Annotated in this window: 48 protein-coding genes and 1 other RNA gene (2 of these 49 running past the window's edge); 30 read left to right on the top strand and 19 right to left on the bottom strand. The window is 51.0% G+C overall.

Annotated elements, in window-relative coordinates:
- A protein-coding gene (locus ACO0LI_RS13275; RefSeq protein ID WP_423032935.1) for a 4'-phosphopantetheinyl transferase family protein crosses the window boundary here: on the bottom strand, positions 1–107 show its 5' portion. 682 nt of this gene lie to the left of the window's left edge; only the first 107 of its 789 coding nucleotides appear in the window; the start codon lies at positions 105–107; its stop codon lies off the left edge, out of view.
- An 81-nt stretch (positions 108–188) separates the two neighbouring features.
- Between ACO0LI_RS13275 and ACO0LI_RS13270 the strand changes: the two genes are divergently transcribed.
- Entirely contained in the window at positions 189–854 is a 666-nt protein-coding gene (locus tag ACO0LI_RS13270) for a thioesterase II family protein (protein WP_423032934.1), read from the top strand.
- Positions 855–923: 69 nt separating this feature from the next.
- On the opposite strand, the gene ACO0LI_RS13265 is transcribed toward ACO0LI_RS13270, so the two are convergent.
- Positions 924–3401 (bottom strand): TonB-dependent receptor, encoded by a 2478-nt coding sequence (locus ACO0LI_RS13265; protein ID WP_423032933.1) that lies wholly within the window; start codon positions 3399–3401, stop codon positions 924–926.
- Positions 3402–3979: 578 nt separating this feature from the next.
- Here ACO0LI_RS13265 and ACO0LI_RS13260 point away from each other — a divergent pair.
- On the top strand, positions 3980–4990 hold the full coding sequence (locus tag ACO0LI_RS13260; protein ID WP_423032932.1) for a LacI family DNA-binding transcriptional regulator: 1011 nt from the start codon (positions 3980–3982) through the stop codon (positions 4988–4990).
- A gap of 219 nt (positions 4991–5209) precedes the next feature.
- Positions 5210–6367 (top strand): PepSY-associated TM helix domain-containing protein, encoded by a 1158-nt coding sequence (locus ACO0LI_RS13255; protein ID WP_423032931.1) that lies wholly within the window; start codon positions 5210–5212, stop codon positions 6365–6367.
- Positions 6368–6432: 65 nt separating this feature from the next.
- Here the strand turns inward: ACO0LI_RS13255 and ACO0LI_RS13250 are convergent, their stop codons facing one another.
- The 4 genes from ACO0LI_RS13250 to ACO0LI_RS13235 form a co-directional block, all read right to left on the bottom strand.
- Positions 6433–8496, bottom strand: coding sequence for a TonB-dependent receptor (locus ACO0LI_RS13250; RefSeq protein ID WP_423032930.1), 2064 nt, complete (start codon positions 8494–8496; stop codon positions 6433–6435).
- 63 nt (positions 8497–8559) lie between these two features.
- Positions 8560–10482 carry an IucA/IucC family protein gene (locus ACO0LI_RS13245; protein WP_423032929.1) on the bottom strand — a complete coding sequence of 641 codons (1923 nt, stop codon included), beginning with the start codon at positions 10480–10482 and terminating at the stop codon, positions 8560–8562.
- Positions 10479–11642 carry an MFS transporter gene (locus ACO0LI_RS13240; protein WP_423032928.1) on the bottom strand — a complete coding sequence of 388 codons (1164 nt, stop codon included), beginning with the start codon at positions 11640–11642 and terminating at the stop codon, positions 10479–10481. Before ACO0LI_RS13240 ends, ACO0LI_RS13245 begins: the two co-directional genes overlap by 4 nt.
- Before the next feature lie 14 nt (positions 11643–11656).
- A complete protein-coding gene (locus ACO0LI_RS13235) occupies positions 11657–13444 on the bottom strand; it encodes an IucA/IucC family protein (protein ID WP_423032927.1) in 1788 nt (595 codons plus the stop codon).
- 684 nt (positions 13445–14128) lie between these two features.
- Between ACO0LI_RS13235 and ACO0LI_RS13230 the strand changes: the two genes are divergently transcribed.
- The 4 genes from ACO0LI_RS13230 to ACO0LI_RS13215 all read left to right on the top strand — a co-directional run bounded on the left by ACO0LI_RS13230 (position 14129) and on the right by ACO0LI_RS13215 (position 19725).
- Positions 14129–16522, top strand: a complete 2394-nt coding sequence (locus tag ACO0LI_RS13230; RefSeq protein ID WP_423032926.1) for a glycoside hydrolase family 65 protein — start codon at positions 14129–14131, stop codon at positions 16520–16522.
- On the top strand, positions 16515–17168 hold the full coding sequence (pgmB, locus tag ACO0LI_RS13225; protein ID WP_423032925.1) for a beta-phosphoglucomutase: 654 nt from the start codon (positions 16515–16517) through the stop codon (positions 17166–17168). The genes ACO0LI_RS13230 and pgmB overlap by 8 nt, the downstream gene beginning before the upstream one ends.
- 197 nt (positions 17169–17365) lie before the next feature.
- A complete protein-coding gene (locus tag ACO0LI_RS13220) occupies positions 17366–18622 on the top strand; it encodes an MFS transporter (protein ID WP_423032924.1) in 1257 nt (418 codons plus the stop codon).
- An 86-nt stretch (positions 18623–18708) separates the two neighbouring features.
- Positions 18709–19725, top strand: coding sequence for a substrate-binding domain-containing protein (locus ACO0LI_RS13215; RefSeq protein WP_423033010.1), 1017 nt, complete (start codon positions 18709–18711; stop codon positions 19723–19725).
- On the opposite strand, the gene ACO0LI_RS13210 is transcribed toward ACO0LI_RS13215, so the two are convergent.
- Positions 19719–21755, bottom strand: coding sequence for a di-heme-cytochrome C peroxidase (locus ACO0LI_RS13210; RefSeq protein WP_423032923.1), 2037 nt, complete (start codon positions 21753–21755; stop codon positions 19719–19721). The two genes, ACO0LI_RS13215 and ACO0LI_RS13210, sit on opposite strands and share 7 nt — an antisense overlap.
- Positions 21756–22078: 323 nt before the next feature.
- On the opposite strand from ACO0LI_RS13210, the gene ACO0LI_RS13205 reads away from it, so the two are divergent.
- Entirely contained in the window at positions 22079–22711 is a 633-nt protein-coding gene (locus ACO0LI_RS13205) for a hypothetical protein (RefSeq protein ID WP_423032922.1), read from the top strand.
- 409 nt (positions 22712–23120) lie between these two features.
- Entirely contained in the window at positions 23121–23780 is a 660-nt protein-coding gene (locus tag ACO0LI_RS13200; protein ID WP_423032921.1) for a glutathione S-transferase family protein, read from the top strand.
- Between the two features lie 92 nt (positions 23781–23872).
- Here ACO0LI_RS13200 and ACO0LI_RS13195 read toward each other — a convergent pair whose 3' ends face one another.
- The 5 genes from ACO0LI_RS13195 to ACO0LI_RS13175 are packed head-to-tail and all read right to left on the bottom strand — an operon-like array spanning position 23873 to position 31197.
- Complete coding sequence (locus ACO0LI_RS13195) at positions 23873–24481, bottom strand: hypothetical protein (protein WP_422951558.1); 609 nt, start codon at positions 24479–24481, stop codon at positions 23873–23875.
- A 12-nt stretch (positions 24482–24493) separates the two neighbouring features.
- Entirely contained in the window at positions 24494–25696 is a 1203-nt protein-coding gene (locus ACO0LI_RS13190; RefSeq protein ID WP_423032920.1) for a Wadjet anti-phage system protein JetD domain-containing protein, read from the bottom strand.
- Complete coding sequence (locus ACO0LI_RS13185) at positions 25693–29061, bottom strand: ATP-binding protein (protein WP_423032919.1); 3369 nt, start codon at positions 29059–29061, stop codon at positions 25693–25695. Before ACO0LI_RS13185 ends, ACO0LI_RS13190 begins: the two co-directional genes overlap by 4 nt.
- Positions 29062–29065: 4 nt before the next feature.
- Positions 29066–29740 (bottom strand): DUF4194 domain-containing protein, encoded by a 675-nt coding sequence (locus ACO0LI_RS13180; protein ID WP_422951561.1) that lies wholly within the window; start codon positions 29738–29740, stop codon positions 29066–29068.
- Between the two features lie 2 nt (positions 29741–29742).
- Positions 29743–31197 (bottom strand): DUF3375 domain-containing protein, encoded by a 1455-nt coding sequence (locus ACO0LI_RS13175; protein ID WP_422951562.1) that lies wholly within the window; start codon positions 31195–31197, stop codon positions 29743–29745.
- A gap of 209 nt (positions 31198–31406) precedes the next feature.
- On the opposite strand from ACO0LI_RS13175, the gene ACO0LI_RS13170 reads away from it, so the two are divergent.
- The 5 genes from ACO0LI_RS13170 (at position 31407) to ACO0LI_RS13150 (ending at position 34053) form a co-directional block, all read left to right on the top strand.
- Complete coding sequence (locus ACO0LI_RS13170) at positions 31407–31676, top strand: DUF1778 domain-containing protein (protein ID WP_422951563.1); 270 nt, start codon at positions 31407–31409, stop codon at positions 31674–31676.
- On the top strand, positions 31673–32185 hold the full coding sequence (locus ACO0LI_RS13165) for a GNAT family N-acetyltransferase (protein ID WP_422951564.1): 513 nt from the start codon (positions 31673–31675) through the stop codon (positions 32183–32185). Before ACO0LI_RS13170 ends, ACO0LI_RS13165 begins: the two co-directional genes overlap by 4 nt.
- Before the next feature lie 191 nt (positions 32186–32376).
- Positions 32377–33102, top strand: coding sequence for an HNH endonuclease (locus ACO0LI_RS13160; protein WP_423032918.1), 726 nt, complete (start codon positions 32377–32379; stop codon positions 33100–33102).
- A gap of 8 nt (positions 33103–33110) precedes the next feature.
- Positions 33111–33752 (top strand): hypothetical protein, encoded by a 642-nt coding sequence (locus ACO0LI_RS13155; protein ID WP_422951566.1) that lies wholly within the window; start codon positions 33111–33113, stop codon positions 33750–33752.
- Positions 33753–33789: 37 nt separating this feature from the next.
- Positions 33790–34053, top strand: coding sequence for a nucleotidyltransferase domain-containing protein (locus ACO0LI_RS13150; protein WP_422951567.1), 264 nt, complete (start codon positions 33790–33792; stop codon positions 34051–34053).
- Positions 34054–34199: 146 nt separating this feature from the next.
- On the opposite strand, the gene ssrA is transcribed toward ACO0LI_RS13150, so the two are convergent.
- The 5 genes from ssrA to ACO0LI_RS13125 all read right to left on the bottom strand — a co-directional run bounded on the left by ssrA (position 34200) and on the right by ACO0LI_RS13125 (position 37799).
- Positions 34200–34559: a transfer-messenger RNA gene (ssrA, locus tag ACO0LI_RS13145) on the bottom strand.
- Between the two features lie 44 nt (positions 34560–34603).
- A complete protein-coding gene (locus ACO0LI_RS13140; RefSeq protein WP_423032917.1) occupies positions 34604–35281 on the bottom strand; it encodes an HAD family hydrolase in 678 nt (225 codons plus the stop codon).
- A gap of 52 nt (positions 35282–35333) precedes the next feature.
- A complete protein-coding gene (ubiG, locus tag ACO0LI_RS13135; RefSeq protein ID WP_423032916.1) occupies positions 35334–36038 on the bottom strand; it encodes a bifunctional 2-polyprenyl-6-hydroxyphenol methylase/3-demethylubiquinol 3-O-methyltransferase UbiG in 705 nt (234 codons plus the stop codon).
- A gap of 207 nt (positions 36039–36245) precedes the next feature.
- A complete protein-coding gene (ompA, locus tag ACO0LI_RS13130) occupies positions 36246–36902 on the bottom strand; it encodes an outer membrane protein OmpA (RefSeq protein WP_422951570.1) in 657 nt (218 codons plus the stop codon).
- Between the two features lie 306 nt (positions 36903–37208).
- The gene (locus ACO0LI_RS13125) at positions 37209–37799 is read right to left on the bottom strand and encodes an OmpA family protein (RefSeq protein WP_423032915.1); all 591 of its coding nucleotides are present in this window, start codon (positions 37797–37799) and stop codon (positions 37209–37211) included.
- A 322-nt stretch (positions 37800–38121) separates the two neighbouring features.
- Between ACO0LI_RS13125 and gyrA the strand changes: the two genes are divergently transcribed.
- From gyrA to ACO0LI_RS13060, 13 genes are all read left to right on the top strand, one after another.
- Positions 38122–40782, top strand: coding sequence for a DNA gyrase subunit A (gyrA, locus tag ACO0LI_RS13120; protein ID WP_423032914.1), 2661 nt, complete (start codon positions 38122–38124; stop codon positions 40780–40782).
- A 7-nt stretch (positions 40783–40789) separates the two neighbouring features.
- On the top strand, positions 40790–41893 hold the full coding sequence (gene serC, locus ACO0LI_RS13115) for a 3-phosphoserine/phosphohydroxythreonine transaminase (protein WP_423032913.1): 1104 nt from the start codon (positions 40790–40792) through the stop codon (positions 41891–41893).
- Positions 41894–42129: 236 nt separating this feature from the next.
- A complete protein-coding gene (gene pheA, locus ACO0LI_RS13110; protein WP_422951574.1) occupies positions 42130–43203 on the top strand; it encodes a prephenate dehydratase in 1074 nt (357 codons plus the stop codon).
- A 7-nt stretch (positions 43204–43210) separates the two neighbouring features.
- On the top strand, positions 43211–44119 hold the full coding sequence (locus ACO0LI_RS13105; protein ID WP_423032912.1) for a prephenate dehydrogenase: 909 nt from the start codon (positions 43211–43213) through the stop codon (positions 44117–44119).
- A gap of 49 nt (positions 44120–44168) precedes the next feature.
- A complete protein-coding gene (gene aroA / locus ACO0LI_RS13100) occupies positions 44169–45506 on the top strand; it encodes a 3-phosphoshikimate 1-carboxyvinyltransferase (RefSeq protein ID WP_423032911.1) in 1338 nt (445 codons plus the stop codon).
- Positions 45507–45523: 17 nt separating this feature from the next.
- On the top strand, positions 45524–46210 hold the full coding sequence (gene cmk / locus ACO0LI_RS13095; RefSeq protein WP_423032910.1) for a (d)CMP kinase: 687 nt from the start codon (positions 45524–45526) through the stop codon (positions 46208–46210).
- Positions 46211–46361: 151 nt separating this feature from the next.
- Complete coding sequence (gene rpsA, locus ACO0LI_RS13090; RefSeq protein ID WP_186952926.1) at positions 46362–48065, top strand: 30S ribosomal protein S1; 1704 nt, start codon at positions 46362–46364, stop codon at positions 48063–48065.
- A 23-nt stretch (positions 48066–48088) separates the two neighbouring features.
- Positions 48089–48394 (top strand): integration host factor subunit beta, encoded by a 306-nt coding sequence (locus ACO0LI_RS13085; RefSeq protein WP_110256992.1) that lies wholly within the window; start codon positions 48089–48091, stop codon positions 48392–48394.
- 167 nt (positions 48395–48561) lie between these two features.
- Positions 48562–48876 (top strand): LapA family protein, encoded by a 315-nt coding sequence (locus ACO0LI_RS13080; RefSeq protein WP_422951578.1) that lies wholly within the window; start codon positions 48562–48564, stop codon positions 48874–48876.
- Positions 48877–48997: 121 nt separating this feature from the next.
- On the top strand, positions 48998–50173 hold the full coding sequence (lapB, locus tag ACO0LI_RS13075; RefSeq protein WP_423032909.1) for a lipopolysaccharide assembly protein LapB: 1176 nt from the start codon (positions 48998–49000) through the stop codon (positions 50171–50173).
- Positions 50174–50332: 159 nt separating this feature from the next.
- On the top strand, positions 50333–51706 hold the full coding sequence (locus ACO0LI_RS13070) for a UDP-glucose dehydrogenase family protein (protein WP_423032908.1): 1374 nt from the start codon (positions 50333–50335) through the stop codon (positions 51704–51706).
- A gap of 43 nt (positions 51707–51749) precedes the next feature.
- Positions 51750–52664: a D-glycero-beta-D-manno-heptose-7-phosphate kinase gene (gene rfaE1 / locus ACO0LI_RS13065; protein ID WP_423032907.1), complete on the top strand. Its 915-nt coding sequence runs from the start codon at positions 51750–51752 to the stop codon at positions 52662–52664.
- A 102-nt stretch (positions 52665–52766) separates the two neighbouring features.
- The gene (locus ACO0LI_RS13060) at positions 52767–53360 is read left to right on the top strand and encodes a phospholipase D family protein (protein WP_423032906.1); all 594 of its coding nucleotides are present in this window, start codon (positions 52767–52769) and stop codon (positions 53358–53360) included.
- Between the two features lie 22 nt (positions 53361–53382).
- Here ACO0LI_RS13060 and ACO0LI_RS13055 read toward each other — a convergent pair whose 3' ends face one another.
- Positions 53383–54186: a DODA-type extradiol aromatic ring-opening family dioxygenase gene (locus tag ACO0LI_RS13055; RefSeq protein ID WP_423032905.1), complete on the bottom strand. Its 804-nt coding sequence runs from the start codon at positions 54184–54186 to the stop codon at positions 53383–53385.
- A 170-nt stretch (positions 54187–54356) separates the two neighbouring features.
- On the opposite strand from ACO0LI_RS13055, the gene ACO0LI_RS13050 reads away from it, so the two are divergent.
- The 3 genes from ACO0LI_RS13050 (at position 54357) to cysM (ending at position 57086) form a co-directional block, all read left to right on the top strand.
- Positions 54357–55241: a LysR family transcriptional regulator gene (locus tag ACO0LI_RS13050; RefSeq protein WP_423032904.1), complete on the top strand. Its 885-nt coding sequence runs from the start codon at positions 54357–54359 to the stop codon at positions 55239–55241.
- Positions 55242–55394: 153 nt separating this feature from the next.
- On the top strand, positions 55395–55910 hold the full coding sequence (locus tag ACO0LI_RS13045; protein WP_423032903.1) for a ComEA family DNA-binding protein: 516 nt from the start codon (positions 55395–55397) through the stop codon (positions 55908–55910).
- 273 nt (positions 55911–56183) lie between these two features.
- Entirely contained in the window at positions 56184–57086 is a 903-nt protein-coding gene (gene cysM / locus ACO0LI_RS13040) for a cysteine synthase CysM (RefSeq protein ID WP_162042223.1), read from the top strand.
- Positions 57087–57579: 493 nt separating this feature from the next.
- Here the strand turns inward: cysM and ACO0LI_RS13035 are convergent, their stop codons facing one another.
- On the bottom strand, positions 57580–57671 hold the final stretch of the coding sequence (locus ACO0LI_RS13035; RefSeq protein ID WP_110257001.1) for a hypothetical protein. 208 nt of this gene lie beyond the right edge of the window; the window shows 92 of its 300 coding nt (coding positions 209–300); the start codon falls outside the window, past its right edge — the gene reads right to left on this strand; its stop codon occupies positions 57580–57582.

Raw genomic sequence — 57671 nt, 5'->3', positions numbered from 1 at the left:
GCACGTATTTGTTCTGTGCTCGTTAGCAGGGTTTGCAATCCGGTCCTGTAGGTGCGCAGGTGATCGAGTCTGGCTATCCATATTTCTGCTGCCGGGCTTGGGTACATATTCTTTGCGTGGGTAGTTATAGACAGGTTATATTCATTTGTGCTGCATTATATTGAGAACGCTGAGAAAGGAATAGTATATTGAAAATCATCGCCTACCCATTTGCAGGTGGCAGCAGCTATAGCTATGCAAAACTGTCGCGCGAGCATGCACATGAGTGGCTGGTGCTTGATCCGCCTGGACATGGCAGCAATATGCGCCAGCCTTTGATGCACAGCATACCCGAGATGGTAACGGCCTTGCTGGAGCCTACGTTGCGCGCAAGTGCTGGCAAGCCCTATGTCCTGTTTGGACATAGCATGGGGGCTTATATCGCGCTGGCCATGCTGGACAGGCTGGTGGAGTTGGGCGCCAGCCTGCCACAAAGACTGGTGTTGTCAGGTGCTGCCGCACCGCATAGCCGCGCTTCAGAACATCATGCAGAACTGCCGCACAAGGAATTTTTGAAATGGGTGGCAAACATGGGTGGCATTTCAGCAGAAGTGCTGGCAGAGCCACAATTGATGGAATTATTTGAGCCTATCCTGCGCGTAGACATAGGCGCAGCAGAAGCCTATGTTGACGGCAGCCAGCGCCAGCATGATGTACCTGTGCGGGTGCTGCTGGGGCAAGATGACAGGATAGCGCTGGCCGATGGTATGGCCTGGGCGGATTGTTTTGTGAATGCGCCTGAAGTACATAGCTTTGCAGGCGGACATTTCTTCCTGTTTGATGAAGTCGAAAAAGTACAAAGTCTGATCGCCTGAGTGAAAAAAGCGTGGTCCCGGGCAGGACCACGCTTGACTATATCAATACAGACCAGTTTTAGACTGATTTTAGAAACGATACAGCACAGACGCCTCAATCGCACGGCCAAAGATAGGGCGGGCAAAGACCACGCTGCTGCCACTGCCGATGACGCGGGAATTACCTTCGGTCAGACCGAGCTGATTGCTCAGGTTGGTACCAGCCAGGCGGAATTCCAGATTGTCACCCAGGCCCACCAGGATGCCTGCATCCAGCGTGTAATACTTGGGCAGTGATTGCTGGTTTTCTGCATCGGCAAAGCGTGCATCGACATGGGTGTAAGTGCCATACAGCTTGATATCGCCATTGTCGAGCGGGATGCGGTAGCTTGGTGACAGGCGGAATTGCAATTTAGGCTGACGCTTCACTTCATTACCAGTATTGGTGCCATAGTTTTCATACTTCGATTTCTGATAAGCACCGCTCAGGGAAATCTGGAAATTCTTGATCGGGCGGGCAGCCACTTCAAATTCCAGGCCTGAACCGCTGGAGCCACCTATCGCATTCACATTGCGGCCATCCGCCAAAAACTGCTGGAAGGGCAGGCCAGTGAAGGTATTGTGGAAGAAGGTCAGGTAAGCACTGAAATATTCCGACACGCTCTTCAAGCCTATCTCATATTGCTTGACCTTGGTCACAGGTGCATTCACGCCATTGTCGCGTATGGTATCGAACTGTGGCAGGGCGAAGCCAGAATTCAGACGGGCGAATACACTGAAATTTTCTGACACCTTGTAATTGCCACCCAGGGTATAAGACACTTCATTATCAGAACGATCGACCGGAGTGTTGCTGCCGCTCAGCACTGATGCGCTGTTGTTGTACAGCGTCAGTGGGTTATTGTCCAGATCCACTGATTTTGGATTAGAGATAACGCCATTCAAACGACGGTTCTCGGTGCGTACACCAGCATCAACGCGGATGCGGTCATTGATCTTCCATTCATCCGCCAGATAAAAAGCCGTGTTCTGTGCCGAGAAATTTTCATTCAAGGTGTAGAAAGATGCGCCATCATGGCCATTGCCGCTGACGATCACGCCATTATTCAACTGCACATTGATAGGGCGGGCATTCGGTGTCGCTGTCATCAGCACACTATTACCCAGATACCACATGTCCTTGGATGAATAGTCAGCGTAATACAGGCCAGCGGTAAAGGTATGGTCTTTGATGATCTCTTTGCTGATGCGCAGTTCATCCGTGAAAGAGCTCAGTTTCTTTTCTACTGACCAGATACCGGCAGACATTACTTGCTGGTCACCGGCCACTGCAGCGCCACCATTCAGATAAGTTGCCGTACCCGACACAGCCTGTTTGCCACCCGCTGCAGCCACCACATTGGCCTGGCTATTGGCAGACTGGATAGCGCTATTGATATAGCTGGACATGCTCACAGGGCTGTTGCCGGTGAAGATTGCCAGGGTAGGTGCATCACCAGAGAAATGATTGAGCTTGTTACTGATATTCCAGCCATTGATGGTTTGCGAGAAATCCACACCAAACAGGTTGGCTTGCAGGCCGCGGCCATTTGCCAGGTCTTTATTGATGACCTGGCCAGGGCCTACTTCCAGCGCGACATTGCGCAATTCATTGCTGTACAGCGAACCGGTCAAAGGATCAAAGCCAGGGAAAGCCGTTGGCTTGCCGCCCGCAGAGCTGGCCGAGATCAGCGGCACGCCAGTATAGAAAGTATTTTTGTCATTGACGGTGCGCGCATAAAAAGTCAGCTCGCCCTGGTCCAGCTTCCTGGTGACGCTGGCAGTGATTTGCCCGCCATCGTCTGCCGGGTATTGCCCGTCACGCACGCCTTGTGCTACGCGGTAAAAGCCACCTATGGTGCCATACCAGCCATCGGCAATCTTGCCGCCATAATAACCATCAATACGGCGCAGATTGCCCGTGCCCACGGTAGCACGCAAACTGCCTTCTGCCACATCACGGCCTTTCTTGAGCAAAAAGTTCATCGTTGCACCAGGCTGACCGTTCGAGAAGATAGGGCTGGGGCCACCGCGCAAGACTTCTACCCGTTCTATAGTGTCATCAATACGGAACAGCGATGAACCTTCCAGGAAAGACAGGGTAGGTGGAGGGAACAAAGGTGAGCCATTCATTTGTATCGTCACAAATGGCGCATCACCATCGATGGGGAAACCACGCACACCTATATTGGCACCGGCGTTACCGCCGCTGGATTCGGCATAAATGCCGGGCACGATTTTCAGCAGATCGGCGGTGCTGCTGGGGGCAGCCTGTTTCAGTTGTTCTTCATTGGCGGTGGTGATGGAATAAGACGCATCGATCTTGCGCTGGCCACCGTTGCGGGCATTACCGGTCACGACGATTTGCTGGACTTCATCTGCCTTGGCTGGGGCAGTGGCATTGGCAGTATTGGCAGTTGCCGCTGTGTTGGTTTCTGGATTGCTGGCGACCTGGGCTTGCGCCTGGCTCAATAATGTCATCATGGCGATAGTAATCGCCGACAAGCGGAAAGGCTTGTTGCAGTTCATGTTGTGCTCCTGAATATTATTAAAGTTTGTCGTCCCTAACATCCGTTCAAGGGCAATACGTCCATTTTCCATGATACGCATTGTTGCCTCTTGCCACTTCCTAAATGAGTCCGGCCTGGTTTTTTATGTGGCCTGTTTCCCTGGTACTCAAGTGACGAGATGTAAAAACAAGCTCATTGAAACAATAAATGTTATCGATGTCAATTGAAATGTTATCGATGTCATTTATTCGACACAAATTATTTAGATGCTTAAAAGTACAGAGTTTCCATGTGGAAATGAAGGATTGGTGAGCTTGCCCAAGATCGATGTTCGCATGCGGCTGGCAAAATATTCGGTGTATTTTTGCTTGATTTGCGTCTGTATCGTCCAATGTCAGGGCTGATGCTTATGCACCCAATGTAGCCGCGCGGGGTCTGGGATATATCGCACCCAAACAAGCTCTGTCATAATGCGCGGGAATTAAAGCGAAAAAGTTTCAGGGACAGCGAAGCCAGCGATAACGCTGACCTTTGCCAGAATCTGAAATCATTGCATCCGAAAACCAAGCACCTAGCACTCGATAACAAGGCCTTTGCATGTCAGCAAAAAAGCGCAGCACACCCAATCCCGAATCCGGGGTAACGATGGAACATCTGGCTGCCATTGCCGGGGTATCCACCATTACGGTGTCGCGTGCCTTGCGCAATAGTCCGCTGGTGACGGTCGATACACGTGAAAAAATCCGCAAGATTGCAGAAGAGCAGGGTTATCGTTTCAACGTCAGCGCCCGCAATTTGCGCCTGGGCCGCAGCCATTCTGTCGCCGTCGTAGTGGAAATGACACCAGCCAATGACAGGCCCATGTCCGACCCTTACCCGCTGGAGTTATTGGGTGGCATCACCCAGGAGTTGACGACAGCAGGCTACAGCGTGGTGCTGACTTCCATGCAGCTCATTGATACGCCACCTGTACAAGGGGCTGATGGCATGATCTTGCTGGGGCAGGGTTCTCACGGTGAAGCCGTACACCGCTTGCAACGTTCCGGCCTGCCGCTGGTCATCTGGGGCGCGCCAGATGCTAATCAGCCCGGCATCGTCGTTGGTAGCGATAACCGCAAGGGCGGTGCCAGTGTGGCTGAGCGTTTTATCCAGCAAGGGCGGCGCAAACTCTTGTTCATCGGTGACATTGACCATGCCGAAGTGCAGGAACGTTGCGCCGGTTTCATGGAGGCCCTGGGTGAACAGCAACATGCCGTCACCATTCTGCGCCCGAAGGCGTTTACCTTTGAAGCCGGGTTTGACTGCATGTCTGCCTACCTGGATAAAAAGGACAAAGCCTTCGACGCCGTCTTCGCCGCCAGCGACTTGCTGGCCATGGGCGCGATACGGGCAATTACCGAAGCAGATATGAGCGTGCCCGGCCAGGTATCGGTCATTGGCTACGACGATACCCCAGGTGCTGCCAGCTTCATCCCGGCATTGACCAGCGTACACCAATACCTGAGCGACGGCGGCATACTGCTTGCCAAAAAAATCCTTGGCCTCATCAATGAAGAGCCGGTCGAGTCCGAGGTCTTGCAGACCATGCTGGTGGTCAGGCAGACTTGAATGTGATGGTGTTTAGCCGCCTCACAACCGTTAGCCCGTAACTGTCATTGATCTGGGGGGCTGTTTTAGATAAGATAGTGGCCGCACCCCACTACAGCCAGCATTTTCCTGCATCCCCAAGAATAGCCAGCCATTTTTTCTCAGTCTGGATATTCACGATGTTTATCTGCAATCCCCAGTTTCACACTATTTCAAATCGTCGCTATTTCAGGACTGCTTATGTTGCCTAAGTCAGTGCGCACGGTATTGCTGCGTTTGCATTTGTGGCTGGCACTGACGTTTGGCAGTGTATTCGTGCTATTGGGGCTTACGGGCAGCATCATTTGCTGGATGCATGAGCTTGATCATGTACTCAATCCAGCCCTGTTCAGCACTGCACATCAAACTCAGATTGCTGAACCGATCAGGCCAGAAATGGTACAGGCTGCACTGGATACCCTGACGGCTAATCCTGCTTATGGCCGCCCCAGGCAATTGATGCTGCCTGCCAGTACGGCAGATGTCATTACTGCCTGGTATCCCGCCAGAGCAGCTACCGGCAAGTCAGCGTTTAGCCAGGACTGGTCACGCCAGGTCATGCTTGATCCGCTCACGCTGGAAGTGAAAGGTGAACGCAACTGGGGACAATACGGCATCTCAGTAAGTCTGTTGATATCTAGCCTGTATCACTTGCACCGTTATGTTTTACTGGGTGAGACTGGCAAGATCGTGATCGCAGTCAGCGGCATCATGCTCGTGCTGATGTCGTTTATTGGCCTGTTTTTATGGCTGCCCAGGCTTAACTGGAAAGCCTTGCGACAGGCACTGACAGTCAATCTGTCTGCAACCCCGGCGGCCATCAATTTTCGCCTGCACCGCATGCTGGGATTTTTTGCCTTGCCTGTGCTCCTGTTGCTCGGATTTTCTGGAGCCTACTTCAATCAGCCACAATGGATATTGCCCGTCATAGGCAAAGTATTGCCAGTCACACAGACACGCAAGCCGGGGGATGCACATGTGCTTCCCGGTCAGCACATCACTGCCGTACAAGCCATGCTGATAGCACAAGGCGTATTCCCGCATGCCAGAATTTCTCGCCTGGGTTTGCCATCGGCTTCTGCTGCCGTGTATGAAATCCGTCTGCACCAGCCTCAGGAAATGCATAGCGGCGATGGTGCCAGCAGGGTTAGTGTAGATGCTGGCAGTGGCCATATCATCAGGGTTGCCGATCCGCTACAGGGGCAGGCTGGTGACCGCTTTCTGGCCTGGTTGTTCCCCCTGCATAGCGGCATCGCTTTTGGCATGCCGGGCCGGATATTCATTTCTTGCTTTGGCCTGGTTCCGCTGGTGTTGATGCTGACGGGCTGGCGCATGTGGCGCAAGCGCAAGAACAAATAAAAAAAGCCGGATGCGCGATGTATCCGGCTTCCCTTGCTATGGAGCTGTGTTCAAGTCCCTCGCACTTAGAAGCGTGTATTCAACACCAGATAGGCATTGAACGGTGCACCCGGCTGTATCTGCACATTGTTGTTGGCTGACTCCATGTAGCGGGTATTGCCGAGGTTATTGAGTTTCAGGGTAATGTCATAACGGGCCTGCATATAAGTCAGTGCCAGATCGACACGGGCGTAGCCTGGCAGACGTACCGTATTGTCAGTCAGGGCATACTGCTCGCTATGGGCAATGATGCCTGCACCGGCACTCCAGTTCTTGTTGAAACCTTGTTTTAACCACAGGCTGGCATTGTGGGATGGCGTCATTTCTGCACGGTTGCCTATGCGTATATCATTCGATGCGACTATCTTGGCATCGTTATAGGTGTAGCTGGCATTGACCTGAGTACCACTGAACAGTTGCCCCTGCAGTTCAAGCTCCAGCCCCTGGTTGCGCTGACGGCCAATTTGCAACTGGCGCAAACCTGTCAGGTCAGTTGGATCAGCAGTCAATTGATTGCTTTGCTCCACCCTGAACAAGGCGACGCTGGTGTACAGGCGTTTATCCAGCCACTCTTGCTTAAAACCGATTTCCTGCAAGTCAGTTTTCAGAGGCTTGACCTGGCTCAAGGGATTGCTGCCGGTGTAAAGCAAGTCACCACCGGCAGGCTGATGTGAGCGACTGATAGTGGCATAGGCAGACTGTTGCGGCGTGATTTTATATACCAGCCCCATGCGCGGTGAGAACAGATTATCGGTGCGTTCACTGACGGCATTGTTGAGCAAGCGGTTAGTTTGCTTTTGTTTGAACTGGTCAAAACGACCACCGAGCAGTATGTCCCATTCATTCGTCAAGGCAATCTGATCCTGCAGGTACAGGGCCGTGGTATCGGCATTGAAGTGGCTGTCTATGGCCACAGGCAAAGCCCTGAAGTCAGGTGCGGCCAGCAATTGCTGGGGACGGTATAAATCCACAGGGTAAGCTGTGCCGGTTTGCCTGACCAGTGAGTCGCGCTTTTGCTGGGATAATTCCAGCCCTGCCAGTAACAGGTGGTTGCCAATGGCGTACGTCAGTTCAGTCTGGTTGACCAGGTTTTTTTGCTGTATGGGGAAATAGGTAATCTGGCGTGACACGGTATTGTCTGCATTCACACGCCGGTTGCGCGTGTTCACGCCATCGAGATCAGTCTGGCTGTATTGCAGGTTGTTGACCAGGCTAAGTTGCTGATTGAACTTGTGTTCCAGCCGGGCTTTAAAAAGATCACTATTGGTTTTGGTGAAGTCAAATTTTTCACCATAAAAAGTGCTGGCATCAACCGCCACGGCGCGTCCATTCAAAGAAGGAATGCCACGGTCAGGCGTGTGGTCTTCGCGCTGTATTTCAGTCTGTAGCAGCAAGCTGGTTTGCGGGCTGATATTCCATGACAGTGATGGTGCCAGCAGTGTGCGCTTATGATCAACAATATTCCGGTAACTATCACCCGCGTCATAGGCTGCAATCAGGCGTGCATTGACCTCATTGCTCAGGGCTCCACCTGTATCAACACTAAGTCTGCGCTGGCTGTTCGAACCCAGGGCCAGTGAAATTTCATTGTCCTGTTTGGCCTGCGGCTTTTTGGTAATACGGTTGATCAGGCCTCCGGCTGCGCCACGTCCATATAAAGCTGCCGTGGCACCCTTGATGACTTCGAGTTTGTCGGTGGTGGCAAGATCGCGGAAATACAGGCTGTCGTCACGCATGCCATCGAGCAGGGTTTCGCGTGGGGAGTAAAAGCCACGTATATAAAATTCATCACGGCGGCCTTCGCCTTGCCCGGCGATAATGCCGGGCGTATAGGCCAGTGCGTCCTTGCTACTGTTGACGGCACGGTCGCGCAAGTCTTCATTATTGACGACGGATATCGATTGCGGGGTTTCCAGCAAAATGCCATTGGTTTTGCTGGCACCGCTTACCCGGCTAGCTGCTGGCCTGGACTGAGCTTTGACTTCAATTAACGGCAAGTCATTTTGTGTCGTGCTTTGCGCCATCACTGCATGGCTATAAGCCTGACCTAGCAAGGCCGGGAGTATCAGTGAAAAAGGTTTTACGTGCATAATTAATACATCATTTGGAGTTGAAAAAAAACGGATACAGAGTGGTGACCACGTCACGAATCGCTAAGCTTCATTGACTACACCCAGCGGGTGATATAGCGGCAGATAGGCTGCCTTGCGGTCAGCCTGCTTTAAAAAACGGATCAGCAAATTACCCTTGACTGGCAGGGGCTCGCCGGACAGTAAACCTTGTATGCGGCGCGCTGCCTCCGGGTTGGGGAAGTTGGCCAGATAACTTTGCAGGGTATTGCGCAGGCAAGCCCATAATTCGAGATAAAGTTCGTGATTGCCATTCGCCAGCGTGGCGATGACTTCACAGATATTATTGACCAGCAAGCAATAGCCTATGCGTGTCCAGCCCGCTTCGTCGCTGCAGCAGATTTCTTTACGGGTATGCTCATCGAGCTGCATGGTGTTGATCAGCTCGTGGGCCTTTGGTGTCAGCCTGGTCAGTTCCAGGTCACGGACGATAAAGCGTGCCGGTGCACCATCTTCTGCAAGCCCGACGATGCTGTTTTGCATATGTGGTTCAAAGGCGATGCCTTTTTCAAACAACAGGTAGAACACAGGGTAAATTGCCAGTTCGGCATAACGGCTGAACCACAAGCGCATGCCCTGGCGCAGGGACAGACTATGTCTGTGGGAAAACCGTTCTATCAATGCAGCGACCTGCAGACGACCGGCCTGGCCGTTGCCAAACAAGGCCGCGCATATCATGGGTGTGATGCCTTGCGCCAGATGGCTTGCCAGACCTTCACGCAAGACCAGGCCAAAGCCGTCTTCGATTTCCTTATGTTGCCTGTCATTCTGTTGCTGGTCTTCCGGGAAGGCTACGCTCAGGTAAGCCTGTTCTTCCAGTGCATGAAAATGCTGGAACAGCGCCAGCATGTCTGCTTTCATCGGTCGGTACAGACGGCTTGCAGTCAATGCGGCAGCCAGTTCGTGCCGGGCGTTATTGCGTATGCAATTGGTGATGCGCAGGTTCAGCGACAGCTTCAAGAAAGCACTGCCATCTTCAGCCAGCATGGTGCGTATGGATGCCGTAGGATAAAACTGTTTGCCACTGCAACCCAGGTCGCGTATCTCGCAAGCGGCCATGGCAGCTTGAATGCGGGGCTGCTGCACGAGCCAGTCAGCTTGCCAGGGGTGCAGGGGGACGATGATGTGTTCGCTATCGGCTTGCAGACCATGCTCAGTCAGTTGTTGAAGACGCGTGGACAAGTCTGGCTCATCCAGGCTGTCGCTGATGATCCAGCTGCGCGGGATCTGGAAATAGCGTAATTGCAGCCTTGCGCCATGTTCTGGCGAATAGTTTTTTTCTTCTGTTCTTGTCCAGCCTGAACGGCTCTTGGGTGTCGGGTGGAAAGGGTGGCCCGTCAGCAAATGCTGTTCACTGCGTATGTATTGCTGTAAAGCTGAGTCTGTGTGAAGGGAATTTGATTTGCCTTGCTGCGCCTCCAGCAGATGCTGCATGGTAGCGATGCTTTCCTCTATTTGTTGCAGCAGGTCGGCATTGAACTCAGTGCCTTCGCGCAGCGAGAGGTCAGCGACAATGAGCTGGGCAATGTCGCGCCAACTGGCTACTGACCAGCTCTGTTGATCGTCTTGCAGATAGATGTCGGTGATGTAATCATAATTGCCGGTGACTGAGACATGTTGTACCCCCACGCAAAAACGGCTTTGCATGCGCGGTAACTGTATGTCCAGCACCTGGCCCTGATACTGTCGCAGTGCTGCAGGCGGCAATCTGGTATGGGCGATGGAACGGACGGCCAGCTTATGTTCCTGCATGGCGACTTCGCGCGCATAGCAGTTCAGCAGGACGCGCGCATGTTGTAACTGGGCGTATTCGCTGGCCTCGACAGGGACAGCATTGTTGGCTGCCTGCCTGGGATGTGGCAAAGCACGCGACAAAGACGGCAGATGGAGTAAGGGCAGAGTGTCAGGCGCATGGTTCCAGGCGAACCGCGGTAAGCTAGCGTTCATAAGCGTTTACTTTCTATAAAAATGGAGAGGCCGGCCAACAGCGCACAAGCCAACCAGATGGGAGCGGTATAACTCATTGAAGTAGCCAGACCGCTTGCGAGAATTCCTGCCAGAACAGCGCCCCATTTATTTGCGCCTTCCAGCTTGCCAAAATGTTGCCCTGCACTGGCCTGTCTGGTCGTGGAGGCTGCCAGCGTATTAATGGCCAGATAAGCGCCGGTCATACCCACGCCCATGAGAATGCGGCCCGTGATTAACGCGGGCAGATTATTGGCCAGCACCTGCAACAGCAGACCCGCACATGTCAGCGCCGAAAAACGTGCCAGTGCAGTCTGTGCATTGGAAAAATTGACATGACGCCCGAGTGGCCAGGCCAGCAGCAAGAACAGTGCATGCGGCAATCCAAACAAGGTACCAGCCAAGGATGCAGGGATGGCCAGACGTTGTGCCAGGTCGATGACAAAATACGGATAGGTCAATACCGTACCTATGGTGAACAATGCCTGGAAGCGATATAGACTGCTGGCATTGAGTGTGCCTGTCTGAATGCTGTTTGACGGCGTGTTATTGCTGACTTCACTGTTATCACTGCTATCACTGTCAGGCTGGACACCAGCTCGCGCAGGTAAAAAGTACAAAACCAGTCCTGCCAGGCCGGGGAAGATGGCGAGATAAAAAAAGATATGCAGCAGATTTTGGCCGTCGCTGAACAGGCCTATGATGGCGGGCCCGGCAAAGAGGGCGGTGCGGGCCGAGCCCTGCATGACACTCAAGAATGTGGTCAGACGTTTGCTGGGCAAGAGTGACGCCAGAAACGCATTTGATGCAGCAAAGGTGCCACCCAGCAAACCTTGCAAAGTCAGGCCAAAGGCAAATTCCCAGGGCGTGCGCGCCATGCCTGTGATGATAAAGCTCAGGCACAAACCCCAGTGCGCCCTTATCAGGGATGCGCGTATGCCTATACGGTCAGCCAGCTTACCCCATAAGGGATTGGAAATTGCCGCCGCCAGCGTAGGCAGGGTAAAGTACCAACCCGCCATGATCAAGGCCTGGCTAGAGAAATTCTGCTTCAGTATATGTGCATAAAATGGCGGCATGCACAGAGCAGCAAAGGCTGCACCAAAATGCCCTAGCACCGTAATGAAAATGGTTTGCCGCATCACACACCCGGGGGCTACATGAATTGATGCAGAGGATTGGGCACTGCATGAAACGCTTGCGACTGCGCGGCAGAAAGACGTCTGCTGGCCAGTTTTTCCATTTGCAATTCAGGTACAAATAAATTGAATTGTTGGAAACGGGTGGACAACTGCGGCACTTGCGTCTGGTAGCTCAGCACGGTTTGTGCAGCGAGTTGCCAGAAGCGGCTTTCCTCAAAGCCGTGATGCCTATCCAGCCTGTGTGCCAGTTCAGACAGGTGGATAAACAAGAGCACTTCAAGCAGGTAATCCCTGGCTTCTTCTGTCGTGTCCATGGCAAAACCGTTGCTGGCATTGGCTGCATTGCGGTGTGCCGGCGCCTGGCGTAAATTCTGCAAGTGAGCTTCGTTGGTAGTTTGCCCGGCGATGTAATGCAGGCCACCTGGCAAGTCACGGATGGCTACCCCGGCAGGCAAGCCATCCTTGACGATGAGCAAGGTATTTTGTGCGTGCGCTTCCAGCAAAACACCATGCGCCAGCATCAGATGGATAAACGGTGGCAGCATGGCGTGCAATAGCGCATTGACCCAGGTTTCAGTGCCATGTTGTTGCAACCAGATGGAAATATTCAGTTGCTGTTGATCATTGAGCGTAGTCAAGGCAGTGCACGGGAGTACCTGCTCGCCTTGCCTGAGTATGGCGGTAGGCGACTGCCTCCAGATCGCGCCCAGCAAACCATATCTGTCCTGACGTGACGCCGCAGGTGCCAGGGTGATGCCCATGGGTTCTGCCAGAACAGCCAGCCTGCAGTGCTGCTGTAAAAAAATATCTGCACTACACAAACTTTCCAGCCATTGCGATATCAGCGGCGCATTATGAACATGGTGATCAGACAGGATGCGGTCTGCCGAACTGTTGGCGATGGCGAGCGGCAGCTTCAGGTTGTGATTGTTATGACTGGCAAGAGACGTCAGTGAGCGTATTGATTGCTGTGCCAGCCATACCGTTTCACCCATGCCAAGGTAGAGCAGGCGGCCATCTGCCAGCCAGTCAGCGTACTGGATTTGCAGGCTCTGTTGCCAGTGCCAGGGATGGGCGGGCAGCAAATAATAATGGTCTGCGTCCTTACCTGAGAGTGTGATGGCCTGCTGCAAACGCAGCACTTCTGCTGCACCGATTTCCGTTTGCAAAAATTGTGTGTAGTCACCACCAGGCAAGCTATGAATATCAGCCAGTCGTTTATCGAGTGCCAGCCAGACCAGGCCAAAGGTCTGTGCAAATTCTGGTCCATAACGCTGATGGTCCGTCAGGTTAAAACCTATGCGCGAACGATAGCAAGGATGGTACAGATGACCTTCGCCCAATTGTGCTTCTTGCCAGGCATATGGCAAGTCAAGTGCGGCATGGCTCTTTGCTGCCAGTGCCCTGGCTTGCAATGAGCAGGCCTGTTTGGCGGCGGTATGAATTAATTCATTAATGAAGCGTGGGCCATTCTGCGCCGCGTGTGATCTCAACAAATTGCCTGCAACGGTGGCAATATCAGTGGTGCTCATCCCACTGCTGACTTCGCATACTGGGCCGTGCAAACGGTTGCGCCCAAAGCTATTTGCCGGATGTGCAGCTATCCGGTATTCAATCGCCTGGCCCTGTTCATTGCTACCGCGTAAATACAAATCAGCCTTGCCATCAGTCTGTCGTTCCAGATGCCCATCCAGGGCTCCTTCAAACCAGAAGGCGTCGATAAACTGACGCAGAGTACGTTCGGCCGCTGCTGCATAAAATGACTTATTGCCAGTCGCCGGAACTTGATTGTTGCTGTCCATATTGTTTTTCCAAAAATGAGGGTGAGCAAATCCCTTGCGATTGCCGGGGCAATCACAGCTTGCTGCAAGATGTGAAATGAAAAGCGCTTATGGGCTGACGCTTAGCCGGGGCTGTCGTAGTGCTGCGTCATAAGAATATTTTTCAGGACAGAAGCGATGACGGACGAATGCGGCAATGGATATGACGATGGAGACGAATATGAAATAACGATGGACATGATTTCCCCGCGAATATAACGCATGGTTTTTTCACTTGCCCACGTAGGGATGCTGGCGTACGTGTGTAGCTGGGGGCTGGCGCTTCAGAGGGTGTGAAATTGCTAAAGTGAAATCATTATAAATGAGAATCGTTGTCATTTGCGAGTTATTTAATAAATAACCTAGAAAGCTTAGGGGCAATTTGTTGGGAGCGACGCCGGTTTTGCTCACCGTAACAGAGGGCAGCTTGCTTTACATGCCCCTATTTTGCACCGATAAACTGATCGCTGGATAAACCCTTGCGGGTAGCTATCTCCAAGGTATCTTTTAAACCCGGGCTAGTCTTGCTTCAAAAATAAAAATTTAGTTTGTTGACTTTTAAAACCGGTTTAAATAGAATTAATTTAGATGTCAAACCGGTTTGAATAAATTTATTAATATCAAACCCATCAAAATTAAACGCAATATTCAAGATCAAGAATAAAAATGAAGGACGACACCGTGCAAACAAGCGATGCTTTGCAACATCAATTTCCGCTGGAAGGCTGGGGGGTTACAGAAAATCAACTCGATGACGGGCATCACCTGCTCAGCGAAACCCTGTTCGCTCTGGGCAATGGCTACATAGGCTTGCGCGGCACGGCAGAAGAAGGCAATCAAAGAACTGCGGCAGACTCACTGAACGGCAGTTATCTCAACGGCTTTTATGAGTCCGAAGCCATACAGTATCCAGAAAACGCCTATGGCCTGGCGCGCACCAATCAATTCATGCTGAATGTGCCAAACGCCAAATGCCTGACATTGATGCTGGAAGATGAGACTTTCGATTTGCAGCAAGGCAGGGTAGACAGCTACCAGCGTCATCTGGATTTTCGCACTGGCTTGCTGACGCGTACCCTGCAATGGACATCTGACCAGGGGCGCAGCATACGCTTGCATAGCCAGCGTCTGGTCAGTTTTGATAACAAGCATGTGTATGCAATGTCGTACGAAGTCACGCCTCTGAATTTTTCTGGCGAGATCAAACTGCTTTCTGCCATCGATGCAGCAGTAAAAAATATTACTGCAGGTGATGACCCGCGTGTAGGTTCCGCTATCAGCGGCCCGGTGCTGCACAAACTCGAAGTAACGCAGGAAGATGATTTCTCAGCCTTCCTGCACCGCACCCACAATAGCGGCCTGAGCCTGGCAACTGCCATGCAAAATCATTTGCAAACAGAGAGTGCCTACACCAGCAGTTTGCAGCAGGGTGATCACAAACTCGAGCAGCAATTTACCATCCGGGCAGTACAGGGGAAGGCAATAAAGCTGGATAAATTTTGCAGCTATTTCTCATCCCGCGATTATCCTGCTGCGTCTTTACTCTCGCTCAGTCAGCAAACATTGGGCAAGGTGTGTGAACAAGGTTTTGCACAACTGGCCGCAAGCCAGCAAGCTTATCTCGATGACTTCTGGGCGCAGGCCGACGTGCATATCAGCGGTGACGCTGCCTTGCAGCAGGGCATACGTTTCAATATGTTCCACCTGCTGCAATCGGTGGGACGTGACGGCAAGACCAATATTGCTGCCAAGGGCCTGACTGGCGAAGGTTATGAAGGGCATTATTTCTGGGATACAGAAATTTATATCTTCCCCTTCTTCCTCTACAATAAACCAGAGATCGCCAGAAAGCTGCTTGAATACCGCTATCAATACCTGCCGCAAGCACGCGAGCGTGCGCGTCAGATGTCGCACACCAGCGGTGCACTCTACCCATGGCGCACTATCGATGGTGAAGAATGCTCAGCCTACTTCCCCGCAGGTACGGCGCAATACCATATCAATGCTGACATTGCCTATTCCATCAAGCTGTATATGGAAGCAACGGCAGACATGGATTTCTTGCTGACGCAAGGTGCAGAAATCGTACTGGAAACTGCGCGCCTGTGGATGGGCCTGGGCCATTACACCCGCTTGCCTGGCCATGACACGGATTCATTTTGCATCAATGAAGTGACCGGCCCTGATGAATACACAGCGCAAGTCAACAACAACTATTACACCAATGCGATGGCGCAAATGCACTTGCGTTTTGCAGCTGATATCGTCAGACAGCTGCAGGCTGAGCACCTGGAAAGATTTACTGAACTTGCAGCAAAAATTCATCTGCACGCGGATGAAGCAAACGCGTGGCAACGTGCCGCGGATCTGATGGCTTTGCCCTACAACAAAGAACGCGGCATTCATGAGCAGGACGACAGCTTTCTCAATAAAAAGGTCTGGGATTTCGCCAATACACCCAAAGAAAATTACCCTCTGCTGTTGAATTACCATCCGCTGGTCATTTACCGCCACCAGGTTTGCAAACAGGCAGATGTGGTACTGGCCCTGCTCTTGCTCAGTGACCAGTTCAGTCTTGATGACAAACGCCGTGACTTTGATTTTTATGAAAAAGTCACGACACATGATTCATCCCTGTCCACCTGCATCTTCAGTATCATCGCAGCTGAAATTGGTTATCAGGACAAGGCCTATGACTACTTCATGCAAACCGCCAGGCTGGATCTGGACAATACCCACGGCAATACCCATTACGGCGTGCACACGGCGGCGATGGGCGGTACCTGGCTGGGCATTGCCTATGGCTTCGCAGGCATGCGCGTCAACAAAGGGCAACTGAGTTTTGCGCCGGTCTTGCCCAGGCAATGGCAAGACTACCAGTTTCGCGTGCATTTTCAGGGGCAATTACTGGAAATCACCGTGAACCAAACCCATGTCGAATACCGTCTCATGCGCGGCACTACAATGCAATTCCAGCACAGGGGGCAAAGCCTGCAAGTCACGGAGCAACAAACGACATGCAAAGTCGCTTTGCAGGCACAGGAGTTGGCTCATGCGTAAATACGATTACCGTGGTGTGATTTTTGATCTGGATGGCGTGCTGACAGACACTGCACATTACCACTATCTGGCCTGGAAAAAACTGGCTGAAAGTGTAGGTGCGAGTTTTGATGAAGCCTTCAATGAACAGTTAAAAGGTGTCGACAGGATGGGTTCGCTGACCCTGATCCTGGCAGCCTCCGGCAAAGACTTTAGCGATGCAGATAAACTGGCACTGGCAGATCAAAAAAACTTGCATTATCAAAGCCTGATTGCGCAGTTGAGCCCCGCTGATTTATTGCCCGGGGCGGCTGAGTCCTTGCAACAGATACGCGCTGCAGGTTTAAAAACAGCCTTGGCATCGGTCAGTAAAAATGCCCAGGCGGTAATTGAGAGACTCGGTATCGCAGATCAGTTTGATGTCGTCGTCGATGCTGCAAAAATAAGGAATAGCAAACCAGACCCAGAAATTTTCGTGACCGCGGCAGCAGGGCTGGGTTTGACTTCTGACGAGTGTTTTGGAATCGAAGATTCCATCGCAGGCATACGCGCCATCAAATCTGCGAACATGTTTGCGCTTGGTATAGGCAGTCCGGCAGTATTGACCGAGGCTGATGTTGTCATCGCAGGTTTGCATCAATTCAGTTTGCAGGATTATCTGAAGTAAAAGCAGCAAGCTAACAGTAAAAGTAAAACATAAAAAATAAGTAGTAAATAAAAAATGTAATACAAAAACAGGACTTACGCAAAATCGTCCCAGCAAGGCGCAGCGACGAAGATAGTACTTTAGTAAAGCTAGGAGCTGCAACGCAGCTGGGGCGGTTTTGCGTAAGTCCCGAAAAAATAAAAAAGGCAGGAGACAATATGACCGAGCAACACCCGCAGCCAGCCAGCAGGCGGCGCATTATTCTTGCGCTATTCCTGCTGTATTTTGTATTCGCCATCCTGCTCAACAGCGTGGGCACGGTGATACTGCAAGTTATCAAGACTTATGGTGTCAGCAAATCTGCTGCCAGTGTGCTGGAGGCTTTCAAGGATATCCCCATCAGCATAGTCTCTTTTTGCGTCGCGTCTTTCCTACCGCGCCTTGGTTATAAATATGCGATGCTGACTGGCATGGCCATCGTCACTGTCAGCACGGCAACCATGCCATTGTTGCCCGGCTTCTTGATGACCAAGCTGCTGTTTCTCAGCGTGGGCGTTGCTTTTGCTCTCATCAAAGTTTCTGTCTATGCAACCATAGGTTTGATCAGTGCAGACCGCAAGCAGCACGCCAGCCTGATGAATACGCTGGAAGGCTTCTTCATGGTCGGTGTACTCAGTGGTTACTGGACATTTGGTTATTTCATTGATGCCAACGATCCCGCCTCACCAGTCTGGCTGCATGTGTATTGGTTGCTGGCAGCCCTGTGCGCTGTGACCTTCCTGCTGGTGGCGACCACCAGCTTTACTGAGTTTGAAGCAAAGCTGACAGTCAGTCACAGCAGCCTGCTTACCGATTTTGCCGATATGCTTAAACTGATGGCGCGTCCCCTCGTCTGTGTTTATATAATTTCGGCGTTTTTATACGTACTGCTGGAACAGGGCATAGGCACCTGGCTGCCGACCTTCAATAATGAAATCCTCAAAATGCCAGTAGATATGAGTGTGCAGGCCACCAGTATCTTTGCGGCTTGCCTGGCGATAGGCAGGCTGGGGGCAGGTGCTGTCATGCGCAAGTTGAACTGGTATCTGGTATTGAATATCTGCCTCATCAGCATGGCGGCGCTGGTCTTGCTGACGCTGCCATTGACGCATAATATCGTCGCCAACCCTGATCTGCGCTGGAGCAATGCGCCGCTGGCGGCCTTCATCTTCCCCTTGATAGGCTTGTTCATGGCACCGATTTATCCTGGCATTAATTCTGTCATGCTGAGTTCTCTGCCGACCAACCAGCATGCCGCCATGACGGGTTTGCTGGTCTTGTTTTCTGCTTTGGGTGGTACCAGCGGTTCCATGATTACCGGGTATGTGTTCGGCGCGATGAATGGGCAAACGGCGTTCTATCTGTCCTTGCTGCCCTTGAGTGTCATCTTGCTGACGCTGTTTTTCTTCAAGCGGGCGATTGAGCGATTGGACTAATCATGGACGAACCGAGTGCGCCTGCACAAGTATATAATCCCAGCTTATTTCTAACTTAATCCATCTTTACCATTTGCCCTATGTCGATTACTTTAAAGGAGCTTGCTGCCAGCCTGGGTATGTCCAAGACCACGGTAAGTCGTGCCTTGAACGGCTACCCTGAAGTTGGTGAGCAGACGCGCAAAAAAGTATTGGCAGCAGCAGAGCAGCATGGTTATGAAGCCAACCCCATGGCGCGCAGCCTGGCCGTGGGCCGCACCAATGTATTTGGCCTGATCTACCCCTTGCTACCATCTGACTTGGGCGATCCCATGTTCCTGGGTGTAGTTGGTGGCATGGCCGAGGCGCTGGAAGCGCGCAAGATGAACCTGATGATTGCGCCTGTTTCGCCCGGCAATGAATTGCCCTCGTATGAGCAAATGGTCAAAGGCCGCCGTGTCGATGGTCTTATTGTCAGCCGCACCATGGTGCAAGATCCGCGTATCGCATATTTGTCCAGGCAAGGCTTCCCATTCATAGCCCACGGCCGCACCCAGACCGACAAGCCCTATGCCTGGTTTGACTATGACAATGCAAATGGCATACGGCTGGCTGTGCAACACTTGCTGGAACTTGGCCACCAGCGCATCAGCCTCATCAGCGCCCCGCTGGAATTGAATTTTGCGCGCCAGCGACGTACCAGCTTTATCGAAGCCATGAGCAGTGCCGGTCTCGATATTGATACCCGCTATCTGATACAGGATGCCCTCGACAGGCGCAGCGGTTACCTGGCAGTACAACAGCTATTGAACTGCACACCCAGGCCCAGCGCCATCATCGTCGATAACCATCTCTCCGGCGTCGGTGCCATGCGCGCCCTGATGGACGTAGGCATCGCCATAGGCCGCGACATCTCCGTCATCGTCTGGGGCAATATGGAAGACACTCTGGTCGGCGACCAGGTCACCACCATAGACCAGCCTGACCCGCGGGCGGCAGGCACCAGGATGAGCGAAATGCTGTTGGCGCTGATGAACGGCACACCAGCAGCAGACTTGCAGGTCTTGTGGCAACCGGTGTTGATCGCGGGATCAACGACCGGCCGATGTGAAGATCATCACTGATCCTTCAAATACTCCAGCAAATCCAGCCTTTGTTCCTTCGTCAGCATAGGCAAATCGCCAGTCTCTTTGGTTGCCTTGGTACCATATTCGTGACCAAAGTTACGGTTGCCATTGAGTCTGGTATCGAAGGTAAAACCTTCATAACCCGCACTCTTCATGCCGACTTTTTCTGCATCAAATTCACGCGAACCGGCCAGAAATTTTTCAGGGCGGCATTCCGCATCTTTCTGATCGGCAGGGCAGGTCGCTGGCAGCAACAAATCATACAGGGTAGGCACAGAACCATTATGCAGATAAGGCCCGGTCGCCCAGATACCATTCAGTGAGCGCCCCTTGTACGCCTGCAGGGAAGAATAGGGTGTCATCGTGGTATCAGGATTGTAATTGCCATGCTTGTTTGAGTCCTTGATTTCATTGCTGAACAAAGCCTGGAAAATATTGTGCAACCATTCAGACCAGCGGCGTATAAAGCCCTTGTCGGCATCCGGTGTCGTTACCACACCCAGAGTCGCCTTGGTCAGCAGGGCAGCGATAGGGGCTTTTTTATCCAGCAGCACATCACCGACACCCGCACCTACGTACTGATTGCGCAAGATGCCTGAATAGCCTTCGTACTTGATGCTGTTGTCAGCCATGGTCGGGTCTGTGCCCACTTCTTCCAGCTTCGACATATGTGCCACCACACGGCGTTGTGGCGAGCTGCGGTCTATCTCTGCATGGCAACTGACGCAATAATTGGCAAACAGTTTTTCGCCGCGCTTGATACGGGTCTGGTCCAGCTTGCCCAGAATGTCTTGCGGCCATTTTGGGGATTGCAGTTCGGTGAGCTGGTTTTCTATGCGCCGCAGGTTCTGGGTATTGATGGAGCTGTCATACTCAACCACCTTCTTGGTCCACCCCTGGCCAGTCAGCAATGAAGTGATGGAGAAGCGCTTGCCCTCATGCCAGTCCAGTGAACCAAACACACCGATGACTTCACCTGTATTGCGGCCCAGTGGGCCCAGGCCACCATTGCCACCCAGGCCATTCCACTGCACATAGTCATGCTGGGCGATGTCCCACAAGAAAGGGTAACTGACAGGTGCATCTGCCTTGATGAATAATTCCTGCCTGAGCTTGACGATATTCTTGGCCGAGGTCGCCACTCTTTCTACGATCTTGTCGCGATCGGCAGAGCTGATGTCTGGCCCTATGCCCGCCATTGCCGTACGCACTTCATCTTCAGTCAAGACCTTGCCCAGCACTTCTTCTATCTGCTGGCGGTTCAGCAAATGCTCAAGCGTGCGGTTGTAGATACGACCAAAGGCATCCAGCCGCGCGTAGCCATAATCGACAGGGCTATGGTTGATGATGTTGTAGCTGGTCAGGCGCAGGGTATACGTCTTGATGTCGGCAATGATATCTGCTTCGCTGCTGTAGGCGCCAAGTGCCATGACAGCCTTCACAAAACGGTTTTGCACATCCGGTTTGTCCCGCACAGAAATCATCGCGTCCGTCAGACCTTTCAAAAAGCCTGCCATGTCAGCGCTGGCTGGCCCGCCATCGATACGCATGCCCGTACCCTTGTAATTGATTTGTCCGGTGTGGCAAGCTGCGCAGGTAAAGCCCATGAAATTTTTGCTCAGATAATTGTCTTTGACAAATCCCACCGGCAAGGCATCAGGATTGCTGGAAGTCTTTTTCTGCGGCAGGTAACGGTAGCGGTTGATGTTCTCATCACTGCGGAACAACTCCGGCTTGTCCGCCTGTTCCAGCACCAGGAAAAAATCATAAGGCAGTAAATTCGACCCCTGTGTCGTCGTATAAAACCACAGGCTCTGTTCAGGTTTCCAGTTCTGCTCCAGATACACAATCTTGCTTGCACTGTCTCCAAACACATCCTGCTTGACCGTCATCGCACCGCGATCAGGATCACTGTCAGACACTTCCCATCTCTGCGACAAGGTGATGATCAGGGGCGGGATGATGAACAGCAAAATCAGCAGCAAGAAGCCATGCCATATTTTGAATTTTATTTTTGGAAGTTTCATGATTTTTCCTGGCTGAATAAAGGCGGGGGTTTTATGGTTGTGCTTGAGTTTTTTATATTTAAGATTGTTTTTTTTGCATGACCATATTTTAAGTCTTTTTTACAGGCTTGCTGCACAAGTCTAGATGGATGTGTATTTTTAACAACGTCACTGAGAGTGGCAAGGGTGCGCGCACCTGATGCATCAGGTTGTCGTAGTGAGATGCAGTGCTTTTAAGAAAGGTTTATTGATTAGCTTAAATAAAAGGCCAATTATTTTCCGAATTTGCAATGAAAGTTGTCATAATGTGAACGGTCTATTTTTATACTAATGAGTGATGCAAAATGAAACAAATTAAATTAGCTGGTTTGAGCGTAATAACGGCAATGCTGCTGTCAGCCTGCGGTGGCGGCGGATCAAGTGGCAGCACGCCTGCTACGGTGACACCTGTTGATACCAGCACAGGCCCTTTGAGTAAATATGCTGGCGTCTGGAATCAGGGCTGCCAGAACCATGAAATCGACACGACCACAATCACTGCCACCAGCGCTGGTTCTGCGCTGTCGATGTCACAAAAAATTGAATTCTACGAAAACGCCAACTGTACAGGGGCTATCGTCGCAACTGGCACCTATGCTTCGCCGGTTGTGGTGGCACAACATATCAGGACAGAAGCCAACGCCACCGTCAAAATGTTGACTGGCGAAACCGTCGCCTCTTCGGTCGATCTTGTCAATGCGACTGCTAACGGTGCAGTGATCAACTTCGTTGGTAGTGCCGTGTCATCTTCCGTGGTCAATGGTAAAACCACATGGAAATTTGTTTTCAAGGACACGACAATTACCCAGACCATAGAAATCTCATCTGGCAGCGCCCAGGGCGGTTTCACGCTGCGTAATGGCGAGCTGTTCTTTGTACAGGCAATTGGCAGCTCAGCGACTGCCTTTGCAGTTGATAGCCGCTATGTGCGTGGCTAAGCTCAATAGAAGCGAAGTCCGGTATTGAAGACAATAAGCCACCGCGAGGTGGCTTATTGTTTTTGTGTCTAAAATTTAAACGGACGGCCTATTGTTGAGATTGAATTGCCGCTGCGAACAAGAGATGGTCGCCCTGACTTCATCTGTCACCCACGACCTTATTTAGCGAGCCGGTTTCTGATCATTTCAACTCTGCAAGTGATTGCATTTTTAATATAGTCGGCAAATAATAAGCCTTGCCGCTGGATAGAAGCATTTGATTGAATACCTGTGGACGCGCAGAATTGGGCCAGGCACGTATTTGCGGCGCATGGCCGGGGTAGTCTTGGTCATACGCAGACTACCATGCGAGATAAATTCCTGGACAACGCGAACATCATCAACTCACACATTTTTCAAGGCATAGCTCATGTCACTCACACTATACGGTCACCCATTCTCGTCTTACACCCAGAAAGTGCTTATCGCACTGTACGAGAATGACACGCCTTTTGAATTTCGCTGCATAGGGCCAGATACGCCTGCCTACACAGCAGAGTGGCTCCAGCGCTGGCCGCTGGGCAAATTCCCCTTGCTGGTTGACGGTGAGCGCAATGTCGTCGAGACCAGCATCATCATCGAGTATTTGCAACTAGCCCATCCTGGTCCAGTGCGTCTGCTGCCCGCAGATCCCATGCAGGCACTGGACGTGCGCTTTCTTGACCGCTATTTCGACCTGCACGTCATGACCCCGGTCCAGCATGCGGTTGGTGCAGCACTCACTGGCGATACCGTAAAAAGACAGGAAGGACTGGCCCACGCAGCCAGCAAACTCGACCTCGCCTATGCATGGTTGGAAAATAACCTCAAAGGCGACGCATGGGCCAGCGGCGAGAATTTCACACTGGCAGACTGCGCTGCAGCACCTTCACTTTTCTATGCAGACTGGACCCAGCAGATCGCAGAAAAATATCCACGACTGCGCGCCTACCGCAGCCGTTTGCTTTCCCTCCCATCATTCGCCAGGGCAGTGGAAGAGGCGAGGCCTTATCGGCAGTTATTTCCGCTTGGGGCGCCGGACAGGGATTGAGGTGGGATGAAGGAGGGATTGATTTTCCTGAACGCTTGAAGACCTGCAAGCTGGAAAGAGTTGTGAATTTTTTGCGTGTGATTTTCTTGTCTTTAGATAAGAAAATATCCTATGCAACAGATAGCCAATATCATGAAAGGCAGGCCAAACAAGGCGATCCTGGCAAAACCTGTTTGCTGTGGGCGGGCTGGAAATCCCGGTTCAAGAAAAGAAAATGTCACGCCCCGGCCAGCTCTATATTCCAGATTCCATAGCAAGCCCGCGCTAAAATAAAGCACCGAGGATGCATAGATATTTGCCTCCCAGGTAATCGGGTATTGGCCATCTCTGATCAACAGATACAAGTCATAACACCAGCTCGCCGAGAACATCCACAAGCCAATTGCGACCAGCACATGCCTGAGCCTGGCCTTGCCTCTTATTCCCAGGTAGAGCATTCCCGTTGCCCAAGGTGCTGTCAGAAACGTGAGTACTGACATCATGGCCGCATCAAAATAATCCCAGGTCGGGTCAGCGGTGTAAGGTGCGACAACAGTAATCCCAATTGCAGCGATGCTGAAAGTAATCAGCTTCCAGGGTACGTATAAAAATGCTTTGTACGCTAGCAGAGGAAAGGAAGCGCGCTCAGACATGTATAGCCAGATGCAAAGGATGCAGTAGCTGATCCAGGCTGCGAGGTAAAATTTGAGTTCTATGGTCATAGATAATAATGCTCAATCTGAATTCAGCAGCCGTGTAGCGTTCGTCAGTCGCAGCACTTCATTCATGACGTACTCAAATTGTATGCGTTCTTGTTCCAGCCTTAGATTCTTTCCCAAGCGTTGTTCGCGCAAGTCTTCGAATAGTGTCTGTTCTTCAGCATTGAGGCAATTCATCGCATGGGTGACTTGATTAGCTTCTTCACCCCAATGTATTTCATGTCTCAGCAAGCTCTCTCTGTCCATTAAAAAGGAGGTGACATGCTGGAAATGATGGCGCAGCTGGTTGAGAATGGCAAAACCATGCGTATCGATATCACCCCAATAGTAAATTGCACAGCTATTCAGCCATTGAGCGGATGCCAGCGCATCCCAGCCATAGCCAGAGCCGAAAATAACAATCGCATTGGCGACTTTAGGAAAAGCCAAAAAATTAATTTCGTTCTCGGTAATAAAGACAGTTTTCCCAGATAAATCAAGACGGGAAAAACTGTCTGCATCAAGCATGATGTCCGGGTGGCTTATGCCCGCTAAAATTTGCATACTCTGGTCAAGTACCCTGAAGCGCAATCGTAATGGCTTGTCCAGAAATCCATAACGCGACGCAAATTGGCCTATGCCTGTGTAGCGCTCATCAATAGCATCCAGAGGTAATGCCAGATCCAGTAGTTCTGACAATACCGCACGATTTGCCTCAATGAATTTGCTGTGTATGCCAGTAATATCAACTTGACGCAGATAAATTGCAGGGCGTGGATGTTCGCATAACCATGCGATAATCGCCAGCAATTGCGGCCATCGGTCATGCAAGTCGAGTGCCTGCATGGGGCGTTTTTTTAACCATGACTGCAATACCTGGCGCTTGTTCAGTGTTTCATCAAACAGCAACTGAAAACGCGCAGCTTCCCGTTTTTTGCCTGTTATCGCCAAAGCTGCTTCAAGGCTATTTATCCAGACTTGATCTGGCAAGCGTTGCAAACCATGTATGCGGTGGCGCACCTCGCGCCATTCCAAGCGTATATGTGGTAATGAGGCTAGTTCTGTTATCCATTTTCTTACGGCATCAAAGCGGTCGCTGATATCGCTGGAGGTTGGTGCCTTCAAGCTCAAACGTAGCGGGAAGTGCAATTCAGGTTCCAGTTGCATACGCAATAAATCACCACGCTCCCACAGACGTTGCAACTGGGCCTTTAATTCAATTGAGCCAGTCCAATTCATGTAAGCGCATCCGTCAGCACATGTAATTTCTGTTCGCGATACTCTTCTATCGATAAATTACGCAATTTGGATTCCTGACCATTTTCGTTATGCACAAAGCCAACGCTGGATACATAAGGTTCAATAATATGGATTTTTTGCAAAGGCGTGACGATCAGTAATTGCAGATTCAATTGCTGAAACAGATTCAGGCCATATTGCGCAGATTCATCAGAGCCGCGTCCAAATGCCTCATCAATTACCACAAAGCGGAAAGAGCGAGAACGTTGCTTGTCCCAGCCCAGGCCAAATTGATAGGCAAGGCTGGCGGCTAAAATGGTGTAAGCCAGCTTTTCTTTTTGGCCGCCTGATTTGCCGCCAGAGTCGGAATAGTGCTCATGTTCTGCATCATTGCTACGCCATCTTTCACTGGCCGCAAACAAGAACCAGTTACGCACATCGGTGACCTTGCCAGTCCAGCGTTTGTCCTGTTCAGACAGACCTTCACGTCCGCGAAAGCGGTCTATGATTGCTTTCACTTGCAGGAATTTTGTTTCTGAATACTGTGCTTCGTCTGAACCGCTCAAAGTACCCTCGGTACAAGCCCGCAAATCAGACTGAAAATCACGTATGTCAGCATCTGGGCTGATCTGCGATTCGACGATGATGTAACGCTCAGGGTTATAGTCTATCTGTATCAGTGATTCATTGATGTGAGCAATACGCTCTTTGATGGTTTCACGTTCCCGTGCCAATTGCGCATTGAAATTGGCCAGTTCATTGATGGTGTTGACGTTCAACATCTCTTTGAAGCGTGCTTCAAAGCGTGGCAGGTCGTCGCGGTTCAATTGCTCGAGCAGTTTCTTGTATTCAAATCCGGCATCGACATGGGTATCAAAGTCAGTGGTTTCCAGCTTGAATTCGTTCTTGAAAGTGAACATGGCTTCACTGATTCTTTTGCCCAACTTTCTCAATTTGTCGTCTTCTGTTTCCAGATTTTTGTGAATGAAACTGCGCACCTCATGCTCTTGTGGATCACAAGACTCAACCGTGAGTGTGTGCTTGCCCAAAACCTGGTTGCGTATTTTCTCCAGCAGGTGTGTTATGTCGGCTTCCATAGCCTGCTTTTGCAGCACTGCCAGCGCAGCAGCCTGCAGGCCTTCAGCCTGTTGCTGCAGCCCTTCGTTTTTTGAGCGCTTGTCCTTGAAGCTGTCGAGCTGGCTTTCCAGCTCCTTCAGCGCCTGTCTGGCGTTGTGCAAATCCTGATTCAAGGATAGCAGTACATCAGAGGCAGCTTCCAGTCTTTGTTTTTCAAGCTGAAGATTGGCAATCTCTGTAACCAGGCTGGTCCAGTTGATTTCTTCAAAATCTTTGAATTCTTCCAGTTTGTCGAGCACAGTGATCCTGGCTTTGGCGGCGTTTTGCGCAGCTTTGGCATCATTCATCAAGGTCATGACACGGTGCATGTCAGTTTCCAACTGACTACGTTTCTTTTCCAAGGCGGCTATCTTGGGTGCATTCGACCAGCCCAGTACATAGCGGCTGCGGTCATTGATGCTGTGGCTATCGTCTTTCTCGTGGCGGCCACTGGGGTCTTTTATCTGACCAGCCATGGTAATTGCCCTGGCTTCCTGACGGAACTGCGCCTGGCTTGCGCAACAGGCGACATCGAAACGGTGCAACAGCTCGGCTTCCAGCCATTCATACAATGCAGAATCCGGCTTGATGGCGAGTTTCCTGACCAGTGAATCAGCATGCGGGCTGGCCGGTTTGCCACGTCTTTGCTGATGCACCCGAAAATACACGAAACGACCGTACAGATGGTTTGTGTTGACCCACTCTGCAACCTGCTGGTAATACTTTTCTGGCACCAGCATGGACAAGGCAAAGCCACGCATGAGCCGCTCTGCTGCACCTTCCCATTCTTGTTCGCTATCGCGGATTTGTATCAGCTCACCGCAAAAGGGCATGTCATCTTCTGCGATGTTCAGCCCACTACACAAGAGTTCACGTATCTTGATTTGTTTGCTGTCTATATTATTCGGGCGGCGCTTCAGGCTGTTGATTTCAGTCTGTAATTCATCCCTCTCAATCTTGGCTTGCCTGAAGCTGACACCGTGTTCTGCGTGTATGTTTTGAAGGCGGCCTTCATCGGCATGCAAATCCTCAGCCAATGTGCGCAAGACCTGGTTTTTCGCATGGAAATCCTGTGAGTTATCAGCAGGTTTCTCACCAAGGTCGGCCAATAGCTGGCCGTAACGCTCAGCCTTGTTCTTGCGACTGTCGCGCAGGATTTCTTTTTTCCTGATATCCGCTTCCAGCTTACTCAGGCGGTCGCCACCATTATTGGCAATGGCGAGCTTGATATCGTCTATCTCAAAACCTTGCTTTTCACGTTGCATTTCCAATTGCGATATCTGGGCATTATGCCCTAACCATTCTTCCCCTAAATGATTCAGGCGTTGTGTCAGCAAGTGTAATTTCAAGCTGGCAAAATGGCTAGGCAAGCCTTCGCGGCATTGTTTCAGTTGCGCAATGTCGGCCGCTTTCACGATGTGCAGTTCATAATCTGCGACCAGTGGCGTCAGCATATCGGTCTGGCGCTTGGCCTTCAAGACCGCTTCATGGGCGCGGTTCAAGTCTTCAAAGTGAGAGATCAGGGCATCGGTACGGCTGGCTACATCAAAGGGTTCCAGCATGTGGGTTCGTACAAAGTCTGTCAGATTGCCAACCGACTTCATGGACACAGTCTGATGAAACAGTTCCATAGCCTGCTCATTCTCTATGCCAAAACGCCGCCGGAACCAGGCTGCATATTTAAAGAAACTCTCTTCTACATCTGCACCTGAGGCACGCAGTCTTTTGCGCAACTTATTGACATCTGCATCAAAATTGCCAAAGTCAGCGGCTATGGATAATTCTTTTTCTGCCCCGACAAAAAAACGCGCAGGCTGACCGTGTGGTTCTTTCATCCAGAACATCTGCGCCAGCGTCACTGTCTGGTCAAAACCGGCATTGCGAAACACGGCCAGGATGACGGAATAGCTATTGTCCTTGCGCAGCGACACTGGTCTGGCGGTACCACTGACTTCATTACGCTCTGACTTGAAATAGCCGAGCACATAAGAGCGCAAGTTTCTTTCCCGGCTGTCTGCACCTGCAGCCTTGTTATAGGCTGCTTTTTGTGTCGGCACCAGCAGGGTAGTGATCGCATCCACCAAGGTGGATTTGCCTGAGCCTATATCGCCCGTGAGCAAGCCGTTTTTGCCACCCAGATGCAAACTCCAGACTTTCTTGTCAAAGGTGCCCCAGTTAAGCACTTCCAGTCTGTGCAGGCGAAAGCCTGACAGCTCGACCTCTGCCATCAGTTCGGTATTAGCTTGCATCACGTCATTCATCAGTTTTGTCCGATACATCTTCTTCGCCAGCGAGTTGCGCCTGGTAGCTGGCCAGCCTGACATCAAAATCAGCCAGCCATTGTGCATCAACAAAGGCTTTCAGTATGCGCCGCACCTCATAAGTTTGTGGGCTGCTGCCGGTTTTCAATTTGCGTATAAAACCCAGGTCTATCACTTTGTTGATATGGGTTTCGACCTGATCGACCAGTCTGGCTTCGTTACTGCTGTCGGGTAAAAACACACGCATGAGTCCGGCGATGTCTTCCTTGCTTAAAACCAGGCGTGTGTCACCGCCATTGGCATCAAATTCTGCCAGCCTCTTCCTGAGTAACGCTAATAGCAGACTGACAGGAAATGACAAAGGCCGTCGCGCCACCAGACGGGGCAACCGGGTTTTGGTTTTTGCTTCTTGTTCTTCTGGTTCAGGTCGGCTTTTGAGAAAGGCATATCCTTCTGCTTCATCCAGCACCAGATCAAGATTGAGAACATTAACATAGTCGCGCACCCTTGCTTGCAGCTTCAAGAGCGCGCCCCACAATTGCTCATCATCTTCACGGTACAGAACCGTCTTGAGCAAATTGATCAGCAACGGGGACAATGCATGGTCTTGATTAGGCGTGGATTGTTTAGTTGTAGCGTGGCCAGCAACGGAGGCGGTGGTATCCATGCTCACCTCACAAAAATGACGCGTGGCAGGGTAGCCTGTTTTTGTACTTGCTCGCCACGGGATGTGATTGCGTGCCAGCCTATGGTTTCTGCGTGCTCTTCATCGATCACTGTATTGAAAGAGTCATTACCCAAATGCAGGTAACTGACGAGCTCAGCCAAACCATGTTTCAAGGGGTATTTGCTTGTGATTTCTTGCAGCGTCGCTTGGGATTGCAGTTGCAATGCATGTCGTATATGTAGCATCAACTCTGCTTTGTCGATAGTGAAATAATTGTAGAGCGCATTGGTATCAAGGTCAGCATCACCAGCCTGCAAGATCAGGTCAGCAATTACTGGTTTGAAAGAGGGTGTGTGCAAAGGGCGCTCCATCGGCAATTCTATCTCTGCCGTCATTTCATCTATGCTAAAAAATTCACCAGATGGTTGTTGCTGGCGCAAAGCCAGTGACCTGGATTCTATGCCGCGCAAAATGTCCATGATGCGGCGATTTTCCAGCCAGGTCTGATCATCCAGGAAGCGCCTTAGCTGTTGCGATAATTGGGCGACTGTACGCTGGGTATGTTCACCCGCTTCCAGCCAGTCATAGTGCACACGCCTGGTACGTGGTCCAGGTGCAAGTTCCTGTACAGGTGTCAACGTAAGTACGTGATCGAGCAACTGCGTCAGTTCTTCCTGCCTGCGGCTGGACATCAAAAAATCCCAAAAGGCACGAAAACTCTTGCCCTGATCTGAGTCGCTGATCGCATCACGCTCACCCATGATCTGCTCCAGCAAGGCTCCCTTGGAACCCTCCCACAAAGCGATGTGCTCACGCACCCGCCGGTCAAGCTGGCGGAAGTTATATTCAACCTCACGAAAATCCGTCAGAAGATCACGTGAAATCTGCATGAATTGCTGGAAGCGGTCCTTGATACCCGTGTCATCCAGCAAGCCCAGATCACCGCTTAAGACCCGGCTAATCTCCGCATCAATGTCTTCACGTTTCTTTTGCAACTCGGCGATGCGCTTTGCGGGGTCAACTTCGCTACCTTCACTCATTTGCTTGAGCAAGTCAAACAAGGTCAGCAAGCGTGACTCAGTACCGACGAAGCTGCGCTCAGTCAGGCTGCTGAGCCAGTTGATGGCTTTTTCTGTCGCTGGTGTCAGGTCAAATTGTGCCTCGTCCGAGCCCTGTTGATAGAATTTGCGTAACCAGCCTTTATCCGGGCTAGCCCAGTCATTCAAATACTCCTGCGCCCGCTTGGGGAATTCGTTTTCACCCAGACGCTCACGTAGGGCAAACAATTCATCTTCCAGCATCTCAGCCAGATCAGCGGCACTCACAACCCTTACATTGGGCGCGACAAAGATGCGATGCAAAAAACTGGCAATCAAGGGCGCATGGTCAGAACACAACAAGCGCCAGGCGGGATGATGAGTGCGCAGGGCGGACAGAGTAGAAAAGTCCAGGGACATGCAGGCTTGCTCGCTATTCAAATTGGTATATGGGCAGGCAATAATCCTACTGTATAAAGATGGGGGTTGTCATGTATATTTAATAATGATGCGTCAGTATGAGCCCAAAGTTTTATCACTTGTCGGTTGCATGTAGTTATGGATTGTATTGACAACAGCTATACAATTGATTATCGTGTATATCTATTGTCATTACGAGGAGGTGAGTTATGCGTGCTGCTGCAATTAATATCCGTGCCTTGCCAGAGCAAAGGGATCTCATTGATCAGGCTGCCAACTTGTTGGGTAAAAACCGTTCAGATTTCATGCTTGAAGTAGCCTGTGAACGTGCTCAAGCTGTGTTGCTGGATCAGGTTTTCTTCAATCTTGATGATGAAAAATTCCGCCAATTTAATGCCATGCTTGATGCTCCGGCAGCATCTAATCCTGGCCTTGAGCGACTGAAGGCTGTGAAGGCGCCTTGGGGCAAGCCCGAATGATGTTGGTTTTGTCTTCGCCCCAGCCTTTGGCGGCCGGCCACAAGCTGGACGAATTTTCCTGCGGTGAAGTATCACTGGATGACTGGCTCAAGCGTCGCGCCATGAGTAATCAACTCGCGGGCGCCAGCAGATGCTTTGTCGTGCTTGATGAGCAAACCAAGGTGCGCGGCTATTACGCCATGGCTGCAGGGGCAGTTGCTCATCAGCTTGCTACCGGCAATATACGCCGCAATATGCCTGATCCCATTCCAGTATTGGTTCTTGGTCGCCTTGCGGTCGATCGCGAGGCGCAAGGCATTAAGCTGGGGGCAGCTCTTTTGCAGGATGCAGTGAACCGGGCATTACTTGTCGCACAAAACACGGGCGTGCGCGCTTTGCTGGTTCATGCCTTGAATGACAGGGCGAAGGCGTTTTATGAATACTATGGTTTTCAGGTGTCGCCGCAGGATGGGATGACGTTGATGTTGGGGTTAAATTCTGATCAACTAGACAACATTCATCACATATAGTATTTTGTAATGATTGTCACGCAAAGATTGGGATGTATATATTGCAGCTAAGCAGGATAACTTCATCGAAGAATAAGCACAGTATTCTCTACTTGGGAACTGACCGATGCTGAGATTTCTGTTGAAGAGCTGTTCAAAAGCTTATGAATTTGAAGCCGCTAGGGTCTTCGAAATGTGACTGGCGGCGCTCGTTGAGCCATTTCAATAATACTGAAAGCTATAACATGATTTGTTCACATGGCCGGATTGCGCCGACACCAATTACCAAGCTTCGTTTGTTTGCGGATTCTGGAGGCTATTGTGCTAATCCCAATTGCTCTGAGCCAATATTTAAAGAATTTGATGATGAAGTTATTCACATTGCCGAGATCGCACATATCATTAGCGCAGGAGACAAAGGCCCTCGTGCGGATGCGAAACTAACCGATGAGGAGCGAAGCAGATATGAAAATCTTCTTTTGCTTTGTCCAAATTGTCACACAACGATTGATAAGGCTGAGGATAAGTTCTCGGAAGGATTGATTCTTGAATGGAAAAGACGGCATAAGGAAAAGCTAGCAGTTATATTTGGGATAAAACTTTTCCCTTCCAGAAAAGAAGCAAGATACGCAATAGTCCCACTTCTTTTGGGAAATAGAGCAATTTTTGATAAATACGGACCAAATACAGACGAGCGATTTAATCCAGAAAGTTCAGTACCAACTCAATGGCGTCGGAAAATAAGGGAAAGCATTATCCCCAACAACCGAAAAATTCTAGATATTCTTGATGCCAATCGCACTTTACTTCGCGAGGAGGAGTTCCTCATCATTGAGACTTTTCGCGAGCATGTTAATGACTTTGAGGCAAAGCATTTAGGAGGTGCTTTGCACAGTGGTGAACGATTTCCGGAGCAACTTAATAAAATATTCGAATGAGTTAACACATGACAGTCACAGATGGCAGCACTAATTGGGTTGCGGGCAAATTGTCACACGAGCATGTTTCAAGCGTGCGTGCCCTAGAAAACAATCTGATCGAGCTAGATATTGAAGAGATGGGCTCTGTTTTGGTCGCGGTTATGTCGCTGCGTGTCGCAGGATTGGCTAATATTCCGACTGCAGCTCGCCGACCAGATGTAGAATTTATTTTAAACATACCCAAGGATGCACTTTTCGATGGGGATCTTATAAATTTTGCCTATAATGTCCCGGTTGGACTTGGGGGGATTGGAGATTTGCTTAGGGCGGTCAATCAAAAAGACTTGCGAGGATATATCTGCCCGGAGAGGAGATTTATTTTTCGAGCGTTGTCTCAACATGATGCCGTTTCTCGTGTAGAGATGTTGAATAACAATACGTTTCTTATTCATCGGCACACGATGGCTGCGTATCAAGTTTTGGCTATAAACGAGTATGAAATCACCGCCGATGTAATCAGAGATAATATTCAGAGATTCGGAAGAAGTCGAACCATTCTTGTTAATAATCCAAATGGACGTGTCACGCCCGAAGCCATTGACGCTGCCAGAAGTGCAGGGGTTCGAATCGTAGATGTTCGGCAGTTACTAGGAGCCTTAAATAGTTAAAAAAGAGGAATTACTGCTTGAAATTTACTCTTTCATCTTGGATGCCGCTACTGCATTTACTGGAGGAAAGATTTATTTATTCGGTTCAATTTTAACTAGCAAACCCCAGGTTTCAGATGTGGATATCTTGGTGGTTTATGAGTCGGTGAATGGCCTTGCTGAGTTAAAGGAACATTTTTCCTCGCTAGGCTTAATGGCGCCAATCGATGTAATTTATATGACTACTAATGAAGAGATTTACCTTGACTTCATAAGAAAACAAAATGCTACGCTTATTGCTCCGCGCATTGAGAAATGTTAATCAGTTAATAGTCGGCTTCAATTTTAAAAATTGAAGCACGCAGGTGCTTTCACCTGCCCACACTCATCCCCACGTCCCGCGGATTCAATTTACACAGATCATCAAAATAAAAAAGCCACCCAATAAATTGGGTGACTTTTGTATTTTGGTGGAGACGGCGGGAATCGAACCCGCGTCCGAAAGCACTCTACAGACAGTTCTACATACTTAGTGCTGCCATTTGATTTAATCCTGACGACGCGGACGCACACGCTGCGGCAGGACGAGTTACCTATTATTTAATCGAGAGTCAAGTAACCCGGCTCAAGACGATTCCATATGAATGTCCTTACTGCTGTTGCCAGCCCACCCTATGGACGAAGTGGTGTAAGGTTAGCCGGTATTAAGCGGCTAATGCGTACGAGTTATCGTTTGCAGTTATATAGTTCAGATTGTATTTACGAGGTAGTCTGGCCTCGGTATGCCCTGCGCTGCTTTGCAACCCCCGTCGAAACCTGGTCGTCCCCAAAGCTTTATCAGTATACCCCATTTAGGGGTAGTCCTGCAGTATTCAAGAGGCCATGGCCTGTAAATGTTTGGCGCGTACCAGTTCCAGCAGTTCCAGCGGGCTGTCGATGATGGCGTTGGCTTTCCAGTGTTTTGGCTCGGTCGCGCCGCAATAACCCCAGGCGGCGGCGATGCTGGTCATGCCGGCGGCTTCGGCTGCTTGTATGTCGCGCAGGTCGTCGCCTACGTACCAGCAGTTTTCTGAGCGTATGCCCAGTTGCCTTGCAGCTTCCAGCAAGGGGGCCGGGTGGGGTTTGGCATGCGGGGTGGTATCGCCAGAGATCACACAGCGTGCTTCCTGCAAATCGAGCAAGGGGATCAGCGGGCGGGTAAAGCGCATGGCCTTGTTGGTGACTATGCCCCAGGATACGCCCATGACATCAAGACCGCGCAAGAGGTCTGGCACTTGCTTGAACAGTTTACTGTGCACGGCAATGGCGGATTCATATTGGTTCAAAAATTCAACGCGCATTGCTTCGTAATCAGGATGTTCTGGCTTGATGCCAAAACCCGCGCCCAGCAAGCCGCGAGCACCGGCCGATGCATGGGGGCGCAAGCTTTGATAGTGAACGGGTGCCAGTTGCCGGTTTTCACGCATGACATTGACGGCGGCTGCGAGGTCGGGGGCAGTGTCTGCCAATGTACCGTCGAGGTCAAACAGGATTGCTTGTGGAGTTTGCATAATAAAAAATCAAAAACACGCCTTCATGATGGATGAAGGCGTTTTGTTGGCTTCACAGCGGACGTGTACAGGCAACCATGTAGTTGACACTGGTATCAGCATTCAGCGAGTAGATTTGGGTCAGGGGGTTATAACTCAAGCCCTTCATCGCATGTAATTCCAGAGCTGCATTGCGTATGTCTTGCGACAATTCTGCCGGTGTGATGAACTTGGCGTAGTCATGCGTACCCTTGGGCAGCATTTGCAGCAGGTATTCTGCACCGATAACAGCAAACAGGTAGGCCTTGGCATTGCGGTTCAGCGTGGAGAAGAAAACATGTCCACCTGGTTTGACCATTTTTGCGCAGGCCTTGATGATGGAGGCGGGGTCGGGCACATGTTCCAGCATTTCCATGCAGGTGACAACATCAAACTGGCCAGCCTCTGCTTCTGCCATGTCTTCGGCGGCGATTTTTTTATAGCGCACGCTCACGCCAGATTCAAGTCCATGCAGGTCGGCTACCTTGAGGGCTTTGTCAGACAGGTCTATGCCGGTGACGGTCGCCCCTTTTTTTGCCATGGATTCGGCCAGGATACCGCCGCCACAACCTACGTCGATGACTTGTTTGCCTGCCAGCGGTACACGCTGGTTGATCCATTCCAGTCGCAGTGGGTTAATTTCATGCAGTGGTTTGAATTCAGAGCTGGGGTCCCACCAGCGATGGGCAAGTTCACTAAATTTCTGGATTTCTGCGGGATCAGCGTTCAAGGTGGACATGATGTGGTTTGAAGTGCCGGGTCGGGGCATGAGCTGCGAAACCGCTATTGTAGGCGATTCAGGGCTGTACCGCATTGACGGAAAATAAACATAGTATGGAAATACTCTGGGAGCGTTTCCGGCCTTAAGCAAGAATGAATGGCGCGAGCCACAAATAAAAAAACCCGCCGAAGCGGGTTTTTCAGAAGCCAGGCTTCAAGTACTGAATTACTTAACGTTGCGTGTACCAACAACTTCGATTTCAACGCGACGATTTTTTTGGCGACCATCAGCTGTTTTATTGTCAGCTACTGGTTGTTTTTTGCCTTTGCCTTCAGTGTAAACACGGTTGGCTTCGATGCCTTTGCTTACCAGGTAAGCTTTGACAGCTTCAGCACGACGAATAGACAATTTTTGGTTGTATTCTTCAGAGCCTACAGAGTCAGTGTGACCAACAGCGATAACGACTTCCAGGTTGATGGATTTCAGTTTGGATGCCATGTCGTCGAGTTTGACTTTAGCTTCTGGTTTCAGAACAGCTTTGTCAAAGTCAAAGAATGCGTCAGCTGCAAACGTTACTTTTTCAGAAGTAGGTGCAGGTGGAACAACCGGTTTCGGTGGTTCAACTGGAACAACAGCTGGTGCTGGTGTTGGTGGTGCTGGTGGAGCTGGTTGTACTAAAGGTGCATCGCAACCTGGAACTGCGTCAGCAGGAGTCCAGTAGCCAGTACGCCAGCACAGACCAAATGGGTCACGTGCAATTACACCGCGACCATCTTGTACATAGGCGCTGTGTGGCTTGTTAGCCATAATGTCTTGCTGTGCGGAAGCAGAAAAGGATGCTACTGCGGACGCTGCGATAACGAGCTTGACTAAATTTTTCATATTTCTCCTCTCGGGTGAGATTATTACCGCAGATGAACTGCGCAAATTACTGCATAAAACCAGATAGTACCACGGCGATGATGACATTACTATTTCGTCAAACATCATGTCAGCCATAAATCAGCATTCGTTCTATTTTGCCATAATCATCAATATAAAGACGAAAATTGTTAAATCGACAAAGTTACAGTTAGTTAAATATGTCGTATTTTGACAACGAAATGTATGCTTTGGCAAGCTAATACCAGTTCCGGAGCAGAAATGTTTTGTTTTTGACCAGAAAAGCGAAGGATTTTTGCACCGAAATTATTTAGCGAGACCGCGTCCTTCGACGACGATGCGCCTGTTTGGTGCAAGGCATTCTGCCAGTTTTGCCTTGGGTAACTTGTCATCGCAAGACTTGATCTGTTGTGTTTTGCCCATGCCCATGGTGTCCATAGGGGCATTGATGCCCTTGCTGCCCAGGTAGGCGACTACGGCATCGGCATTCTTTTCAGATAATTTCTGGGCTTGTGCCTGGCTGCCTGACAGATCGGTATGGCCGCTGACGACGATGAGATCGACTTTGGCGCAGGTGGCCAGCTTGGTCATGACTTCATTGTCTATGCGCTCTTTACCCTTGTCATTCAATACAGATAATTGTACGGATTTTTTGTGTTCAAAAATTTCATCGCTTTGCAGGGTGAGGGCAAAGTCGCAACGCTTGGGTGCAGCAGCCGGGGCTGGAGCAGGAGGAGTAACTGCTGGGGTTGCAGCCGGGTTGGCAATTGCGGCAGATGCAGGGGCTTCACCAGTTTGTGCCGATGATGCTGGTGCTGTAGCGGTTTGGGCCAGGGCTGTTGAGACGGGCAGGGCGAATGCTGCGAGCACAAAAAGTGCTGTCAAATTTTTTAACATGGTTGTCTCCGTGAGGATATTAATTATTTGTCAGGTGTTTTTATTATGCTTTTGATTAAATCATATAAATTTGCACCCCGGCTGTCATTTGAATGACAGTGTTGCATGCCGTCAGTTGGCTATTTTGCGGCCTATTGCCAGTGTTTACCTGACTTAATTGCTATAAATGGAATTCAGCGTAGGAGGCATGTTAGAATCAAGAGTTAAACGTCAGTCTTTAACAGTCTTAATAAAATCTTATTGGATTTCACTTATTGGATTTTAATTAAGGACGTTATTAAAGACGTTATTAATTAACCAAGCTCTAATTCGCCGGCCGCCAATGGATCAATTCGCAAAAGAAACACTCCCGATTTCCCTTGAAGAAGAAATGCGCAAAAGCTATCTCGATTACGCGATGAGCGTTATCGTAGGTCGCGCTTTGCCGGATGTGCGTGATGGCTTAAAGCCTGTGCATCGTCGCGTATTGTTCGCGATGCACGAAATGAACAATGTCTATAACCGCCCCTTCGTCAAATGTGCGCGTGTGGTGGGTGAAGTCATGGGTAAGTACCATCCCCACGGCGATGCCTCCATTTACGACACGCTGGTGCGTATGGCGCAGGATTTTTCCCTGCGTTATACCCTGGTCGATGGTCAGGGTAACTTCGGCTCCATCGACGGCGACAATGCTGCGGCGATGCGTTATACCGAGTGCCGCCTGGACAAGATTGCCAATGAAATCCTGGCAGATATCGAAAAAGAAACGGTCGATTTCGTTCCCAACTATGACGGCAAGGAAAGAGAGCCTTCAGTTCTGCCTACCCGCATCCCGAATCTGCTGATCAACGGCGCATCCGGTATTGCGGTGGGTATGGCGACGAATATCCCGCCACATAATATTACCGAGATCATCAACGGTGCCCTGCATGTCTTGCGCAATAGCGATTGCACGATCGACGAGTTGATCGAGATCATCCCTGCGCCTGATTTTCCTACCGGCGGCATTATCTATGGCGTGTCTGGTGTGCGCGATGGTTACCGCACTGGCCGTGGTCGTGTGGTCATGCGCGCCAAGACTCACTTTGAAGAATTTGGCAAAGAAAACCGTACGGCACTGATCGTTGATGAGCTGCCATACCAGGTCAATAAAAAATCCCTGCTGGAACGTATCGCTGAACTGGTACGTGACAAAAAGCTCGATGGTATTTCTGATATCCGCGATGAATCCGATAAATCGGGCATGCGCGTGGTCATCGAGCTCAAGCGCGGCGAAGTACCTGATGTAGTATTGAACAATCTGTACAAGCAGACACAGTTGCAAGACACCTTCGGCATGAACATGGTGGCGCTGGTGAATGGCCAGCCAAAATTGCTGAACCTGAAGGAAATGTTGTCCTGCTTCCTGTCGCACCGCCGTGAAGTGGTGACGCGCCGCACCCTGTTTGAACTGCGCAAGGCACGTGAACGTGGTCATGTACTGGAAGGCCTGGCGGTTGCGCTGGCGAATATTGATGACTTTATCGCCATCATCCGCGCTGCGCCTACGCCGCCTATTGCGAAACAGGAATTGATGACCCGCGCCTGGGACAGTTCCATGGTGCGTGAGATGCTGACGCGTACAGCGGCTGACAATTCTGGTGGCATTGATGCCTTCCGCCCTGAGAATTTGCCCAAGCACTACGGCATACAGCCAGATGGCCTGTATAAACTGTCTGACGACCAGGCGCAAGAAATCCTGCAAATGCGTTTGCAACGCCTGACTGGTCTGGAACAAGACAAGATCGTCAATGAATACAAAGACGTCATGGCCGAGATCGCCGATTTGCTGGACATCTTGTCCAAACCAGAACGCGTCACCGTCATCATCACTGATGAACTGACTCTGGCCCGCAATGAATATGGTGAAGGCAATAAAGACGTACGCCGTTCAGAAATCACCCATAACGCCACCGATCTGGGTACAGAAGACCTGATCACGCCGCAAGATATGGTCGTGACCCTGTCGCATACCGGTTATATGAAGTCGCAACCCTTGTCTGAATACCGCGCGCAAAAACGCGGTGGCCGTGGCAAGCAGGCGACAGCGACCAAGGATGATGACTGGATCGAGCAACTCTTCGTTGCCAATACCCATGATTACATCCTCTGCTTCAGTAACCGTGGCCGCATGTACTGGCTGAAGGTATGGGAAGTACCACAAGGTTCGCGTACTTCACGCGGCAAGCCTATCGTGAACATGTTCCCATTGCAGGACGGTGAAAAAATCACCGTCATCCTGCCTTTGTCTGGCGATAACCGTACTTTCCCTGAAGACCATTATGTCTTCATGTCCACCAGCCTGGGCACGGTCAAGAAAACACCTTTGACTGACTTCAGCAACCCTCGTAAAGCCGGCATTATCGCGGTTGATCTGGATGAAGGCGATTTCCTCATCGGCGCGGCACTGACTGATGGCAAGCATGACGTCATGCTGTTCTCTGATTCTGGCAAGGCAGTACGCTTTGATGAAAACGATGTACGTCCTATGGGCCGTACCGCCCGTGGCGTACGCGGTATGAATCTGGATGAAGGTCAGCAGGTTATTGCCTTGCTGGTGGCTGAAAATGAACAGCAATCTGTGTTGACAGCGACTGAAAACGGCTACGGTAAACGTACCCCTATCACTGAATATACGCGTCATGGCCGTGGTACCAAGGGCATGATCGCAATTCAGACATCAGAGCGTAACGGCAAGGTTGTCGCTGCAACACTGGTAGAAACAACGGACGAGATCATGTTGATCACTACCGGTGGCATCCTGATACGTACCCGTGTTTCCGAAATTCGTGAAATGGGTCGCGCAACCCAGGGTGTGACCCTGATTGCAGTCGAAGATGGCACCAAGCTGTCTGGCCTGCAACGTATCGTGGAAACGGATGCGGACGTAGATGCAGCATTGGAAACTGATTCCGGCGCAAATGACGCAGAAGGCAGCGCACCAGAAGCCGACGCAGCGGAGTAAACCATCTATGACGACGATCTACAATTTCTCTGCGGGCCCGGCAGTATTGCCGAAAGAGGTATTGCAGCAAGCCGCTGCCGAAATGCTGGACTGGCATGGCAGTGGCATGTCCGTCATGGAAATGAGCCATCGTGGGCCAGAGTTCATGTCCATCCTCGCTGCTGCGCAAAGTGATTTGCGCGAGCTGCTGGCGGTGCCGGACAATTATAAGATCCTGTTCCTGCAAGGCGGTGGCCTGGGCGAAAACGCCATCGTCCCCATGAATCTGATGGGGCGCAAGCCGCAGCCTGCAACGGCAGATTTTGTGCATACCGGTTCCTGGACTGGCAAGTCCATCAAGGAAGCAAAAAAATACGGCAATGTGAATATCGCAGCTACTGGTGAAGCCAGCGGCTACACTACTGTGCCGCCACGCGATAGCTGGAAATTGACACCAGATGCTGCCTATGTGCATCTGTGTACCAATGAAACCATTGATGGCATTGAATATCAGTTTGCCCCCGATGTGGCGGCAGAAACCGATGGAGCGCCCATCGTCGCCGACATGTCTTCGCACATTCTGTCGCGCGTGATTGATGTATCGAAATATGGCGTCATCTTTGGCGGTGCGCAAAAAAATATCGGCCCGGCAGGTTTGACCATCGTCATTGTGCGGGAAGATTTGCTCGGCCATGCCTTGCCCATCTGCCCGTCTGCCTTTGACTGGAAAATCGTTGCCGACAATGATTCCATGTACAACACCCCGCCGACCTATGCGATTTATATCGCAGGCCTGGTGTTCCAGTGGCTCAAGCAGCAGGGCGGTGTGGCGGCGATGGAGCAAAAGAATATTGCCAAGTCCAGCCTGCTGTATGACTACCTGGATTCCACAGATTTTTATGAAAACAGAGTAGAAAAAGGCAGCCGTTCACGCATGAATGTGCCTTTTTACCTGAAAGATGAAAGCCTGAATGCGGCATTCCTGGCAGAAGCCAAGGCGAATGGCCTGTTGCAATTGAAAGGCCATAAATCAGTAGGCGGCATGCGTGCCTCGATTTATAACGCCATGCCTATAGAGGGCGTGCAGGCTTTGGTCAGCTTCATGCAAGAGTTTGCGCGCAAACATACGTAAATACTTGAGCCAGTGGCTTGAGCACATGGCGTCTGTTTTGTTTACACTATAGACAGACGCCGCTAATTATTTTCATCATCAGCCCTTTCTGAGCATGGTACTCACCATCACCTGGAAACCGTGGCGCTGATGAACCAGGTCAAAAGCCCGGCGAAAAAAGCATATCCGGCATGGCAGCCATGCGCTACAGTATTACTGCCTGCCCACACCCTATCAAACACGGTTTTTAGGTCATTATGAGCGACAATAAATTACTCCCCCTGCGCATCAAGATTGATGCCATCGATGCACAAATCCTGGATTTGCTGAACCAGCGCGCCCGCGTGGCTGAAGAAGTTGGCCATGTCAAGGCAGAAACCAATGCGCCGGTGTTTCGCCCTGAACGTGAAGCGCAAGTCTTGCGCGGCGTGGCTGAACGCAATCCTGGCCCCTTACTGAGTGACGACATCCAACTGATCTTCCGCGAAATCATGTCGGCCTGCCGTGCGTTGGAGCGCCGCGTGGTCGTGGCCTTCCTTGGTCCTGTCGGCACCTTCAGCGAACAGGCTGTCTATAAACAGTTTGGCCATGCTATCCAGCCTTTGCCCTGCGTGTCTATCGATGAAGTTTTTCGTGCTACCGAAGCAGGTACGGCAGACTTTGGGGTCGTGCCTATCGAGAATTCATCGGAAGGCGCGATCAACCGTACTCTCGATTTGCTTTTGCAAACCAGCCTGGCCATCAGTGGTGAGCTGGCGATACCGGTGCAGCATAGCCTGATGAGCAAGTCTGGCAATATGGAAGGCGTCAGCCGCATCTGTGCTCATTCGCAAGCTTTGGCACAATGCCAGGCCTGGCTGAACCAGCATTTTCCGCATGTGGAAAGACATGCCGTGGCATCGAACGCAGAAGCAGCGCGTATGGCCAGTGGTGACTATACCGTGGCGGCGATTGCCAGTGAAATTGCTGGTCATCAGTACAACCTGGGCATAGTCTCCGCCCATATCCAGGATGACCCGCATAACCGTACCCGTTTTGCTGTCATTGGTCGCTTGCGTACTACGCCTAGCGGCAAGGACCAGACTTCCATCGTGCTGGCAACGCCCAATAAGGCGGGTGCTGTGTATAACCTGCTGGCACCACTGGAAAAACATGGCGTGTCAATGACGCGTTTTGAGTCACGTCCTGCACGTACCGGCAATTGGGAATACTATTTCTACGTTGACGTAGAGGGTCATGTCATGGATGTCAAGGTAGAAGCGGCCATGGCCGAGCTCAATGACAAGGCAGCCTTCTTCAAGGTGCTGGGTTCTTACCCTTGTACAGTGTGAGTGCCTGATGCAAAAAGCTTTTCAACGCATAGCGATTTTTGGCGTAGGTTTGATAGGTGGTTCATTTGCCCTGGCTTTAAAAAAAGCAGGGGCAGTTGAGCAGATAGTCGGGGTAGGGCGCAGCCAGGCTTCGCTGCAAAAAGCGCAGCAACTGGGCATCATCGATGAAATAGCCTTGAATGCCGAACAGGCATTGTGTAACTGTGACCTGGTGCTGATCGCTGCGCCAGTCGCTCAAACAGGCGCGATATTAAAGGCGATTTACCCGCATTTGCAGCCAGGCACGATAGTCACGGATGCTGGCAGTACCAAGGCAGATGTGGTTGCCGCTGCACGCGCCAGTCTGGCTGAAAAGATAGCGCAATTTGTACCTGCGCATCCGATAGCCGGGCGTGAGTTGAATGGGCCTGAGGCCGCACTGGTGGATTTGTATGTCGGCAAAAAAGCCGTCATTACCCGCCTGCCAGAAAATAGCGATGCGGATGTGGCGAGGGTGGCATGGGCCTGGCAGCAATGTGGTGCCATCATCCATCATCTGGAACCTGCTGCACATGACGGCGTGTTTGCCGCAGTCAGTCATTTGCCGCATTTGCTGGCCTATGCGCTGGTCGATGATATCGCCCGCAAGCCGCATGCTGATACCTTGTTCCAGTATGCCGCCAGTGGCTTTCGCGACTTTACCCGCATTGCTGGTTCATCACCAGAAATGTGGCGTGACATCAGCCTGGCGAACCGCGCTGCGATGTTGCAGGAACTGGATTCGTATACTGCTCGCCTGTCCATCTTGCGCCAGCATCTGGTGGATGCCGACAGTGACGGTATAGAAGGCATTTACGCCAATGCCCAGCGTGCGCGCCATAACTGGATCAGCGCTATTGAGGCAGCCGAAAAACAGCAGCGTGAAGGTGGGGATTGACAGGGCTACGCTCTTCTCTACATCTACAAACTCAACATTGAATAAAACCATGACACAAGCAAGCAAACATTATCCGCATTACCTTGATCTGCAACCCGTCATGCAGGTGCAGGGCACAGTCAAATTACCGGGTTCCAAAAGTATTTCCAACCGTACTCTTTTGCTGGCGGCGCTGGCAGAAGGCAAGACCCAAATTATGGATTTGCTGGCATCCGATGACACCATGGTCATGCTGAACGCCCTGACGCAACTGGGCGTGCACTGGGAGCAGGATGGCGATAGCCAGAATTACACGGTACACGGTGTCAAAGGTCATTTCCCCAAACACCAGGCTGATTTGTTCATGGGCAATGCCGGTACTGCGATACGTCCGCTGGTTGGCGCATTGGCTGTATTGGGTGGTGACTACACCATCCACGGCGTGCACCGCATGCATGAGCGTCCTATCGGTGATCTGGTTGATGCACTGAATGAGGCTGGTGCACAGATAGAATATACCGGCAACCCCGGCTACCCGCCCTTGCATATACGCCGTGGCCATATCCACGCTCAGCGTTTGCAAGTAAAGGGTAATGTCTCAAGCCAGTTTCTGACTGCCTTGCTGATGGCCGCACCTTTGATGGCGCGTGAGCATGATGTAACGATAGAAGTGGTAGGCGAGCTGATATCCAAGCCTTATATAGAAATCACCCTGAACCTCATGCAAAAATTTGGCGTGACGGTAGAGCGTGATGGCTGGCAGGCATTTACAGTCAAAAAAGGCCAGCATTATGTGTCGCCCGGTGTTATCCACGTCGAAGGCGATGCTTCTTCTGCTTCCTACTTCCTGGCAGCAGGTGCCATTGCTGGTGGACCTATCCGGGTAGAAGGCGTAGGCAAGTCCAGCATACAGGGCGATGTACGTTTTGCTGAAGCGCTGGAGAAAATGGGCGCAACCATTACCCTTGGTGATAACTGGATAGAAGCCACTTCGAATGGTGTCTTGCAGGCCATAGACATGGACTTTAACCATATCCCCGATGCTGCCATGACGATAGCCGTAGCCGCACTGTATGCCAATGGCATCACGACCCTGCGCAATATTGCCAGCTGGCGCGTGAAAGAAACCGATCGCCTGTCTGCCATGGCGACAGAATTGCGCAAACTGGGCGCAATTGTGGAAGAGGGCGCAGATTATATGACGGTGACCCCACCCGAACATATCCTGCCTGCAACTATCGATACCTATGATGACCACCGCATGGCCATGTGCTTCTCTTTGGCCAGCCTCGATGGCCGGGCCCGCAGAGGTGCTACTATGCGCATCAATGATCCAAAATGCGTGGCCAAGACTTTCCCTGATTATTTTGAAGTCTTTGCCAAGATTAATCACCAAGATTTGTTTTAAAGGTTTTTATTGCACCTATGGCATCTATGACTGCGCCTAATCCTGTTATTACAATTGACGGTCCTACCGCATCCGGCAAGGGCACAGTGGCACACAGGGTAGCCAAGCATCTGGGTTTTCATTATCTGGATTCTGGTGCCCTGTATCGCCTGACTGCCCTGATGGCTACCCGCCATGGCATCGCTCTGGAAGATGAAACTGCCATTGCCAGCATGGCAAGAACCCTGCCTTGCCGTTTTGTCCACGGCCATGTTTTTCTTGAAGATGCCGATGTCACCGACGCCGTAAGGGCAGAAGAAGTCGGCGTTGCAGCCTCCCGCATTGCTGTTTTGCCAGCAGTACGTCAGGCCCTGGTTGATTTGCAGGTGGCTTTTCGCTATACGCCCGGTCTGGTGGCTGACGGGCGCGATATGGGGACGGTGATCTTTCCCGATGCCGGCTTAAAAGTTTTCTTAACAGCAAGTGCTGAGGCGCGCGCAAGCCGTCGATATAAGCAATTGATTGAAAAGGGAATTTCTGCTAATATGGAAAACTTGGTAAAAGATTTGATGGAACGTGATGCGAGAGATAGTGCTCGCACCACAGCGCCGCTCAAGCCCGCGCCAGACGCGATCATCCTGGATACATCTGAATTAACTGCTGAAGAAGCAGTCAATAAAGTGCTGGTCTGGTATGCGCAAACACAGACAAACAACACTATATAAGTAAGTATTTAAGTATCTGGTGGAGTTTGCAGGTGTCGTTTCAAGTGCCTTTATTGACGCAAGGTTAATAAAGGGATGTTCAACCTAACCCGGTAAATAGTGTCTTTTGCACCGTTCCGGCTAACTTGTAAATACTATGTCTACTGTTTTCATGTCCCAAGATTTCGCAACCGGTGCAGATAGCTTCGCAGCTTTGTTCGAAGAATCCCTGTCACGTCAGGATATGCGTTCCGGTGAAGTGATTTCTGCTGAAGTCGTCCGTATCGACCACAACTTCGTGATCGTTAACGCTGGCTTGAAGTCTGAAGCCTTTATCCCTGTTGAAGAATTCAAAAACGACCAGGGCGACCTGGAAGTTAATATCGGCGATTTCGTTTCCGTAGCGATTGATTCGCTGGAAAACGGTTTCGGCGACACAATTTTGTCCCGTGACAAAGCTAAACGTCTGGCCTCCTGGCTCGCGCTGGAAAAAGCGCTGGAGTCTGGCGAGATTGTTACTGGTACAGTAAATGGCAAAGTCAAAGGTGGTCTGACTGTTCTGACGAACGGCATCCGCGCTTTCTTGCCAGGTTCTTTGGTTGATACACGCCCAGTTAAGGATACAACTCCTTACGAAGGCAAAACCATGGAATTCAAAGTTATCAAGCTCGACCGCAAACGTAACAACGTTGTGCTGTCCCGCCGCGCTGTTGTTGAAGCGTCCATGGGCGAAGAGCGTCAAAAACTGATGGAAACCCTGAAAGAAGGCACAGTGGTTACTGGTATTGTTAAAAATATCACTGACTACGGCGCGTTCGTTGATCTGGGCGGCATCGATGGCTTGTTGCACATCACCGATCTGGCATGGCGTCGTGTACGTCACCCTTCCGAGGTGTTGACAGTTGGTCAGGAAATCACTGCAAAAGTATTGAAATTCGACCAAGAGAAAAACCGTGTTTCCCTGGGCGTAAAACAATTGGGCGACGACCCATGGACAGGTTTGTCCCGTCGTTACCCAGCGAACACACGTCTGTTCGGTAAAGTAACGAACCTGACCGACTATGGCGCGTTCGTTGAAGTCGAGCAAGGTATTGAAGGCCTGGTTCACGTTTCCGAAATGGACTGGACTAACAAAAACGTTGCTCCAAATAAAGTTGTTCAATTGGGCGACGAAGTTGAAGTTATGGTTCTGGAAATCGACGAAGAACGTCGTCGTATCAGCCTGGGCATGAAACAGTGCAAAGCCAATCCTTGGGATGATTTCGCGATCAACCACAAGAAAGGTGACAAAGTTCGCGGTGCGATCAAGTCCATCACTGACTTCGGCGTATTTATCGGTTTGTCTGGCAACATCGACGGTCTGGTACATTTGTCTGATCTGTCCTGGAACGAAACAGGCGAAGAAGCAGTACGTCGCTTCAAGAAAGGTGACGAACTGGAAGCCATCGTTCTGGCAATCGACGTTGAACGTGAGCGCGTTTCCCTGGGCGTTAAGCAACTGGAAGGCGACCCATTCAATAACTACTGCGCAATGAACGACAAAGGTGCAGTTGTCGTTGGTACAGTTAAATCTGTTGAAGCCAAAGGCGCAGTAATCCAGTTGGCAGACGACGTTGAAGGCTACCTGCGTGCATCCGAAATCTCCCGCGACCGCGTGGAAGATGCTGGTACACACCTGAAAGTCGGCGACAGCGTTGAAGCCTTGGTATTGAACATCGACCGCAAAGCTCGTGGTATCCAATTGTCTATCAAAGCTAAAGATAGCGTTGAAACACAAGAAGCTATGCAAAAAATGTCCGTTACTGATTCCAACGCAGCATCCGGCACAACCAGCCTGGGCGCTTTGTTGAAAGCCAAGCTCGACAATAAAAACTAAGATTAAGTCATAAGGTTTTTACTATGACTAAGTCGGAACTGATAGCTCGTCTGGCAGAGCGATATCCGCAACTGGTAGCTAAAGATGTGGATATCGCTGTTAAAACCATCCTGGATGCAATGTCGGATGCCCTGGCAACGGGGCAACGCATAGAAATCCGCGGTTTTGGCAGCTTTGCACTGAACAGTCGTCCACCACGGATAGGTCGTAACCCCAAGTCCGGTGACAAGGTGATGGTCCCTGAAAAACGGGTGCCGCACTTCAAGCCAGGCAAGGAATTGCGCGAACGTGTTGATGCCATGGTGGGGCAACCGATACACGATGACTAAGTCAGGCTGACTGGTTGTTGAGCTCGGAATGTTGAGCCTATTAGATGACGCAAAGATAAAAACGGCATATCGGTTTTCCGATATGCCGTTTTTTTTCAGTACAATGCTCTTTTCGGGATAAATTGCTTCATTGACGATTTTTCCGCTTATCCATCAAGGATGCATACATGAAATATATTTCAAGATTTTTCGCCATCGTGCTGTTTATCCTGTTCTTTGGCTTTGCCTTGAAAAACGACCAGATAGTCACGCTGCAATATTTCTTTGGCTTTCAACGATCTGCTCCCCTGGTCATCATGCTGCTGGCTTTTTTTGCCGGTGGTGCTGCGTTGGGCGCACTGGCCATGGTGCCTATGGTATTCCGTCACAGACGCGACCTGCACAAACATAAAAAGACCCTGGCAGAAATTGAAAAAGAACGTGAAGCCGCGCAAAGGGCCAGCACACAAGCGCCCCAGCCTGATAGCATTCGCAATATCTGACACGTGTGGGCGCAGCTTTCAGCACATTGAGACCTGCGAACAAAGATTGGCCAAAGACATATCGGCAATTCAGGCTTTGCATCTGAACTGACATTGTTTTCAACAATAAGAAGAAATACACATGGAATTTGAAATTTGGTGGCTGCTAGGCATACCCTTATTCTTCACCTTGGGCTGGAGTGCTGCGCGTATCGATATACGTCAGTTGATCTCTGAGTCCCGCAGCCTGCCGCGTGGCTATTTCAAGGGCTTGAACTTCCTGCTGAATGACCAGCCCGACAAGGCCATTGATGCCTTTATCGATATCGTCAGGCTCGATCCTGAAGCGGTAGACCTGCATTTCGCCCTCGGTAACCTGTTCCGCCGCCGTGGTGAGACTGAACGCGCGATCCGCGTGCATCAAAACCTGCTGGCCAGGCCAGATTTGCCCACCGAGCAAAAAACCCAGGCCATGTATGAGCTGGGCCAGGATTACCTGAAAGCCGGTTTGCTTGACCGTGCTGAAGAAACCTACAACCTGCTCGTCAACAGCCCGTTTGAAGCCCAGGCCAGACGCGCCTTGCTGGAAATTTACCAGCGTGAAAAAGAATGGGCACGTGCGATAGAAGCAGCAAATGCCTTGCAGGAATGTGGTGCAGGCGGCCGTCAAAAAGAAATCGCCCAATTCTATTGCGAAATTGCCCAGGATGAGCTGGTGCATACCAATACAGAAGCGGCCCTGGCCAATCTGGAAAAAGCACTGGCGGCAGACCGTAATAATGTACGCGCCATCATCCTCATGGGTGATGTGTATATGGCCAATGGCGACACTGAAATAGCCTTGTCCACCTGGCGCCGGGTAGAGCAGCAAAGCGTGCCGCATGTGGCACTGGTGGCGCAGCGCCTGATGGATGCATACCGCAAGCTCGACAAATCGCAAGAGGGATTGAACTTGCTCAAAAATTACCTGGCAGAGGCACCGTCGATAGATTTGCTGGAAGTCGCTTTCAAGGCCACACTGGAGCTGGAAGGTATAGAAGCCGTCAACAGCCTGGTCAGTGAAGAATTGCGCCGTACCCCAACCCTGCTGGGCCTGGATAAATTGCTGGATGGCCGCATCATGGTAGTGCCGCCTGAAGTCAGGCCGGAACTGGCCATCATCAAGAATCTGGTGCACGGCTATGCACAAAAACTGGCGCGTTATCAGTGCTCCAATTGCGGTTTCAAGGCCAGGCAGTTTTATTGGCATTGCCCTGGCTGCAGTAAGTGGGAAACTTACCCACCGCGCCGGACAGAAGAGCTGAACGTCATGAATTAATGAACGCTGTCATGCCTGAGCACAGCTTGATTTGCGCAAGGCTTCAGGGATACTCGTTAAGTGTAAAGAATCTTGAATAAGGGCTGTGATCTGAAACTCTATGTGGGTGAAGGATATTTGGATGCACAGAATGACTTATTTTTATTTGGTGATCAAAAAATGAAAATCACAATTATTGGTACAGGTTATGTCGGTCTTGTCACAGGTGCCTGCCTGGCTGAATTGGGTAATGATGTGTTTTGCCTGGATGTTGACCAGCGCAAGATTGACATCCTCAATAACGGCGGCATCCCTATTCATGAGCCGGGTCTGGAAGAAATCGTCGCGCGTAACCGCGCGGCTGGCCGCATACAGTTTTCTACCGATGTTGAAGCCAGTGTGAAGCATGGTGATGTGCAGTTCATCGCCGTCGGTACACCGCCGGATGAAGACGGTTCTGCTGATTTGCAATACGTCGTGGCTGCAGCCAAGAATATCGGCAAGTACATGACGAACTTCAAGGTCGTCGTTGATAAGTCTACCGTGCCTGTGGGTACCGCAGACCGCGTCAGCGCTGCTATCGCTGCTGAATTGACGGCACGTTCGGTGACGGCAGAGTTCTCGGTAGTTTCCAATCCAGAGTTTTTGAAAGAAGGTGCAGCAGTAGAAGACTTCATGCGTCCTGACCGCATCGTCATCGGTTGCGACCAGACACCACAAGGTGAAAAAGCGCGCAGTCAGATGAAGAAGTTGTATGCGCCTTTCAACCGTAATCATGAACGTACTTACTGGATGGATGTACGGTCGGCAGAGTTCACCAAATATGCAGCGAATGCCATGCTGGCGACTCGCATCTCTTTCATGAATGAGCTGGCGAATCTGGCTGATCATGTTGGTGCTGATATTGAAGCCGTGCGTCACGGCATAGGCTCTGACCCACGCATAGGCCATAGCTTCTTGTATGCCGGTTGCGGCTACGGCGGGTCCTGCTTCCCCAAGGATGTGCAGGCACTGGAACGTACTGCGCAGGACTATGGTTTGAATCTCCTGATCCTGCAGGCGGTAGAAGCCGTCAATGCACGTCAAAAACAGGTACTCGGCAAGAAGATACAGCAGCGCTTTGGCGAAAACCTCGCGGGCCGTCATTTCGCCATCTGGGGCCTGGCATTCAAACCGAATACCGATGATATGCGGGCTGCGTCATCCCGTGTCTTGCTCGGTGAATTATTGCGCGCCGGTGCGACGGTAGCGGTGTATGACCCGGTCTCCATGCAGGAAGCCAAGCGCGTATTTGAACTGGATTTCTACGATGCGCCTGAATTGCTTGCGTCCATACGCTATGCAGCCAACCCCATGGATGCGTTAGTGGATGCTGATGCACTGGCGATTGTCACTGAGTGGAAGGCCTTCCGCAGCCCTGACTTTGATGAGGTCAAGGCACGCCTGAAACAGCCTGTCGTGTTTGATGGCCGCAACCTGTTTGAGCCTACGGTCATGACCGAACTGGGTATTGAATACCACGGCATAGGTCGCTCCGTATTGACGAATAAATGACGAACAAATAATGCAGAATATGGATGCAAAAAAAAATACAGCAATGAAGCGTATTCTGGTTGCCGGCGATGTTATGCTCGACAGATACTGGTTTGGTGAGGTCAACCGTATATCGCCCGAAGCCCCGGTGCCTATTGTGCGCGTGGAAAAAAGTGAAGAGCGTCTCGGCGGTGCCGCCAACGTGGCCCGCAATGCCGTCGCCTTGGGCGTGCAGGCCGCCTTGATGGGTGTCATCGGTGATGATGATGCTGGTAATAGCATGGAGCGCCTGCTGAAGACTTCAGGCATAGAAGCCTATCTCAGTCGCGACCAGCAAATCTCTACCATCATCAAGCTGCGCGTCATCGGCAGGCAGCAGCAGTTGTTGCGCATTGATTTTGAAGAACGCCCGACCGAACATGTCTTGCGTGACAAACTGAATCGCTTCAACTCCTTGCTGACGGGTTATGATGTCGTTGTCCTGTCCGACTATGCGAAGGGCAGCCTGGTGAATGTCAGTGCCATGATCGCTGCAGCAAAGGCAGCAGGCAAGATCGTGCTGGTTGATCCCAAGGGTAGTGACTTCAAGCGCTATGCCGGTGCCAGCCTGCTGACACCGAACAAGTCTGAATTAAAGCAAATCATTGGCGACTGGCCAAATGAAGAAGAGCTGACCTCCAGGGCCCAGCAATTGCGCGCAGATTTAAACATCGATGGCTTGCTGCTGACCCGCTCAGAAGAAGGCATGACCCTGTTCACTGCCGATGGTGTGACCCATGTGCCCGCCATGGCGCGTGAAGTATTTGATGTCTCTGGTGCCGGTGATACCGTCATCGCCACCATGGCCGTCATGCTGGCGCAAGGCAAGTCCATGCAGGAGGCGGTAGTGATTGCGAATCGTGCTGGTGGCATAGTCGTCGGCAAGCTGGGTACGGCTACTGTGACACGTGAAGAGCTGTTTCCTGAGGCCGTGCAATAAGTGATGTGTGATGGCCCGGGACGCCGGGTCATTGATCGACTTGATGCAGATGAAGCGAACTTTCAAACCGCATTTTCAAAAACACAAGCGAAGAGAATCAGTATGTCTGCCCTGAGTATCAAACGTCTCATCCTTGCCGCAAACCTTGCTTTGCTGATCGCGCCATCTTGCCATGCATCGTCGCTAGAGGATAAACCTGCTGGGACGATCCTGGACGCATCGTCTGCGCAGATTGAAAATGCTTTTTCTCCCGATGCCAAGGCTGAGGAGTTGGTACTCAAAGCCATCAATACATCTACCTCCAGTATTAGATTAGCGGCTTACTCATTTAGTTCTCCAACTGTGGTCAAGGCACTGCTTGATGCAAAAAAGCGTGGTGTCAATATCATGGTGCTGGTCGATTATCGTCGCAACCAGAAAAAAACTAATTGGACAGCCTTGAACCGCCTCGTTGCTGCAGGCATTGCTACGCGTACCATTTCTGTGTATGCGATTCATCATGACAAGTACATCATCGCTGATGAACAAACTGTGCAGAACGGCAGCTTCAATTACACCCGCGATGCGGCAGAAGATAACAGTGAAAATGTCATCGTGTTCTGGCGTAACCCGGAGTTGGCGAAGTCATTTCTTCGCCACTGGGAAAGCCGCTGGTCTGCGGGCGTGGATTACAAAACCATGCCGCTGGTAAAGTAGCCACAGCAGGTATTGACAGACTTCAGGCTATCGCCCCAAAGCGAAAGCTTGATGCCACCACGCCGCCAAAAATGTTTTCTTCATGATAAACACAACTGGCAACTTCATCCTCTGCCGCACCCACGGCCACCATCAGCGGCAATAAATGCTCTTCCCTCGGATGGGCAACCCGCGCTGCCGGCGCTTCTTCCCAATTGAGCAGACGCTTGACTCTTTCTGTCGTGCTGCTGGCGATCAGGCTGTCCTGCAGCCAGTCATCAAAACTTGATGAGGGTTCTTTTGCCAGCGGGCCAAAGCGGCGCAGGTTATGGTAGCTGAGGCCACTGCCTATAATGAGTATGCCCTCGTCACGCAAAGGGGCGAGCGCTCGTCCCAGTGCCAGGTGTTCTGCCGGGTCCAGTCCTTTGCGCAGTGATAATTGCACGACTGGCATATCAGCTTCAGGGTACATCACGGCCAATGGCGCAAATGCGCCGTGATCAAAGCCACGCTGCGCATCCGCCTGTGCGGGCAAACCTGCATCCTTGATCAGGCCCATTACCCGTTCTGCCAGCTCGGGTGAACCCGGCGCAGAGTAATGTACCTTGTAGGTATGTTCAGGAAACCCACCATAGTCATACAGCATGCCGGGCCAGGGGCTGGTCATGACCTTGAATGCGCTTTCTTCCCAGTGTGCCGAGATCATCAAGATGGCCTTGGGTTTGTACGGCAGTTGCCGTGGCATATCAACCAGTGATGCTTCCAGCACATGCATGGTTTTACGCATGTCTTCCATGTAAGGCCAAGGGCCGCCGCCGTGCGAAATAAAGTAAGTAGGCAATTTCATTTGAGTATCCTCCACAGGTCATTTGGTGCCGGGGCTGGTTTTTTCAATTACTTCCATAAAGCCCATGAAATTCATCATAATGTTTCCCGATTGGGAAATCGATGGTGGTAAAGTAATTGTATTGTTTCCAAATAGTGCAACTACGGTGTATGGAAAGCCGAGGGTGATATATGGATGAACTAGATATCAGTGGCATCAGGGTATTTCGTGAGATTGTCGAATCAGGCAGCTTTACCGCAGCGGCTGACAGGCTGGGCATGGCCGCGCCCATGGTCAGCAAGCATATCGCCAGGCTGGAACGCAAGCTGGGTGCCAGGCTGCTTAATCGCAGCAGCCGTAGCATGAGCCTGACTGAGGCGGGCAAGGATTTTTTTGCGCAGGGCAGGCAGGCGCTGGACATTCTTGATGCTGCTGTTGCCTCGGTTGCACAAGAGAGCGGGCCACCACGCGGTGAATTGAAAATCAGCGCTCCGGTCTGGTGTGCGAATCCTGGCTTTGCGAAGGTGCTGGCAGATTTTCGTGAAAATTATCCTCTGGTCAGGCTGAACCTGCATCTTGATAACCACATGGTAGATCTGGTCGCAGACGGCTTTGATCTGGCGTTGCGGGCGACCGATGAGCCATCACCAGCGCTGATTGCCAGGTCTTTGTGCAAGGTCGAGTTCCGTCTGGTTGCCACACCGGCTTTTGTGAAAAACCTGCAAGCTGGCAACAAAGACGAAGCCGTCAACGTGGCGATGATATTGCCCAATTATGTGCAGCTTGAAAGGTTTCACTTGCCGGTGCAAACAGAGTGGGCGCCTTTAAAGCTGGATGCGGTCATGAAATGCGGTGACACCACGCTCACTTATCATTGCGTACTGGCTGGCATGGGTGCTGCATTTCTGCCCGAGTGGCTGGTAGGCGATGATCTTGCTTCTGGTCGTTTGCAACTGGTGGCAGGTAATGAGCCGGGTTTTACCGGCAATCTGTATGCCGTGTATGCCAGCCGCCGTCAGATGCCACCCAAGCTACGCTGTTTTATCGATTTTTTGATAGACAGACTGGGTGATTAGTCATATTGACATTAAATTGTGGAATACTTGTCAACGGAATTGACCGAGTTCCGTTGTTAGCTTCATAGCCAGCGATAAAAACCAGGCTATGTCGTTTAAAAATTCGCTTTAAATCTTGCTTAAAAAATGTCCAATTATTGAGGGAGTATTCGCATGTTGAAGAAAATTATATTTGGCCTGATGGCTTTGTTGGCTGCTACTGGTTTTGCATTCGCTGATGTCGATGTCAATAAAGGCGATCAGGCTGCACTCGATGGTATCAAGGGCATAGGCCCAGCCAAATCCAAGGCCATCATCGAAGAACGTACCAAGAACGGTGCCTTCAAGGATTGGGCTGATTTTGAAAGCCGCGTCAAAGGCATAGGCGAAAAAAGCTCCACTAAATTGTCTGAGGCAGGTTTGACTGTCAATGGCCAGGCTAAACCTGGTGCAGCAGCAAAACCAGCGGCCAGCGCAGCTCCTGCCAAAGGTGAAAAAGCTGATAAAGCTGCTGCCAAGGCAGAGAAAGCAGAGAAAGCAGAAAAACCTGCGCCAGCAGCATCTGCACCAGCGGCACCGAAAGCTTCGGCTGCGGCATCGGCAGCATCCAGCGCATCAGCCGCAAGTGCAGCGTCAGCAGCATCCAAGGCTTCCGCCGCATCGGCAGCTTCCAAGGCCAGCGCAAAATAAGCCTGATTCTTCAGTTCTTTTGTTGAACTGACAGTTTCACAAAACCCCGGAAGTGATTCCGGGGTTTTTTATTAGCTTATTTAAATTCTGTATAAGCCCGACTAGTGCTTGCCAGTGGCTTGCAAAGGCTTGATTTGTCTATGAGAAGCTGATTTTTATCAGCCTTGACAGGGCGCTTTTCAAACAAACTGCTTGCTTATGCGGCAAGCGTCTTAAGGTAACTGCGTTTAGAATAAGACTTTGTCTTTTTAAGCTGTTTTTAAGCTGTTTACCATGACCTATCTGACCATCGAAGACACCATAGGCAATACACCGCTCGTTAGATTGCAGCGCATACCCGGTGACGAAAACCAGCGACGCAATAATGTCATCCTCGGCAAACTGGAGGGGAATAATCCTGCCGGTTCCGTCAAGGACAGGCCTGCCTTGTCCATGATCAAAAGGGCAGAAGAGCGTGGCCGTATCAAACCTGGTGACACTTTGATCGAGGCTACCAGCGGCAATACCGGCATTGCGCTTGCCATGGCTGCCGCCATGCGTGGTTACAAGATGATCTTGCTGATGCCAGAAAACCTGAGCATAGAGCGTCGTCAGAGCATGGCTGCCTATGGTGCGCAAATCATGCTGACCCCCAAGACCGGTGGCATGGAATATGCACGCGACCTGGCAGAACAAATGCAGGCAGAAGGGCAGGGCGTAATCCTCGACCAGTTCGCCAATCCTGATAATCCACTCGCGCACTATGAAGCCACAGGGCCAGAAATCTGGCGCGACACCAAGGGCCAGATCACCCACTTTGTCAGTGCCATGGGAACCACCGGTACCATCATGGGGGTATCGGCTTATCTGAAGGAACAGAATCCACAGATACGCATCGTCGGTGCGCAGCCGGAAGAAGGTTCGCAAATACCAGGCATACGCAAATGGCCAGAAGCTTACATGCCGAAGATTTTTGATAAAGCCAGAGTCGATCAGGTGGAGTCAGTCACGCAGGCAGATGCAGAACAAATGGCGCGCAGGATGGCCGTGGAAGAGGGCATATTTTGTGGTATTTCTGCCGCAGGTGCTTGCGAAATTGCTTTGCGTATTGCCCAGACAGTAGAAAACGCCACGATAGTTTTTGTGGTTTGCGACCGTGGCGACCGGTATTTATCGACAGGTGTGTTTCCAGCCTGAGTAGTCGCATCATAGCGAGTGCAGCCCCGCACTCGCTGATTGAGCCAAAGATGTGGCTTGCTGATCTAATTGCGGGTATGACTGAGTTGATAGCGGGTACATCTTGCAGGTGCAGGTGACAGGACTAAGGCATAGAGCTAAGTTAAATAGCTAATCACTTCGCTAATCACATCGCTACTCACATGGCTACTCATATAGTCAGATCATGAAGGGCAGTGCGGGATGTGGTGAGCTGGCCTGGGCGAGCGGTTTAGCTGCTGCCATTCATGCGCGCATTGTCAAGGCGCTCTGCCATGGAATCTCCTGGCATTCAATTTTATTGCACTTCTCAGTCAGCTTTACATCAAGCTGTCATAAATCCGGTGCACAATAAAAACAAGAAAAAAAATACCGAAATCACGCTTGTGGCGCATTTTCGGTATTTTTCAATGTAGCAGTTTTCCTGATAACCCGAAGGTCAGACAGGCCAGCAAGCACTGATCAAATTAAAGACTTATGCTGCGTCTTTTGGTTTGAATTGCTTGTCGCTGATACGGAATTTCGCACGACGGTCGCCCATCAATTCGCGCAATTCTTTGATGCTGA

It is taken from the genome of Undibacterium sp. Tian12W (assembly GCF_049339405.1).
Taxonomy (GTDB): domain Bacteria; phylum Pseudomonadota; class Gammaproteobacteria; order Burkholderiales; family Burkholderiaceae_D; genus Undibacterium.
The sequence above is the reverse complement of the archived record's forward strand: the minus strand, read 5'-3'. Positions and strand labels throughout refer to the sequence as shown.

What these genes read in the sequence shown, in the direction of transcription:
- ACO0LI_RS13060 (WP_423032906.1), top strand. Translation starts at nt 52,767, where the DNA reads ATGTCTGCCCTGAGTATCAAACGTCTCATCCTTGCCGCAAACCTTGCT.
- ACO0LI_RS13045 (WP_423032903.1), top strand. Translation starts at nt 55,395, where the DNA reads ATGTTGAAGAAAATTATATTTGGCCTGATGGCTTTGTTGGCTGCTACT.
- ACO0LI_RS13080 (WP_422951578.1), top strand. Translation starts at nt 48,562, where the DNA reads ATGAAATATATTTCAAGATTTTTCGCCATCGTGCTGTTTATCCTGTTC.
- ACO0LI_RS13240 (WP_423032928.1), bottom strand. Translation starts at nt 11,642, where the DNA reads ATGCGGCAAACCATTTTCATTACGGTGCTAGGGCATTTTGGTGCAGCC.
- ACO0LI_RS13245 (WP_423032929.1), bottom strand. Translation starts at nt 10,482, where the DNA reads ATGAACGCTAGCTTACCGCGGTTCGCCTGGAACCATGCGCCTGACACT.
- pheA (WP_422951574.1), top strand. Translation starts at nt 42,130, where the DNA reads ATGAGCGACAATAAATTACTCCCCCTGCGCATCAAGATTGATGCCATC.
- cysM (WP_162042223.1), top strand. Translation starts at nt 56,184, where the DNA reads ATGACCTATCTGACCATCGAAGACACCATAGGCAATACACCGCTCGTT.
- ACO0LI_RS13255 (WP_423032931.1), top strand. Translation starts at nt 5,210, where the DNA reads ATGTTGCCTAAGTCAGTGCGCACGGTATTGCTGCGTTTGCATTTGTGG.
- ACO0LI_RS13210 (WP_423032923.1), bottom strand. Translation starts at nt 21,755, where the DNA reads ATGAAACTTCCAAAAATAAAATTCAAAATATGGCATGGCTTCTTGCTG.
- ubiG (WP_423032916.1), bottom strand. Translation starts at nt 36,038, where the DNA reads ATGTCCACCTTGAACGCTGATCCCGCAGAAATCCAGAAATTTAGTGAA.
- lapB (WP_423032909.1), top strand. Translation starts at nt 48,998, where the DNA reads ATGGAATTTGAAATTTGGTGGCTGCTAGGCATACCCTTATTCTTCACC.
- serC (WP_423032913.1), top strand. Translation starts at nt 40,790, where the DNA reads ATGACGACGATCTACAATTTCTCTGCGGGCCCGGCAGTATTGCCGAAA.
- rpsA (WP_186952926.1), top strand. Translation starts at nt 46,362, where the DNA reads ATGTCCCAAGATTTCGCAACCGGTGCAGATAGCTTCGCAGCTTTGTTC.
- ACO0LI_RS13140 (WP_423032917.1), bottom strand. Translation starts at nt 35,281, where the DNA reads ATGCAAACTCCACAAGCAATCCTGTTTGACCTCGACGGTACATTGGCA.
- rfaE1 (WP_423032907.1), top strand. Translation starts at nt 51,750, where the DNA reads ATGAAGCGTATTCTGGTTGCCGGCGATGTTATGCTCGACAGATACTGG.
- ACO0LI_RS13220 (WP_423032924.1), top strand. Translation starts at nt 17,366, where the DNA reads ATGACCGAGCAACACCCGCAGCCAGCCAGCAGGCGGCGCATTATTCTT.
- ACO0LI_RS13205 (WP_423032922.1), top strand. Translation starts at nt 22,079, where the DNA reads ATGAAACAAATTAAATTAGCTGGTTTGAGCGTAATAACGGCAATGCTG.
- ACO0LI_RS13170 (WP_422951563.1), top strand. Translation starts at nt 31,407, where the DNA reads ATGCGTGCTGCTGCAATTAATATCCGTGCCTTGCCAGAGCAAAGGGAT.
- cmk (WP_423032910.1), top strand. Translation starts at nt 45,524, where the DNA reads ATGGCATCTATGACTGCGCCTAATCCTGTTATTACAATTGACGGTCCT.
- ACO0LI_RS13125 (WP_423032915.1), bottom strand. Translation starts at nt 37,799, where the DNA reads ATGTTAAAAAATTTGACAGCACTTTTTGTGCTCGCAGCATTCGCCCTG.
- ACO0LI_RS13200 (WP_423032921.1), top strand. Translation starts at nt 23,121, where the DNA reads ATGTCACTCACACTATACGGTCACCCATTCTCGTCTTACACCCAGAAA.
- ACO0LI_RS13175 (WP_422951562.1), bottom strand. Translation starts at nt 31,197, where the DNA reads ATGTCCCTGGACTTTTCTACTCTGTCCGCCCTGCGCACTCATCATCCC.
- aroA (WP_423032911.1), top strand. Translation starts at nt 44,169, where the DNA reads ATGACACAAGCAAGCAAACATTATCCGCATTACCTTGATCTGCAACCC.
- ACO0LI_RS13105 (WP_423032912.1), top strand. Translation starts at nt 43,211, where the DNA reads ATGCAAAAAGCTTTTCAACGCATAGCGATTTTTGGCGTAGGTTTGATA.
- ACO0LI_RS13265 (WP_423032933.1), bottom strand. Translation starts at nt 3,401, where the DNA reads ATGAACTGCAACAAGCCTTTCCGCTTGTCGGCGATTACTATCGCCATG.
- ACO0LI_RS13070 (WP_423032908.1), top strand. Translation starts at nt 50,333, where the DNA reads ATGAAAATCACAATTATTGGTACAGGTTATGTCGGTCTTGTCACAGGT.
- ACO0LI_RS13235 (WP_423032927.1), bottom strand. Translation starts at nt 13,444, where the DNA reads ATGGACAGCAACAATCAAGTTCCGGCGACTGGCAATAAGTCATTTTAT.
- ACO0LI_RS13230 (WP_423032926.1), top strand. Translation starts at nt 14,129, where the DNA reads ATGAAGGACGACACCGTGCAAACAAGCGATGCTTTGCAACATCAATTT.
- ACO0LI_RS13085 (WP_110256992.1), top strand. Translation starts at nt 48,089, where the DNA reads ATGACTAAGTCGGAACTGATAGCTCGTCTGGCAGAGCGATATCCGCAA.
- ACO0LI_RS13250 (WP_423032930.1), bottom strand. Translation starts at nt 8,496, where the DNA reads ATGCACGTAAAACCTTTTTCACTGATACTCCCGGCCTTGCTAGGTCAG.
- ACO0LI_RS13055 (WP_423032905.1), bottom strand. Translation starts at nt 54,186, where the DNA reads ATGAAATTGCCTACTTACTTTATTTCGCACGGCGGCGGCCCTTGGCCT.
- ACO0LI_RS13195 (WP_422951558.1), bottom strand. Translation starts at nt 24,481, where the DNA reads ATGACCATAGAACTCAAATTTTACCTCGCAGCCTGGATCAGCTACTGC.
- gyrA (WP_423032914.1), top strand. Translation starts at nt 38,122, where the DNA reads ATGGATCAATTCGCAAAAGAAACACTCCCGATTTCCCTTGAAGAAGAA.
- ACO0LI_RS13155 (WP_422951566.1), top strand. Translation starts at nt 33,111, where the DNA reads ATGACAGTCACAGATGGCAGCACTAATTGGGTTGCGGGCAAATTGTCA.
- ACO0LI_RS13050 (WP_423032904.1), top strand. Translation starts at nt 54,357, where the DNA reads ATGGATGAACTAGATATCAGTGGCATCAGGGTATTTCGTGAGATTGTC.
- pgmB (WP_423032925.1), top strand. Translation starts at nt 16,515, where the DNA reads ATGCGTAAATACGATTACCGTGGTGTGATTTTTGATCTGGATGGCGTG.
- ACO0LI_RS13190 (WP_423032920.1), bottom strand. Translation starts at nt 25,696, where the DNA reads ATGAATTGGACTGGCTCAATTGAATTAAAGGCCCAGTTGCAACGTCTG.
- ACO0LI_RS13260 (WP_423032932.1), top strand. Translation starts at nt 3,980, where the DNA reads ATGTCAGCAAAAAAGCGCAGCACACCCAATCCCGAATCCGGGGTAACG.
- ACO0LI_RS13180 (WP_422951561.1), bottom strand. Translation starts at nt 29,740, where the DNA reads ATGGATACCACCGCCTCCGTTGCTGGCCACGCTACAACTAAACAATCC.
- ACO0LI_RS13185 (WP_423032919.1), bottom strand. Translation starts at nt 29,061, where the DNA reads ATGCAAGCTAATACCGAACTGATGGCAGAGGTCGAGCTGTCAGGCTTT.
- ompA (WP_422951570.1), bottom strand. Translation starts at nt 36,902, where the DNA reads ATGAAAAATTTAGTCAAGCTCGTTATCGCAGCGTCCGCAGTAGCATCC.
- ACO0LI_RS13165 (WP_422951564.1), top strand. Translation starts at nt 31,673, where the DNA reads ATGATGTTGGTTTTGTCTTCGCCCCAGCCTTTGGCGGCCGGCCACAAG.